This window comes from Serratia sp. CY74737, assembly GCF_052166775.1.
GTDB classification, from domain to species: Bacteria; Pseudomonadota; Gammaproteobacteria; order Enterobacterales; family Enterobacteriaceae; genus Serratia; species Serratia ureilytica.
Genome location: NZ_JBJNOF010000021.1, coordinates 1 through 55,401 on the forward strand (window position 1 = coordinate 1; position 55,401 = coordinate 55,401).

General features: G+C 60.4%; 56 protein-coding genes, 2 tRNA genes and 1 rRNA gene (1 of these 59 only partly in view). 42 read left to right on the plus strand and 17 right to left on the minus strand.

Features of this window, described 5'->3' with window-relative positions:
• The 3 genes from rrf to dkgB form a co-directional block, all read left to right on the plus strand.
• Positions 1–109 (plus strand): 5S ribosomal RNA (rrf, locus tag ACJ8PE_RS23490); the annotation flags it as partial.
• Between the two features lie 94 nt (positions 110–203).
• Positions 204–280: transfer RNA gene (locus ACJ8PE_RS23495), tRNA-Asp, on the plus strand.
• A gap of 213 nt (positions 281–493) precedes the next feature.
• Positions 494–1,297 carry a 2,5-didehydrogluconate reductase DkgB gene (dkgB, locus tag ACJ8PE_RS23500; RefSeq protein ID WP_197793883.1) on the plus strand — a complete coding sequence of 268 codons (804 nt, stop codon included), beginning with the start codon at positions 494–496 and terminating at the stop codon, positions 1,295–1,297.
• Between the two features lie 46 nt (positions 1,298–1,343).
• Here dkgB and yafC read toward each other — a convergent pair whose 3' ends face one another.
• Positions 1,344–2,231, minus strand: coding sequence for a DNA-binding transcriptional regulator YafC (gene yafC, locus ACJ8PE_RS23505; protein WP_004930183.1), 888 nt, complete (start codon positions 2,229–2,231; stop codon positions 1,344–1,346).
• A 105-nt stretch (positions 2,232–2,336) separates the two neighbouring features.
• On the opposite strand from yafC, the gene ACJ8PE_RS23510 reads away from it, so the two are divergent.
• Both ACJ8PE_RS23510 and ACJ8PE_RS23515 read left to right on the plus strand, forming a co-directional pair.
• On the plus strand, positions 2,337–3,512 hold the full coding sequence (locus tag ACJ8PE_RS23510) for an MFS transporter (RefSeq protein ID WP_197793882.1): 1,176 nt from the start codon (positions 2,337–2,339) through the stop codon (positions 3,510–3,512).
• Positions 3,513–3,753: 241 nt separating this feature from the next.
• The gene (locus ACJ8PE_RS23515) at positions 3,754–4,548 is read left to right on the plus strand and encodes an endonuclease/exonuclease/phosphatase family protein (protein WP_025160092.1); all 795 of its coding nucleotides are present in this window, start codon (positions 3,754–3,756) and stop codon (positions 4,546–4,548) included.
• Positions 4,549–4,600: 52 nt separating this feature from the next.
• Here ACJ8PE_RS23515 and mltD read toward each other — a convergent pair whose 3' ends face one another.
• Together mltD and gloB are read right to left on the minus strand one after the other, a co-directional pair.
• Complete coding sequence (gene mltD, locus ACJ8PE_RS23520; RefSeq protein ID WP_033650995.1) at positions 4,601–5,983, minus strand: murein transglycosylase D; 1,383 nt, start codon at positions 5,981–5,983, stop codon at positions 4,601–4,603.
• Between the two features lie 71 nt (positions 5,984–6,054).
• On the minus strand, positions 6,055–6,810 hold the full coding sequence (gene gloB / locus ACJ8PE_RS23525) for a hydroxyacylglutathione hydrolase (protein WP_197793881.1): 756 nt from the start codon (positions 6,808–6,810) through the stop codon (positions 6,055–6,057).
• Between the two features lie 44 nt (positions 6,811–6,854).
• On the opposite strand from gloB, the gene ACJ8PE_RS23530 reads away from it, so the two are divergent.
• Complete coding sequence (locus tag ACJ8PE_RS23530; RefSeq protein WP_197762043.1) at positions 6,855–7,574, plus strand: class I SAM-dependent methyltransferase; 720 nt, start codon at positions 6,855–6,857, stop codon at positions 7,572–7,574.
• Here ACJ8PE_RS23530 and rnhA read toward each other — a convergent pair.
• Entirely contained in the window at positions 7,571–8,038 is a 468-nt protein-coding gene (gene rnhA / locus ACJ8PE_RS23535) for a ribonuclease HI (protein ID WP_033641944.1), read from the minus strand. The genes ACJ8PE_RS23530 and rnhA overlap by 4 nt on opposite strands.
• A gap of 72 nt (positions 8,039–8,110) precedes the next feature.
• Between rnhA and dnaQ the strand changes: the two genes are divergently transcribed.
• Positions 8,111–8,854 carry a DNA polymerase III subunit epsilon gene (gene dnaQ / locus ACJ8PE_RS23540; protein WP_033641945.1) on the plus strand — a complete coding sequence of 248 codons (744 nt, stop codon included), beginning with the start codon at positions 8,111–8,113 and terminating at the stop codon, positions 8,852–8,854.
• A 144-nt stretch (positions 8,855–8,998) separates the two neighbouring features.
• Positions 8,999–9,075: transfer RNA gene (locus tag ACJ8PE_RS23545), tRNA-Asp, on the plus strand.
• Positions 9,076–9,180: 105 nt separating this feature from the next.
• Here the strand turns inward: ACJ8PE_RS23545 and ACJ8PE_RS23550 are convergent.
• A complete protein-coding gene (locus tag ACJ8PE_RS23550; protein ID WP_197793880.1) occupies positions 9,181–11,421 on the minus strand; it encodes a TonB-dependent siderophore receptor in 2,241 nt (746 codons plus the stop codon).
• 229 nt (positions 11,422–11,650) lie between these two features.
• Between ACJ8PE_RS23550 and ACJ8PE_RS23555 the strand changes: the two genes are divergently transcribed.
• Positions 11,651–12,529, plus strand: a complete 879-nt coding sequence (locus ACJ8PE_RS23555; RefSeq protein ID WP_042783720.1) for a siderophore-interacting protein — start codon at positions 11,651–11,653, stop codon at positions 12,527–12,529.
• A 48-nt stretch (positions 12,530–12,577) separates the two neighbouring features.
• On the opposite strand, the gene hpxZ is transcribed toward ACJ8PE_RS23555, so the two are convergent.
• The 4 genes from hpxZ to ACJ8PE_RS23575 are packed head-to-tail and all read right to left on the minus strand — an operon-like array spanning position 12,578 to position 16,164.
• Positions 12,578–12,967 (minus strand): oxalurate catabolism protein HpxZ, encoded by a 390-nt coding sequence (gene hpxZ / locus ACJ8PE_RS23560; protein WP_033641948.1) that lies wholly within the window; start codon positions 12,965–12,967, stop codon positions 12,578–12,580.
• Positions 12,968–12,970: 3 nt separating this feature from the next.
• Positions 12,971–14,365: an AtzE family amidohydrolase gene (locus ACJ8PE_RS23565; RefSeq protein WP_308324739.1), complete on the minus strand. Its 1,395-nt coding sequence runs from the start codon at positions 14,363–14,365 to the stop codon at positions 12,971–12,973.
• A complete protein-coding gene (gene hpxX, locus ACJ8PE_RS23570; RefSeq protein ID WP_197762041.1) occupies positions 14,362–14,553 on the minus strand; it encodes an oxalurate catabolism protein HpxX in 192 nt (63 codons plus the stop codon). Before hpxX ends, ACJ8PE_RS23565 begins: the two co-directional genes overlap by 4 nt.
• A gap of 24 nt (positions 14,554–14,577) precedes the next feature.
• Complete coding sequence (locus tag ACJ8PE_RS23575) at positions 14,578–16,164, minus strand: gamma-glutamyltransferase family protein (RefSeq protein ID WP_197796916.1); 1,587 nt, start codon at positions 16,162–16,164, stop codon at positions 14,578–14,580.
• A gap of 142 nt (positions 16,165–16,306) precedes the next feature.
• Here ACJ8PE_RS23575 and ACJ8PE_RS23580 point away from each other — a divergent pair, with 142 nt between their 5' ends.
• The 7 genes from ACJ8PE_RS23580 to hpxK all read left to right on the plus strand — a co-directional run bounded on the left by ACJ8PE_RS23580 (position 16,307) and on the right by hpxK (position 22,744).
• Positions 16,307–17,146, plus strand: a complete 840-nt coding sequence (locus tag ACJ8PE_RS23580) for a MurR/RpiR family transcriptional regulator (protein ID WP_033644199.1) — start codon at positions 16,307–16,309, stop codon at positions 17,144–17,146.
• Positions 17,147–17,362: 216 nt separating this feature from the next.
• Positions 17,363–18,154, plus strand: a complete 792-nt coding sequence (locus tag ACJ8PE_RS23585; RefSeq protein WP_197796918.1) for a transporter substrate-binding domain-containing protein — start codon at positions 17,363–17,365, stop codon at positions 18,152–18,154.
• 12 nt (positions 18,155–18,166) lie between these two features.
• The gene (locus ACJ8PE_RS23590) at positions 18,167–18,832 is read left to right on the plus strand and encodes an amino acid ABC transporter permease (RefSeq protein WP_033634112.1); all 666 of its coding nucleotides are present in this window, start codon (positions 18,167–18,169) and stop codon (positions 18,830–18,832) included.
• Positions 18,832–19,488, plus strand: a complete 657-nt coding sequence (locus ACJ8PE_RS23595) for an amino acid ABC transporter permease (protein ID WP_033641953.1) — start codon at positions 18,832–18,834, stop codon at positions 19,486–19,488. Before ACJ8PE_RS23590 ends, ACJ8PE_RS23595 begins: the two co-directional genes overlap by 1 nt.
• The gene (locus ACJ8PE_RS23600) at positions 19,469–20,212 is read left to right on the plus strand and encodes an amino acid ABC transporter ATP-binding protein (protein WP_033641954.1); all 744 of its coding nucleotides are present in this window, start codon (positions 19,469–19,471) and stop codon (positions 20,210–20,212) included. The genes ACJ8PE_RS23595 and ACJ8PE_RS23600 overlap by 20 nt, the downstream gene beginning before the upstream one ends.
• Before the next feature lie 46 nt (positions 20,213–20,258).
• Complete coding sequence (locus ACJ8PE_RS23605; RefSeq protein ID WP_033651003.1) at positions 20,259–21,503, plus strand: pyridoxal-phosphate-dependent aminotransferase family protein; 1,245 nt, start codon at positions 20,259–20,261, stop codon at positions 21,501–21,503.
• Positions 21,500–22,744 (plus strand): allantoate amidohydrolase, encoded by a 1,245-nt coding sequence (hpxK, locus tag ACJ8PE_RS23610; RefSeq protein WP_404768978.1) that lies wholly within the window; start codon positions 21,500–21,502, stop codon positions 22,742–22,744. Before ACJ8PE_RS23605 ends, hpxK begins: the two co-directional genes overlap by 4 nt.
• Here the strand turns inward: hpxK and ACJ8PE_RS23615 are convergent, their stop codons facing one another.
• Positions 22,745–23,518 (minus strand): amidohydrolase, encoded by a 774-nt coding sequence (locus ACJ8PE_RS23615; RefSeq protein WP_197793226.1) that lies wholly within the window; start codon positions 23,516–23,518, stop codon positions 22,745–22,747.
• Positions 23,506–24,666 (minus strand): pyridoxal phosphate-dependent aminotransferase, encoded by a 1,161-nt coding sequence (locus tag ACJ8PE_RS23620; RefSeq protein WP_147880962.1) that lies wholly within the window; start codon positions 24,664–24,666, stop codon positions 23,506–23,508. The genes ACJ8PE_RS23615 and ACJ8PE_RS23620 overlap by 13 nt, the downstream gene beginning before the upstream one ends.
• A 164-nt stretch (positions 24,667–24,830) precedes the next feature.
• Here ACJ8PE_RS23620 and ACJ8PE_RS23625 point away from each other — a divergent pair, with 164 nt between their 5' ends.
• The 3 genes from ACJ8PE_RS23625 to ACJ8PE_RS23635 are packed head-to-tail and all read left to right on the plus strand — an operon-like array spanning position 24,831 to position 26,670.
• Positions 24,831–25,445: a methylthioribulose 1-phosphate dehydratase gene (locus ACJ8PE_RS23625; RefSeq protein ID WP_197793225.1), complete on the plus strand. Its 615-nt coding sequence runs from the start codon at positions 24,831–24,833 to the stop codon at positions 25,443–25,445.
• Positions 25,442–26,131 (plus strand): acireductone synthase, encoded by a 690-nt coding sequence (gene mtnC / locus ACJ8PE_RS23630; protein WP_197762033.1) that lies wholly within the window; start codon positions 25,442–25,444, stop codon positions 26,129–26,131. The genes ACJ8PE_RS23625 and mtnC overlap by 4 nt, the downstream gene beginning before the upstream one ends.
• The gene (locus ACJ8PE_RS23635) at positions 26,128–26,670 is read left to right on the plus strand and encodes a 1,2-dihydroxy-3-keto-5-methylthiopentene dioxygenase (protein ID WP_015376726.1); all 543 of its coding nucleotides are present in this window, start codon (positions 26,128–26,130) and stop codon (positions 26,668–26,670) included. Before mtnC ends, ACJ8PE_RS23635 begins: the two co-directional genes overlap by 4 nt.
• 17 nt (positions 26,671–26,687) lie before the next feature.
• Here ACJ8PE_RS23635 and mtnA read toward each other — a convergent pair whose 3' ends face one another.
• Complete coding sequence (mtnA, locus tag ACJ8PE_RS23640; RefSeq protein WP_197793224.1) at positions 26,688–27,716, minus strand: S-methyl-5-thioribose-1-phosphate isomerase; 1,029 nt, start codon at positions 27,714–27,716, stop codon at positions 26,688–26,690.
• Between the two features lie 146 nt (positions 27,717–27,862).
• Between mtnA and mtnK the strand changes: the two genes are divergently transcribed.
• From mtnK to ACJ8PE_RS23690, 10 genes are all read left to right on the plus strand, one after another.
• Positions 27,863–29,062: an S-methyl-5-thioribose kinase gene (gene mtnK, locus ACJ8PE_RS23645; RefSeq protein ID WP_047025808.1), complete on the plus strand. Its 1,200-nt coding sequence runs from the start codon at positions 27,863–27,865 to the stop codon at positions 29,060–29,062.
• Between the two features lie 511 nt (positions 29,063–29,573).
• Positions 29,574–29,876: an urease subunit gamma gene (locus tag ACJ8PE_RS23650; protein ID WP_025160087.1), complete on the plus strand. Its 303-nt coding sequence runs from the start codon at positions 29,574–29,576 to the stop codon at positions 29,874–29,876.
• A gap of 55 nt (positions 29,877–29,931) precedes the next feature.
• A complete protein-coding gene (locus ACJ8PE_RS23655) occupies positions 29,932–30,378 on the plus strand; it encodes an urease subunit beta (protein ID WP_197762027.1) in 447 nt (148 codons plus the stop codon).
• 3 nt (positions 30,379–30,381) lie between these two features.
• Positions 30,382–32,097 (plus strand): urease subunit alpha, encoded by a 1,716-nt coding sequence (locus ACJ8PE_RS23660; protein WP_197793222.1) that lies wholly within the window; start codon positions 30,382–30,384, stop codon positions 32,095–32,097.
• A 12-nt stretch (positions 32,098–32,109) separates the two neighbouring features.
• Positions 32,110–32,706, plus strand: coding sequence for an urease accessory protein UreE (ureE, locus tag ACJ8PE_RS23665; RefSeq protein WP_047572557.1), 597 nt, complete (start codon positions 32,110–32,112; stop codon positions 32,704–32,706).
• A complete protein-coding gene (locus ACJ8PE_RS23670; protein WP_042783734.1) occupies positions 32,703–33,389 on the plus strand; it encodes an urease accessory protein UreF in 687 nt (228 codons plus the stop codon). Before ureE ends, ACJ8PE_RS23670 begins: the two co-directional genes overlap by 4 nt.
• A 19-nt stretch (positions 33,390–33,408) precedes the next feature.
• Positions 33,409–34,044, plus strand: coding sequence for an urease accessory protein UreG (ureG, locus tag ACJ8PE_RS23675; protein ID WP_033651013.1), 636 nt, complete (start codon positions 33,409–33,411; stop codon positions 34,042–34,044).
• Positions 34,041–34,988 (plus strand): urease accessory protein UreD, encoded by a 948-nt coding sequence (locus ACJ8PE_RS23680; protein ID WP_033651014.1) that lies wholly within the window; start codon positions 34,041–34,043, stop codon positions 34,986–34,988. Before ureG ends, ACJ8PE_RS23680 begins: the two co-directional genes overlap by 4 nt.
• A gap of 19 nt (positions 34,989–35,007) precedes the next feature.
• Positions 35,008–35,985: an urea transporter gene (gene yut, locus ACJ8PE_RS23685; protein ID WP_060659918.1), complete on the plus strand. Its 978-nt coding sequence runs from the start codon at positions 35,008–35,010 to the stop codon at positions 35,983–35,985.
• A gap of 40 nt (positions 35,986–36,025) precedes the next feature.
• Positions 36,026–37,069 carry a HoxN/HupN/NixA family nickel/cobalt transporter gene (locus ACJ8PE_RS23690; protein ID WP_197762022.1) on the plus strand — a complete coding sequence of 348 codons (1,044 nt, stop codon included), beginning with the start codon at positions 36,026–36,028 and terminating at the stop codon, positions 37,067–37,069.
• A gap of 73 nt (positions 37,070–37,142) precedes the next feature.
• Here ACJ8PE_RS23690 and ACJ8PE_RS23695 read toward each other — a convergent pair whose 3' ends face one another.
• On the minus strand, positions 37,143–37,295 hold the full coding sequence (locus ACJ8PE_RS23695; protein ID WP_004930217.1) for a Hok/Gef family protein: 153 nt from the start codon (positions 37,293–37,295) through the stop codon (positions 37,143–37,145).
• 289 nt (positions 37,296–37,584) lie between these two features.
• Positions 37,585–40,041: an acyl-CoA dehydrogenase FadE gene (gene fadE / locus ACJ8PE_RS23700; protein ID WP_197762020.1), complete on the minus strand. Its 2,457-nt coding sequence runs from the start codon at positions 40,039–40,041 to the stop codon at positions 37,585–37,587.
• Between the two features lie 246 nt (positions 40,042–40,287).
• Between fadE and lpcA the strand changes: the two genes are divergently transcribed.
• Together lpcA and ACJ8PE_RS23710 are read left to right on the plus strand one after the other, a co-directional pair.
• Complete coding sequence (gene lpcA / locus ACJ8PE_RS23705) at positions 40,288–40,869, plus strand: D-sedoheptulose 7-phosphate isomerase (protein WP_004930220.1); 582 nt, start codon at positions 40,288–40,290, stop codon at positions 40,867–40,869.
• 102 nt (positions 40,870–40,971) lie between these two features.
• Complete coding sequence (locus ACJ8PE_RS23710) at positions 40,972–41,775, plus strand: class II glutamine amidotransferase (RefSeq protein ID WP_019454310.1); 804 nt, start codon at positions 40,972–40,974, stop codon at positions 41,773–41,775.
• Here ACJ8PE_RS23710 and dpaA read toward each other — a convergent pair.
• Complete coding sequence (gene dpaA, locus ACJ8PE_RS23715) at positions 41,710–42,477, minus strand: peptidoglycan meso-diaminopimelic acid protein amidase (protein ID WP_033641973.1); 768 nt, start codon at positions 42,475–42,477, stop codon at positions 41,710–41,712. The two genes, ACJ8PE_RS23710 and dpaA, sit on opposite strands and share 66 nt — an antisense overlap.
• Positions 42,478–43,029: 552 nt before the next feature.
• Between dpaA and ACJ8PE_RS23720 the strand changes: the two genes are divergently transcribed.
• Genes ACJ8PE_RS23720 through nqrM form a run of 8 tightly spaced genes read left to right on the plus strand, consistent with a single transcriptional unit; the run spans position 43,030 to position 50,139 of the window.
• Positions 43,030–44,379 (plus strand): Na(+)-translocating NADH-quinone reductase subunit A, encoded by a 1,350-nt coding sequence (locus tag ACJ8PE_RS23720; RefSeq protein WP_046897654.1) that lies wholly within the window; start codon positions 43,030–43,032, stop codon positions 44,377–44,379.
• 3 nt (positions 44,380–44,382) lie between these two features.
• Complete coding sequence (locus ACJ8PE_RS23725) at positions 44,383–45,624, plus strand: NADH:ubiquinone reductase (Na(+)-transporting) subunit B (RefSeq protein ID WP_016928991.1); 1,242 nt, start codon at positions 44,383–44,385, stop codon at positions 45,622–45,624.
• Positions 45,614–46,408 (plus strand): Na(+)-translocating NADH-quinone reductase subunit C, encoded by a 795-nt coding sequence (locus ACJ8PE_RS23730; RefSeq protein ID WP_033641975.1) that lies wholly within the window; start codon positions 45,614–45,616, stop codon positions 46,406–46,408. Before ACJ8PE_RS23725 ends, ACJ8PE_RS23730 begins: the two co-directional genes overlap by 11 nt.
• The gene (locus ACJ8PE_RS23735; RefSeq protein ID WP_004930232.1) at positions 46,401–47,030 is read left to right on the plus strand and encodes an NADH:ubiquinone reductase (Na(+)-transporting) subunit D; all 630 of its coding nucleotides are present in this window, start codon (positions 46,401–46,403) and stop codon (positions 47,028–47,030) included. The genes ACJ8PE_RS23730 and ACJ8PE_RS23735 overlap by 8 nt, the downstream gene beginning before the upstream one ends.
• Positions 47,031–47,036: 6 nt before the next feature.
• On the plus strand, positions 47,037–47,633 hold the full coding sequence (gene nqrE / locus ACJ8PE_RS23740; RefSeq protein ID WP_015376732.1) for an NADH:ubiquinone reductase (Na(+)-transporting) subunit E: 597 nt from the start codon (positions 47,037–47,039) through the stop codon (positions 47,631–47,633).
• A gap of 15 nt (positions 47,634–47,648) precedes the next feature.
• On the plus strand, positions 47,649–48,872 hold the full coding sequence (nqrF, locus tag ACJ8PE_RS23745) for an NADH:ubiquinone reductase (Na(+)-transporting) subunit F (protein WP_033634097.1): 1,224 nt from the start codon (positions 47,649–47,651) through the stop codon (positions 48,870–48,872).
• The gene (locus ACJ8PE_RS23750; protein WP_197793219.1) at positions 48,873–49,904 is read left to right on the plus strand and encodes an FAD:protein FMN transferase; all 1,032 of its coding nucleotides are present in this window, start codon (positions 48,873–48,875) and stop codon (positions 49,902–49,904) included. It begins immediately after the preceding gene.
• 7 nt (positions 49,905–49,911) lie between these two features.
• Positions 49,912–50,139 (plus strand): (Na+)-NQR maturation NqrM, encoded by a 228-nt coding sequence (gene nqrM / locus ACJ8PE_RS23755; protein ID WP_016928987.1) that lies wholly within the window; start codon positions 49,912–49,914, stop codon positions 50,137–50,139.
• Positions 50,140–50,165: 26 nt separating this feature from the next.
• Here nqrM and ACJ8PE_RS23760 read toward each other — a convergent pair whose 3' ends face one another.
• A complete protein-coding gene (locus ACJ8PE_RS23760) occupies positions 50,166–51,062 on the minus strand; it encodes a glycerophosphodiester phosphodiesterase family protein (protein ID WP_442536891.1) in 897 nt (298 codons plus the stop codon).
• Between the two features lie 183 nt (positions 51,063–51,245).
• On the opposite strand from ACJ8PE_RS23760, the gene dinB reads away from it, so the two are divergent.
• Positions 51,246–52,307, plus strand: coding sequence for a DNA polymerase IV (dinB, locus tag ACJ8PE_RS23765; protein ID WP_442536892.1), 1,062 nt, complete (start codon positions 51,246–51,248; stop codon positions 52,305–52,307).
• A 42-nt stretch (positions 52,308–52,349) separates the two neighbouring features.
• Here the strand turns inward: dinB and pepD are convergent, their stop codons facing one another.
• Positions 52,350–53,810 carry a beta-Ala-His dipeptidase gene (gene pepD, locus ACJ8PE_RS23770; RefSeq protein WP_197762006.1) on the minus strand — a complete coding sequence of 487 codons (1,461 nt, stop codon included), beginning with the start codon at positions 53,808–53,810 and terminating at the stop codon, positions 52,350–52,352.
• 339 nt (positions 53,811–54,149) lie between these two features.
• Between pepD and gpt the strand changes: the two genes are divergently transcribed.
• Positions 54,150–54,608 (plus strand): xanthine phosphoribosyltransferase, encoded by a 459-nt coding sequence (gpt, locus tag ACJ8PE_RS23775; RefSeq protein WP_033651025.1) that lies wholly within the window; start codon positions 54,150–54,152, stop codon positions 54,606–54,608.
• Positions 54,609–54,749: 141 nt separating this feature from the next.
• Positions 54,750–55,401: the 5' portion of an esterase FrsA gene (frsA, locus tag ACJ8PE_RS23780; protein ID WP_197793216.1), read on the plus strand. It continues 596 nt past the right edge of the window; only the first 652 of its 1,248 coding nucleotides appear in the window; the start codon lies at positions 54,750–54,752; the stop codon falls past the right edge of the window.

Sequence of the window (55,401 nt, forward strand, 5' to 3'; positions counted from 1 at the left end):
GCAATAGCGCGGTGGTCCCACCTGACCCCATGCCGAACTCAGAAGTGAAACGCCGTAGCGCCGATGGTAGTGTGGGGTCTCCCCATGCGAGAGTAGGACACTGCCAGGCATCAAATAAACGTTATCAGTGTGACGACTGGTAATGCGCAAGTCGCAGAGCGCGATATTGCCGGTATCGAAAGATACAACGTAAAAGAATCGGTGGAGCGGTAGTTCAGTTGGTTAGAATACCTGCCTGTCACGCAGGGGGTCGCGGGTTCGAGCCCCGTCCGTTCCGCCACTTAATTGATAAGCCCTGAGTCTCTGACTCAGGGCTTTTTCATATCTATATTTTGCGCTTTCAAGGCCGGAATTGTCCTTCCTTACAGCCTTATCTCCCGATATTATTGCCTTTAGATCAAAAGTCTTATGCCGAACCAGGCGTTTTTGATCAATAAAAAAGTTGCCATAATCTTCCTCATACCACATTTACCCGTTAATGAGAGAAAACATTATGAGCATCCCTGCGTTTGGTTTAGGTACTTTCCGCCTTCAGGATCAGGTTGTTATCGATTCTGTCAGCACCGCACTTGAGCTGGGCTACCGTACTATCGATACCGCACAGATCTATGAAAACGAAGCGGCTGTTGGCCAGGCTATCGCTGCCAGCGGCGTGAAACGTGAAGATCTGTTCATCACCACCAAGATTTGGATCGCGAACCTGGCGAAAGGCGCGCTGATCCCAAGCCTGCAAGAAAGCCTGAAAAAACTGCAAACGTCCTACGTTGATCTGACGCTGATCCACTGGCCGTCACCCCACGACGAAGTGCCGGTTGCCGAATTTATGGCTGAGCTGCTGGAAGCGAAAAAGCTGGGGCTGACCCGTCAAATTGGCGTATCTAACTTCACCATCGATTTGATGCAGCAAGCGATTGACGCGATTGGCGCCGATGAAATCGCCACCAACCAAATCGAGCTGTCACCGTTCTTGCAGAACCGCAAGGTGGTCGAATTTGCACAGCAGCACGGCATCGCCATCACCTCTTACATGACGTTGGCCTACGGCAAAGCGCTGCAGGATGAAACGATCAAAAGCATCGCTGCTCGTCACAATGCGACCCCAGCACAGGTGGTTCTGGCTTGGGCATTGAAGCTGGGTTATGCGGTGATCCCTTCCTCGACCAAGCGTGAAAATCTGGCGAGCAACCTATTGGCGCAGCAACTGACGCTGACCGACGAAGATATGGCGCAGATCGCCGTACTGGAGTGCAACGGCCGTCTGGTTAGTCCGGAAGGCCTGGCGCCAAACTGGGATTAATCATTCCTCGCCGTAGTCAGCATAAGGCGTCCATCGGGGCGCTTTTTTATCGTTTCAGGTATTCACTCACAAAATCAATAAAGCTGCGCAGACGGTTGCTGACGGCGCTGTCGCTGTAGTAAACCGCGTTGATCGGCATGGCGACCGGCAGTGTCGCTTCCACCAGAATCGGGACCAAATCTCCACGTTTGATATCTTCGTCGCTCATAAAGTCCGACAGGCAGGCGATACCGTTGCCATGCAGACAGAGATGGCGCTGGGTTTCTCCACTATTGGTGGTCAAACCGGGGGTGATTTCCAACTGGCTGCCATCTGAACAAGCCAGTGGCCAGCGGTTCAAGCTGGGCAGGTCGTTGAAACCGATACAGCAGTGATGTGCAAGATCTTCTACCGTTAGAGGCGTGCCGTGCTGAGCCAGATAAGCGGGGGAGGCGAGCACATGTCGGTAGCTGGTCATCAGTTTACGTGCTTTCAGCGTAGAATCGGTCAGCTCGCCTACGCGGATCGCGATATCCACTTTTCGCTCGATCAGATTGATAAAGTTTTCCGAAGACACCAGCGATAACGACATTTCTGGATAACGTTCGCGGAACTCGGCCACTAAAGGCGTCAGCATATGCAGCACCACCGGCGTTGCCGCATCGACGCGCAGCAGCCCTTGCGGGCGCTGGCGGCTTTCCATCAGCGCATTTTCCGCCGCGGCCATGTCGTTCAGTACCTTCTGCACCTGGCGAAAGTAATTCTCTCCTTCCTGAGTCAGGCTGATTTGGCGCGTGGTGCGGTTGAGCAACGTTACGCCCAGTTTGCTTTCCAGTTTTTTCACCGTTCGGCTGACTACGGAGTTCGCTTGTTCCAGGCGTTCGGCCGCCCGGCTGAAGCTGCCGCTTTCTACGACGGTGACAAAGGTGATCAACTCGTCAGAGTTTGCTTTCATTTTTGCTCCGATAGCAAAGTTAATTTGAAATTTTGAGCATTTTTATCATTTAAGCATAGGCCGATAATAGCCGTCATCAACTTGAATGCTATTTCGGAGTAAAAAATGCCACTCGCATTACTTGCCTTAACCATCAGCGCTTTTGCTATCGGCACGACCGAGTTCGTGATTGTCGGGTTGATCCCGACTATCGCGGAGCAGCTTGGGGTGACCGTACCGTCCGCTGGATTGCTGGTGACTATCTATGCCCTCGGCGTGGCCATTGGCGCGCCGGTGCTGACGGCCCTGACCAGCCGCATACCGCGCAAACTGCTGCTGGTTGGCCTGATGGTGCTGTTCACTCTCGGCAACCTGCTGGCCTGGCAGTCACCCAGCTATGAATCGCTGGTAGTGGCTCGGTTGTTGACCGGCCTGGCGCACGGCGTGTTCTTCTCTATCGGCTCCACTATCGCCACTAGCCTGGTGGCAAAAGAGAAGGCGGCCTCCGCCATCGCCATCATGTTTGGTGGCCTGACGGTGGCGCTGGTGACCGGCGTACCGCTGGGGACGTTCATCGGCCAGCAGTTTGGCTGGCGTGAGACCTTCCTGGCCGTTTCTCTGATTGGCGCTGTCGCCACGCTGGCCAGCGTTATTCTGGTACCGAGCAATATCAAGAACCAGGGCTGCGCCGGCGTGCGGGAACAGCTGAAAGTGCTGACTCATCCTCGTCTGCTGCTGATTTACGCGATTACCGCATTGGGATACGGCGGGGTCTTCACGACTTTCACCTTCCTTGCGCCGATGATGCAGGAATTGGCCGGCTTCTCTGCTCCGACCGTGAGCTGGATACTGTTGGCTTATGGCGTCGCGGTGGCGGTGGGTAACATCTGGGGAGGCAAGCTGGCCGATCGTCATGGGGCCGTGCGTGCGTTGAGCTTTATCTTTGCCGCGCTGGCCGTTTTGCTGCTGCTGTTCCAGTTTACCGCCAGTCACAGTATTGCCGCTTTGCTGACGGTGATTGTGATGGGTGTGTTCGCTTTCGGCAACGTGCCGGGGCTGCAGGTGTATGTGGTGCAGAAAGCCGCGCAATACACGCCAAATGCGGTGGATGTGGCGTCCGGTCTCAACATCGCGGCGTTCAACATCGGCATTGCGCTCGGCTCGGTGATAGGCGGCCAGACTGTTGCCTCACTGGGGCTGGCGCAGACCCCCTGGATTGGCGCGCTGATCGTGGTGGTTGCATTGTTGCTGGTTAGCCTCAGTGGCCGCCTGGATAAAAAGTCTCAGCTGCAAACGGCTTAATTCGTAAAACCCTTGCTGCCTGGCCCGCGTTTTGCGGGCCTTTTCGCATTTTTCACCTATTACCCCTCACCTTTACACAGCTATACCGTCAGAAGATTGAAATCGCTGCAGGCGGCCCCTATAACTGAAAAGGTGATGCCCGCAAAAGCCATGCCCTCTATGCAGGGTAGGCGTATAATCAATTCATCGTTGGCGAGTGTTCATCGCCAGTTTTCATGTTAATGGGTAATAGGCGAATCGCGTGCCGAAACGAACTTATGCAATGAGGTATGTTGCAGGTCAGCCAGTTGAGCGAATCTTTCCTGGTGCCGTTAACCAGCCGTTGCCGCCAGGGGCGGCGCTGCCGACGACCGGCGCCTTGCGCGTTATGGTGTGGAATATTTTCAAACAGCAGCGAGCCGACTGGCTTTCGGTGCTGAAAAACCATGGCAAAGACGCGCAGCTGGTATTGTTGCAAGAGGCGCAAACCACGCCAGAGTTGGTGAGCTACGCTACCGCCAACTATCTGGCGGCCGATCAGGTGCCGGCCTTTGTGCTGCCGCAGCACCCTTCCGGCGTGATGACGCTGGCTGCCGCTCATCCTGTTTACTGTTGCCCGCTGCGTGAGCGGGAGCCGCTGCTGCGGCTTTCCAAGTCGGCCCTGATCACCGTTTATCCGCTGTACAACGGCGAACTGTTGATGGTGGTGAACATCCATGCGGTGAACTTTAGCCTGGGTGTCGACGTCTACAGCAAGCAGTTGGGGCCGATAGGCGAACAGATCGCCAGTCACCGGGGGCCGGTGATTATGGCGGGGGATTTCAACGCCTGGAGCCGCAAGCGCATCAATGCACTGTATGACTTTGCCGGAGAGATGGCGCTGCGCGAGGTGAGTTTCACCGACGACCATCGCCGCAAGGCCTTCGGTCGTCCACTGGACTTCGTATTTTACCGCAATCTGGGAGTGGTGGAGGCGTCGGTGCTGGTGACCAGCGCATCGGATCACAACCCGCTGTTGGTGGAGTTTCATCCGGAGAAAGACTCGCCGGTATGGTGAATCGCAGCTAATAAAAAAGCACCCCGAAGGGTGCTTTTTTTGTGCCGAACATTTAAGTATCCGGCGTCATCTTGTTGCCGACAAACAGGGTCAGCTTCAGACCTGGCTGCAGGTTGCCTTTGGCGAGCGTTGAATTCCAACGCATCACGTCGTTAATATCGACGCCGTGACGACGTGCGATACTGGCGAGCGAATCACCTTTACGAACCTGGTAGGTGATACTGCTGTTACTGCCAGTATTGCTGGCCACTTGCAGGGTTTGCCCAACTTTTAAGGCGCTCTTGGCGCGTAAGTTGTTCCAACTCTGCAAATCGCTGGTCTTAACGTTCAGCCGCTTGGCTATGGCCGATAAGGTGTCGCCGGAGCGCACTTTATACGAACTGCCACCGGACAAACCGCTGTTCTTCGCCAACTGCGTCGTTGGCTGAGTCACGGCGATCTGGCCATCGGCCAGCGAGTCTTTCAGCTGATCGGCATGCCCTTTGGGAACCATGATGTAATGGGGCCCGTTGGGTGCCGTAACGCCTTTTTTGTAGCCTGGGTTATACGCTTTCATCTTGGTGACTGAAAGCCCAGCCATCTCAGCCGCCTGAGTCAGCTGGATCTGCTGCCCGACATCGATACGAGCCAGCGCACGGGTTTCATCCGTTTTCGGGAGTTTCACGCCGTACTTCTTGCTGTTCTTGATGATGTCGCTCAGCGCCAGCATTTTCGGGACATAGATTGACGTTTCACGCGGAAGCGACAATGCCCAGAAATTGGTTGGCTTACCCTGGCGTTTGTTTGCCTTCACCGCTTGCATCACGCGGCCTTCACCACTGTTATAGGCGGCTACGGTCAGTAACCAGTCGCCGTTAAACATGCGGTTCAAGCGCTGCATCATGTTAAGCGCAGCGGTTGTCGAGGCGACGACATCGCGTCGACCGTCATACCACTGATTGTTTTTCAAACCATAATTGCGACCCGTTTGCGGCACGATTTGCCATAGCCCTGCGGCGTTGGCACTTGACGTGGCGTGTGGGTCAAAAGCGCTCTCCACTATGGGTAGCAGTACCAGTTCCATCGGCATATTACGTTTCTTAATCTGCCCGACTATCCAGTACATGTACGGCTCTGCCCGTAATGTTACATCGTGGAGATAGCTCTTACTTTTTAAGTACTTTCTTTTCTGATCACGGATCCGGGAATTTTCCGGAACCTCCATCTTCAGCTCGTCGCTAATGAAGTTCCACAGGTCCTGTTGCGCGGCGGGACTGTTGTTATCCAACCACCGCGCCGAGCTCGCTCGGCCATTTCCTGTGTACTCTCCTGCTTCACCATCTTGACCAGCCGAAGACAAACTCTGTGCATGCTGTTCTGGCGCCGGTGCGTCCTGCCTGGACGACTGGCAACCCACTAGCAAGACCGAGGCGAGAAATATCGCTTTAGCCTTCATGTGTGTGTCAATGTAGTTGCTTAAAAGACGAGCAATAATACTTTGCTTCGCCAAATAACACAACTAAAAGCTTAGAAGTTATCTTTCCGCAGGCGTAATTCGGAAAAAACTGAATGAAGGCTTTCTGGTGGTGAATTAAAGCCTAATTTCTTTTGTAAATCAGCGTCATGGCAACGTAAAAACAGGTTAATTTTGCGCTCTAATTGCAACGTGGTCGGCACGCTAGCTTGGCCTTTTGCCCTTAACGCTTCAACATGTTGTTGATATGTTTCAATCTCTCGATCTTCCGGCAAAATAGCCCGCGCAAACTTAAGATTTGAAAGAGTATATTCATGCGCGCAGCAAATTAAGGTGTTATCGGGAAGTTGCGCGAGTTGTTGAAATGAGTCGTACATTTGTTTTGCGGTGCCTTCAAACAGCCTGCCGCAGCCGGCGGAGAAAATGGTGTCGCCGCAGAAAAGATAAGGGGCACTATAGAATGCCACATGGCCCAGCGTATGGCCGGGAACGGTGATAGTCCTGTATTGGCGGCCATCGATATCGAAGGTATCGCCGTCATGGACGATGTGGTTGGCGCCTTTGCCAGCGGTTTCCTGCGGCCCGTAGACCGCCAGGCCCGGGTATTGCGCGACAATCTGCGCCACGCCACCGACGTGATCGTGGTGGTGGTGGGTCAGCAGGATCGCCGACGGCGCCAGCTGCAGGCGCTGCAGCGCCTCGAGCACCGGCCGCGCTTCACCCGGATCGACGATAATGCAGCGCCCCTGCCGGTCATCCAATAACCAAATGTAATTGTCCTGGAAGGCGGGAATGCTGATAAGATTCATGGTGTACCTCTCGTTGGCAACGGCTTGAAAGAAGATAATAAATCATGAAACCAGCCCATACTCTACAAAAGCTCACCGGCCCGCAGTCCTGGGCTGAGCTGCCGTGGGGGGAGTACTATCGTGAAGCGCTCGAGCGGCAGTTGCAACCCTGGTGGCCCAAGCTGTTCGGTTTCCATCTGCTGAAGATGGGTATGCTCAGCGCCGAGCTGGCCACGGATAAATGCGCAATCTCCCACCAGGTCAACGTAGGGCTGGAGGGGGAAGGGCTGCAGGTGATCGCCGACGCCTATCAACTGCCGTTCGCCGCCAAATCGGTGGATGCCTGCCTGTTGGCGCATACGCTGTCCTACGCGGACGATCCGCATCGGATGCTGCGTCAGGTGGATAGGGTGTTGATCGACGACGGCTGGCTGGTTGTCAGCAGCTTCAATCCGTTCAGCCTGCTGGGATTGGGCAAGCTGGTGCCCGGATTGCGTCATCGTCAGCCCTATGTCAGCCGCATGTTTACCCAGATGCGGTTGTTGGATTGGCTCAGCCTGCTGAATTACGAGGTGTTGCACCAGGCGCGTTTTCACGTGCTGCCGTGGCACCGCAAGGGCGGCAAGTTTTTATGCACCCATTTGCCGGCGCTGGGCTGCATGAGCGTGATTGTGGCGCGCAAGCGCACCTTGCCGCTGACGCCCACGCCGATGAAACTGGGGGCGAGAAAGCCGTCTCTCAGCCGCGCGGTGGGCGCGACCAAGAGTTATCGCAAGCTGCCTTAGGCTTCCGGTTGGTAGCCGACGTCATCCTGCGTCGGTTTACCCGCCGCCTCGCGCGCCAGCTCGTCGCAGCGTTCGTTCTCCGGGTGGCCGGCGTGGCCCTTGACCCATTCCCATTTAACGGTGTGTCGCTGAATGGCCTGATCCAGCCGCTGCCACAGATCGACATTCTTGACCGGTTTTTTGTCGGCGGTTTTCCAACCGCGTTTCTTCCAGTTATGGATCCAGCTGGTAATGCCCTGGCGCACGTACTGGCTGTCGGTGCTGAGCGTCACGGCGCAAGGCACCGTCAGCGCTTCCAGCGCCACGATCGCCGCCATCATTTCCATGCGGTTATTGGTGGTCAGACGAAATCCTTCGCTGAAGGTTTTTTCCGTCTGCTTATAGCGCAGTATCGCGCCGTAGCCACCGGGGCCAGGGTTGCCAAGGCAGGAGCCGTCGGTGAAAATTTCTACCTGTTTGAGCATCTCTGGTAGACTCTTCCTATCAGTTTTATAAAAGCCAAGTCTGACATAAACGAGCGCTGTGAGCACTGCAATATGATCTCTACAACCACCAGACAGATTGTCCTCGATACCGAAACCACCGGTATGAACAAGCTTGGGGTGCACTACGAAGGGCACCGCATTATCGAAATCGGTGCGGTGGAAGTGATTAACCGCCGCCTGACCGGGCGCAACTTCCACGTATACATCAAGCCGGATCGGCTGGTGGATCCGGAAGCGTACGGCGTACACGGCATCAGCGACGACTTCCTGGCCGACAAACCGACCTTCGATCAGGTTGCCGACGAATTCCTCGACTTTATCCGCGGCGGCGAGCTGGTGATCCATAACGCGGCGTTCGATATCGGCTTTATGGATCACGAATTCCGCATGCTGCAGCAGGGGATCCCGAAGACCGAGACCTTCTGCACCATTACCGACAGCCTGATGATGGCGCGCCGCCTGTTCCCGGGCAAGCGCAACAACCTCGATGCCTTGTGCAGCCGCTATGAGATAGACAACAGCAAGCGTACGCTGCACGGCGCATTGCTCGATGCCGAGATCCTGGCGGAAGTCTATCTGGCGATGACCGGCGGTCAGACGTCGATAGCGTTCCAAATGGAAGGCGACACCCAGCAAAACGATGCCGCGCAAGAAATACAGCGTATCGTCCGCCCGGCTACGGCGATGAAAGTGGTCTACGCCAGCGACGAAGAAATAAAGGCGCACGAGGCGCGTCTGGATCTGGTGGCGAAGAAGGGTGGCAGCTGCCTGTGGCGCGGGGCGCCGGCGGAATAACGGCGTTTTTGCACGAAAAAAACGCACCGGGCGACCCTTCGTTGAAAAACTGTGCAAACGGTTCATTTGCGGAGAAAAAGGCGTTGACGGAACCGAGAGGCGTCCGTAATATGCGCCTCGTTCCCCCGCAAGAGGGAATGGCGCGGAGCGGTAGTTCAGTTGGTTAGAATACCTGCCTGTCACGCAGGGGGTCGCGGGTTCGAGCCCCGTCCGTTCCGCCACTATTCAGAAGCCCTGAGTTAGCGATAACTCAGGGCTTCGTCGTTTCCGCTCTCGGCAAAACGGTGCGGCCCAGGGAACGGGGCCGGCAGACCGGCCCCTTATCCTCAGAACAACACCGAGTAATTCAAACCGAAGGTGCGTCCGCGGCCTTTATAGCTGTACAGCTCAGGCGAGCCGTAGGTCGGGCTGTACAGGATCGGCGCGCGTTGGCCCCAAACGGTGGTGTACTCCTTGTCCAACAGGTTTTCCACGCTGAAGCTGACTTTCCCCACCGGCAGGGCATAGCTGCCGAGGAAATCAAGGGTGTTGTAGCCATCTATTTTGCGGCCTTGGGTGGAGGTGGCCTTGGTGTAATCGCCGTCGTCCGACACGTCGAAGGTTTGCTGCGACTGCAAGCGCAGATTCCAGTCGCCCGGCGCCCAGCCGACGTAAGCGGTGACTTTCGATGGGCTGGCGGTATCGACCACCAGCTTCTTCCATTCGCCGTTGACCTTGGTTTCAGAACGGATGAAGTTGAAGTTGGTGCCGGCGCTCCAGTCGCTGTCTTCGAAGAAGTAGTCCACCGCACCTTCCAGCCCATAGATGCGCCGCTTGTCCGCATTGACGTTAATGGTCATGTCGGTTTTGTTGATGGCGATGCTCTTGTCGGACAACGAGTAGTAGGCGGCGATTTGCGTGCGCAGGTTATCGCCGGTATAGCGCCAGCCCAGCTCGTAGGCGTTGACCTTGATGCCTTCCAGCTTGGAATCGCCGACGTTGACGCTCTTCAGCAACTGGTAATGGCCGCCGTTCAACGCGTAGGTGCCGTTGCCGTAATACTTGCCCGGATCCGGGATCTCGAAGCCCTGAGAGAAGTTGAACCAGGTTTGCTGACGCTCGGTCAAGTGCGCCAACAGACCGGCGTTGAACAGCGCATTGTTGTAGTCGGTTTTCCCTCCCGGGATGGCGTCGGCGGAGGCGGCGGCGCCGGTGGCGATCGCCTGCTGCTGGTTATAGCCGACGAAGTCGTCGATCTTGTTTTCGGTGTACTGGTAACGCACGCCGCCGCTCAGGGTGAAGATGGGATTGATGTCGTAACTGGCCTGCAGGAACGACGCCAGGTTGCTGGTGGTATAGCTCGGGTAGCGGCCGGTGCCGTAAGCGTTCTCCAGCGTCATGCCGCCGGACTGTTGGGCCTTCGCCAGGTTGAAGAACTGCTGGTTGGCGTTGAAGCTTTCATGCTCGGCGTCGATGCCGTAAGTCAGCGTCAGCGCGTCGACAGGTTTGCTGTTTAACGTCAGTTTGCCGCCGTAAAAATCGGTTTTTTGCTGCGAAGCGCCAATGCTGCTGACGTAATAGTTCGGCGCTTTGCCCGCCAGCGTTGGGAAGGGGTAGAAGGTCAACGTTTCGTCGCGATAGTAGACCTGCGCCACCAGATCCTGGCCGAGGAAATCGGTGTTGGAATATTGCAGGTTGATCAGGTGGCGCTCGGTGCCGGGGATGCGATCGGAGTTTAAGTTACCGCTGTTGTACGCCTTGGCGTTGCCGGTCACCGCCGCGAAGTTTTCCCCCAGAAACAGGCCGTGATCGCCGTCGGACTGGCTTTTGTAGTATTGGGTGGTCAGTTGCAGCTGTTGATGATCGTCGATGTTGAGGGTGCCGGTGCCCATCACATCGAGGCGATTGGAATACTGCAGGCCGGTTTGAGTATTGTCGATCAGCACCTCGTTGCCTTTGCCGTCGTACCAGCCGCCGTAACGCTGGTAAGAAACGGACAGCCGCCCCGAGGCGTTGTCGTTGCCGCCGCTGACCGCCGCCGCTACGTTCTCGTCGTGATCGTTATGGCCGCCGAAACCGGTTTTGCCGCCGACCTGCAATTCGACCTGCTGCTCTTTCTGTCCTTTCTTGGTCACGATATTGATCAGGCCGCCGGTGCTGCCGCCGCCGTACAGTGCGGTCGCGCCGGAAATCACCTCAATATGGTCGATATTGAACGGGTCGATCGAATCCAACTGGCGGCTGTCGCTGCGCGACGAGTTCAGGCGTACGCCGTCGATCATCACCATCATCGAACGGCCGCGCATATTCATGCCATAGTTGGTGCGGCCCTGGCCGCTGACGTCCATGCCGGGGATCAGCTGAGCCAACATGTCCTTGATCTCTTTGCCGCCCTGGACCTGCTGTTCGATCTCCTGACTTTCGATCACCCATGTCGTCTGCGCCATTTCCGCCGCGCTGCGGTGTGAACGGCTGGCGGAGACGACCACCTGCTCTTCGCTGCCGTTTTTCTGATCTTCTGCCCAGGCCGCCGGCGCAAGCAACGCCAGCAGACATGGGTTTAATACCCAAAGAGGTTTGCGTTTCATCGTTATTTCCCAGGTGATATTGTCGTTACGTTGTTTTTTGAGAATGCTTCTTTTATCAATAACGTTTCTTGTTATCAATAAAATCATGATATGATTTTTTGCGATGCATTAACGTAATTAATTAGTTTTATTAACATTTATCCGCTGCGCGATCGCGCGGCCACGCCGCCAACACGGCAGCCGATCGGTCACACGTAAAAGCGACAGCCATTGCCGGGGAGTCGAGAACATGTCCGCCAGCTACAGAATTTTTGATATCACCCTGAAAAGCAAAACGCTGATTTCGCCCTCGCTGCTGCGCTGCGTGTTTGAAGGTGCGGATGTTCATCGCATGAAGCTGGAAGCGCCTGACCAGCGCATCAAACTGCTGTTCCCGGCGGCGGACGGCAAGATCACGCCGTTGGCCAACGGCCCGGACTGGTACGGCGATTACATGGCGCTCCCCAAAGAACAGCGTCCGGTAATGCGCACCTATACGCTGCGTGCGCTGCGCCGCGAGCAGAATCAGATGGACGTCGAGTTCGTGCTGCATGGCGTGAACGGCCCGGCTTCAGCCTGGGCGACCCATGCCGAACCCGGAGACACGATTCAAACGGTCGCCCCCAACGGTGACTTCGACGGCGACAGCGGCGGTTACGAATGGGCGCCGCCGGCGCAGTTGCAACAGGCGTTGCTGATCGCCGATGAGACGGCGGTGCCGGCGGCGATGGCGATTCTGGAACAGCTGGCGCAGCAGGCCAATCCGCCGCGGGTGCAGGCGTTTTTCGAGGTGCCGGTGGCGGCGGATTGCCTGGATTTGGCGCATTTCCCGTTCGCCGACGTTTATTGGCTGCCGCGCGACGTCGGCCGCCAGCTGGCGCACGGCACGCTGCTGGTGGAAGCGGTGCGCCAGCGGGTGGATATCCCCGCATCGGCCTGTGCGCAAGCGCAGTCCCTGGCGGAAAGCAGCCTGAGCGATGAGGTGTTGTGGGAGCGGGCGGCCGGCAGCAACGCTTTCTATGCCTGGGTGGCGGCCGAGTCTTCCGCGGTGAAAACGCTGCGGCGTTACCTGATTGGCGAACGCGATCTGGATCGCTCCACCGTCAACTTCATGGCCTATTGGTGCTGAGTCGGCCGCCGCCGTGCGCCTTCATCATGGGCTCTACCGCCTGGAGGCCTAAGGCGCGTCGAGCAGGCTGACGTGCGCCGCTACGATGCGCCAGCCACAGGGCAGCTTGACCCAGGTTTGCATTTGCCGCCCCCTGCGATTGCTGCCCGGCCGATGAAATTCCGTGCTGGCTACCGCCATATCTTCACCAAAAGTCGTGATTTGGGTGTTTTCCAACAGCCGCTCCAGTCCGTTGGCCGGGCGCCGTTGACGAAAATCGCGGATCTCGTCGATACCGTAGAGGCTTTCGGTGGCGCCATAGCGCACCGTGCGCGCGTCGTGCCAGAACAACTCGTCCAGCACATCGATGTCATTGCTGATTAACGCCTGCTCATAGCGGTAAAAGGCGGCGTTGACCTCCGCCAGCACCGCCGGCCGATCGATATGTTCACTGTTCATTGATTACTCCTGTTTGCAGACGCAAGTGGCGATGCCGGCGCATTCCAGCGCATAGGCGGCGCGCAGCGCCAAATCTTCGCGCCACGGCGGGGCGATCAGTTGCAGGCCGATCGGCAGACCGGATGCGCTTTTCAAAGGAACCGTCACGACCGGCAGGCCAAGGAAGGAAATCGGCTGCGTCAGCATGCCCATACTGGCGCGGATCGGCAGATCGACGCCGTTGATGCGCATCGTTTCCTGGCCGATCGACGTGGCGCTGCACGGCGTCGCCGGGGCGATCAAAATGTCCCAGTGCTTGAACAGCGGCGCGGCTTGCCGGCGAAACGCGTGACGAAAGCGTTGTGCCTGCAAATACCAGGTGGCGGGGAGCATGGCGCCGGCCAGCAGTCGTTCTCGCGACAGTGGCTCGAAGCGTTCGGGTTGGCTGCGCAACTGCGGCAGATAGCGATGGCCGCCCTCTGAGGCGCTGAGGATAAAGGCCGCCGATCGGGCCAGCTCGGCCTGCGGCAGCTCGACTTCGGCGCTGGCTGCCAGCGCTTGCGCCACCTGGTTGACTGCGGCTTTGGCGTCATCATTGCACCATTGCAGGAAATAGCCGCCTAACACGGCGCAGCGCAGGTTCTGGCTGCCCTGCGCCAGCAACGCTTCGGTGCGGGAAATCGGTTGATCGCTCTGGAACGGATCCTCGCCGTCGATGCCCTGCATCGCGTCATACACCGTCGCGAGATCGTGCACCCGGCGGGCGAACGGGCCGATGTGATCCAGGCTGTCGACAAACGGCTGGCTGCCACTGCGCGAAAGACGGCCGAAGGTCGGTTTCAGACCATAAATGCCGCACAGCGAGGCGGGCACGCGTATTGAGCCATTGGTGTCGCTGCCGAGCGAAAAGGTCACCAGGCCGGCCGCCACCGCTGCGGCCGAGCCGCCCGAAGAGCCGCCGGCGATGCGCCTGAGGTCATGCGGGTTTCGGGTGGCACCGTAATGGCTGTTCTCGGTGGTGAAACCGTAGGCGTAGGCGTCCATGTTCAACATGCCGCAAAGCAACGCGCCTTGATCCGCCAGCCGGGAGACGCCCCAGGCGTCGCGGTCGGCCGGTGGCCGATCGCTGAACAGGCGGGCGCCGGCCAGCGTGGTTTCACCGGCGACGTCGAACAGATTTTTTACCGCATAGGGAATGCCGGCCAAAGCGGGCAGCGTTTGCCCAAGCGCGCGCGAACGGTCGAGGCGATCGGCTTCTTTTTGCATGCGTTCCCGGGTGATGTGCGTAAAGGCGTTCAGCGCGGGATTCTGACGGTCGATATGATCGAGCGTATGCCGGACGATCTCGCGCGCCGAGAGCGCGCCGCGTTCAAGGGCCGTACGGATCTCGGCGAGTGACAGGGCGCTTAAGGGATTCATGGGCGATATACCCCCGCGATTTCCTGGCGCGGATCCAGCGGGAAGGCCATCAGCGGTTCGGCCAGCGCGGCGATGCGTTCGATCTGTTTCAACAGTTCCCGGCGGCGGATATCGTCCAGTTCCACGGCCAGCACGGTTTCCATCTGGTGGATATAGGCCGCCCAATCGGCGGCGTGTTGATTGTTCATAAGCGATCCCGATAAATAAGAGAGTCAGAAGCCGGCGGCGCTGCCGTTGCTTCGCGGATCGAAAGCGCCTTCGAACATGCCGTTGGTGTGGCGTACGACGGCGCCGGCATGGCCGACCGTTTCGCTGAACGCCGGCAGCAGTTCAACGGCGTGGCCGCGCTGTCGCAGATAGTCGAGGGTCGCCGCGTTAAAGCGCCCCTCAAGCTTCAACGAGTCCGAACTTTCGCCCCAGGTTCGCCCCAGCAGCCAGCGCGGCGCGCTGATCGCCTGCTGCAGCGGCAGCCCTTGCACCACGTGCCGCACGAACAACGCCGCTTGAGTCTGCGGCTGGCCGTCACCGCCCATCGAGCCGTAGATCAGCGTGCGTCCGTCATACAGCCGGGCGGCCGCCGGGTTCAGCGTATGGAACGGCTGCTTGCCCGGCGCCAGCGCCAGCAGATGATCGGCGTCCAGGCTGAAAGAGGCGCCGCGGTTTTGCCACAGGACGCCACTGTTCGGCAGTACCACGCCGCTGCCGAATTCGTGGTAGATGCTCTGAATGAAGGAGACCGCCAGCCCACTGCTGTCCATCACCCCCATCCAGACCGTATCGCCGGGTCCTTTGCCCTGGCCCCAGTCGGCCGCTTTTTGGCCGTCGATGCGCCCGGCCAGCCTATCCAAATGGTCGGCCGCCAGCAGCGCCTGCGGATCCTGCGTCATGTGGCGCGGATCGGTGATGAAACGGTCGCGCAGATCGAACGCCAGCTTGGTGGCCTCGACCACGGCGTGCACCACGGCGCCTTCGCTCTGTCCGGCCAGCGGCAGACGGTCGGTCAGCCCGAGGATGGCAAGCGACACCAGCCCTTGGGTCGGGGGAGCCAGATTGAATATTTCACCTTTTTGGTGTTCCAGGCGCAGCGGAGGACGGCGGCATGGCCGATAACTCGCCAGATCCTGAGCGGTGAGCGGCATGCCCAACATCGCCATGTCCGCCGCCATGCTTTCAGCCAGCGGGCCGCGATAAAAACTGTCGAGCCCGTCCTCACTCAGGGCGATCAGCGTATCGGCCAGCTGCGGTTGGCAGAATCGTTGGCCGGCAAGCGGGATCTTTCCCTGCGGCAGGTAAATGCGGGCGAAGGGGGCGAACTCCTCCAGCTCGTGGCGTTTGCTGCGCGTCGCCGCCTCTTGGGAGGCGGTGACCGGAATGCCGTCGGCGGCGTAGCGTATGGCGTCGGCGAGCAACCGCGACAGCGGCAGCGGCGTTTCGCCCAGTTCGGCCGAATAGGCCAACGCCTCCTGCCAGCCGCCGACGGTGCCGGCCACGGTCAACGCCGCTTTTGGGCCGCGCTGCGGGATGCGGCTTTCTCCGGCGTACAGCGCCGGCGTCGCCAGCGAGCCGGCGGCGCCGCTGGCGTCGATGGTCAGCGGCTCGCCCTGCGGCGGCACGATCAGCCAGAAACCGTCACCGCCGATGCCGTTCATGTGCGGATAGACCACGGCGATGGTCGCGGCGGCGGCTACCATCGCCTCAATGGCGTTGCCGCCTTCGCGCAGCACCGCCAGCGCGCTTTCGCTGGCGAGATGGTGTGGCGTGACCGCCATGCCCTGTGGCGCGGTATTGCTGTTAATCATGTTTCTGCCCTTGTCTGAGGTGAGCGTTCGGGTAACAGAAGCAAGAGGCGTTCCACTTTTAATCAGGACGATTAATTGCTTGTCAGAGAGGGGCCGGGGCGTGCTATGTTCCGGTGAAACAAAAGTTACAGCGAGAGTGATGATGCAGCCCTTCGATGAACGCCTGCGCAACGAATATCCGCAATTGGCGCCGCAGGAACAGCGCGTCGCCGACTTTATCCTCGATCATTTCGATGACCTGATCAGTTACAACAGCGCCGAGCTGGCGCGCTTGAGCGGGGTTTCTAAAGCCACGGTCAGCAGGCTGTTCAAGCGGTTGGGGTATCGCAGCTACAAGGACATGCGCGCTGAGCTGCGCACCCTGCGCCAGAGCGGCATGCCGGTGACCGACGAGAGGCATGCGGTGCAGGGCAATACGCTGCTGGCGCGGCATTACAAGCAGGAAATGGCTAACCTCTCGCACTGGGTGAGCCATCTCGATGTGGAGCAATTCGGTGCGGTGATCGCCGCGCTGGCGCGGGCGCGGCGGGTCGCGCTGCTGGGATTTCGCAACAGCTATCCGATAGCCATGCATCTGCGTCAGCAGCTGATGCAGGTGCGGGAGCGGGTGCTGCTGATGCCGCAGCCCGGCCAGACGCTGGCGGAGGAGCTGGTCGATCTCGCGCCGCAGGATATGGCGGTGGTGGTGGCGTTTCGGCGCCGGCCGCGTCAGCTCAAGGCGATACTGACGCAGCTGCAAACTCGCCGGGTGCCGACGCTGTTGATCTGCGAACCGCAGGCGCAGTCGCTGATCCCGCTGGCGGACTGGCATTTGGCCGCTTCGCTGGACAGCGTCTCCGCCTTCGACAGCTATTCAGCCGCCATGAGCTTATGTAACCTGCTCAGTAACGCCCTGCTGCATGAGATGTTGGAGCAGGGGCGATCGCGTATTCATCATATTGCCGGTCTGTATCAGGATTTGGACGAACTGGAACCGCGCTAACCGGCGCTTTTTTGGTGCTGATGCACATTTTTAGTGCATCTCTGGCCTGCCTGCCTTCCCTTTCTCCGTCGCCGGCCCGCTGAGGCCGGCAGGTTTTTTCTCGTTAATCAGCGCCAGTTAAGGCATGGGTTCGACGTATTTTCGATTGGCACATTAGTTGCAGAGATCGTGGTGTAAGAATCTTTTGTTTCATCTTTTCACCATCGGGGATACGCTATGAACATCAAAAAAACGCTGTGGACGGTTTTCACTGGGATCGCCTTGCTGGCGCAGGCCGCGCCGACCATGGCGGATCAATTGCAAGAGATCCGGCAGCGCGGCGTCCTGCGCGTGGCGGTGCCGCAGGATTTCCCGCCATTCGGCTCGGTGGGCACCGATCTGCAGCCCCAGGGTTATGACATCGATATGGCGCGTTATCTGGCCGATAAGATGAAACTTAAGTTGCAGTTGGTGCCGGTCACCAGCGCCAACCGGGTGCCTTATCTGCAGACCAATAAAGTGGATCTGGTGATCTCCAGCCTGGGCAAAAATCCGGAGCGTGAAAAGACCATCGCTTTCAGCCGCGCCTATGCGCCGTTCTTCCTGGGGGTCTTTGGTCCTAAAGACGGCGCGTTGGCGGACATGGCGCAACTCGATGGCAAGACCGTCGGCGTCACGCGCGGTGCGGTGGAGGATATGGTTCTGAGCGACGGCGCGCCTAAAGGGGCGCAGATCAAGCGTTATGAGGATAACAACACGACGCTGTCGGCCTATCTCTCCGGGCAGGTGCAGTACATCGCCACCGGTAACATGGTGGTGAGTGCCCTGGCGCGCCAGAATCCGGGCAAGGCGCCGGCCGCCAAGTTTATGTTGAAAGATTCGCCGTGCTTCGTGGGGTTGCGCCAGGGAGAACCGGCCTTGAAAGCCGCGGTGGATACGCTGATTGGACAGGCGCTGGCGGACAAGACGCTGAATGGCCTGTCGGAGAAATGGTTGAAAGCACCGCTGCCCGATGGTTTTGGCGCATAACGGGAGCGGCGGATGACCTATCAGCTGAATTTCTCCGCGCTCTGGCCCTACATGCCTGAGCTGTTGGCGGGGTTACTGACGACGATGGCGCTGACGGCGTTGGCGACGTTGATGGGGGTTGCGCTGGGCATTTGCGGCGCGGCGATCCGCAGCGGCCGGGCCGGCGCGCTGAGCCGCCTTTGGGGCGTTTACGTCGAAGTAGTGCGCAACACGCCGTTCGTCGTGCAGTTGTTCTTCATCGTGTTCGGCCTGCCGAGCCTGGGCTGGAAACTGACGGCCGGGCAGGCGGCGCTGCTGGCGATGGTGATCAACCTTGGCGCCTACAGCACCGAAATTATTCGCGCCGGCATTCAGGTCACGCCGAAGGGGCAGTGGGAAGCGGGGCGCGTGTTGGGGCTCAGCCGCAGCCAGACCTTTTTACGCATCGTACTGCCGCCGTCGCTGCAGCGTATTTATCCGGCGTTGGTGAGCCAGTGCATCATCGTGATGCTGGGATCCTCGGTGGTGTCGCAGGTCTCGTTCGAAGAGCTGACCTTCGCCGCCAACCTGATCCAGTCGCGCACCTTCCTCAGCTTTGAAGTCTATCTGGTGACGGCGCTGCTTTATCTGTTGTTGTCGCTGTTGATGCGTCAACTGTTGCTGGCCGCCGGGCGGCGTTTTTTAGGGAGCCGGAACTGATGCTGACGTTTACCGATTGGGACATCGTGCGCAATCTGCTGTTGGCGGCTCGCTGGACGCTGCTGCTGTCGTTGACGGCATTTTTCGGCGGCACGCTGGTGGCGCTGCCGCTGGTGTTGATGCGCCTGAGCAAGCGCCGCTGGGCAATGCGTTTTGTCCGCGTTTACGCTGAACTGTTTCAGGGCACGCCGCTGCTGATGCAGCTGTTTTTGGCGTTTTTCGGTCTGGCGCTGTTCGGCGTCGACGTCAGCCCATGGACCGCGGCCGCGCTGGCGCTGACGCTATTCACCAGCGCTTTTCTGGTGGATATCTGGTCCGGCAGCATCGCCGCTTTGCCGAAAGGTCAGTGGGAGGCAGCCCGTTGTCTCGGGCTGAGTTTCACGCAGACGCTGATGCGCGTCATCACGCCGCAGGCGGTGCGTATCGCCATTGCGCCGACCGTCGGTTTCTCGGTTCAGGTGATCAAGGGCACCGCCTTGGCGTCGATCATTGGCTTCGTCGAGCTGACCAAGGCCGGCACCATGCTGAACAATGTGACTTATCAGCCCTTCAAGGTGTTTGGTCTGGTCGCGTTGGGCTATTTCCTGATGTGCTATCCCTTGTCGCGTTACAGCCATTATCTGGAGAAGAAATGCCATGCCGATCATCACCATTAATCAGGTTCAAAAATATTACGGTCAGAATCATGTGTTGAAGGGCGTGGATCTGGATATCGACATGGGGCAGGTGGTGTCGATCATCGGCCGCAGCGGGTCTGGTAAAAGCACGCTATTGCGCTGCATCAACGGGCTGGAAGGGTATCAGGAAGGGAGCATCAAACTGGGCGGCATGACCATCACCGATCGCGATTCGCAGGCGCGTGAAATCAGCCGCTCGATTGGCATGGTGTTTCAGAACTTTAACCTGTTCCCGCATATGACGGCGCTGGAAAACGTGATGCTGGCGCCGCGCCGGGTGTTGAAAAAAAGCGCTGCCGAGTGCCGCGAGTTGGCCGAACAGATGCTGAACAAGGTGGGGTTGGGTGAGCGCATGCATTACGCGCCGGCCAACCTTTCCGGCGGGCAACAGCAGCGGGTGGCGATCGCCCGGGCGCTGGCGATGAAACCGAAGGTGTTGCTGTGCGATGAGATCACCTCGGCGCTGGATCCCGAGCTGGTGGGTGAAGTCCTGAAGGTGCTGGAACAGTTGGCGCGAGAGGGCATGACGCTGATTCTGGTCACTCATGAAATGAGCTTCGCCCGCGAGGTGGGCGACCGGGTGGTATTCATGCACCAGGGCAAGGTGTGGGAGCAGGGAAATAGCCGCACGCTGTTCGCCAATCCGCAAACGCAGGAATTGAAACAGTTTATCGCTTCTGTGCGCGGGTTGTCAGAAGCCTGATTTCGGCAAATAAAATGACAAGTTATTAAGCTGGTAAGGAAATAACATGCTAACTACTCCGCAGTTCGAACAGATTAACCCGCCGGCGCGCCTGTTGATGGGGCCGGGGCCGATCAACGCCGATCCGCGCGTGCTGCGCGCCATGTCGAGCCAACTGATCGGCCAGTACGATCCGGCAATGACCGGTTACATGAATCAGGTCATGGCGCTGTATCGCGCGCTGTTCCGCACCGAAAACCGCTGGACGATGCTGGTGGACGGCACCTCACGCGCCGGCATCGAGGCGCTGTTGGTTTCCGCCATTCGTCCGGGCGATAAGGTGCTGGTGCCGGTATTCGGCCGCTTCGGACATCTGCTGTGCGAAATTGCCCGCCGTTGTCGCGCCGAGGTACACACGATCGACGCGCCGTGGGGCGAGGTGTTCAGCGCCGATCGCATCGAAGACGCGATTAAGCGGGTGCGCCCGCGCCTGCTGCTGACGGTGCAGGGCGACACGTCCACCACCATGCTGCAGCCGCTGCATGAGCTGGGCGATATCTGCCGCCGCCACGGCGTGCTGTTCTATACCGATGCGACGGCGTCCTTTGGCGGCAACCCGCTGGAGACCGACGCCTGGGGGCTGGATGCGGTCTCCGCCGGGCTGCAGAAGTGCCTGGGCGGCCCTTCCGGCAGTTCGCCGGTCACCCTCAGCCCGCAGTTTGAAGAGATCGTGCGCCGTCGCAAATGCGTGGAGGAGGGGATCCGCACCGCCGAACATGCCGACGGCGACGACGAGATGATCTACTCCAACTATTTCGACCTCGGCATGATCATGGATTATTGGGGGCCGGAACGCCTGAATCACCATACCGAAGCCACCAGCATGTTGTTCGCGGCACGAGAATGCGCGCGGGTGATCCTCGAGGAAGGGCTGGATCAGGCCATTGCCCGCCACCGGCTGCACGGCGCGGCGATGCTGGCGGGCATCCAAGGCATGGGGCTGGCGGTGTTCGGCGATCTCGATCACCGTATGAATAACGTGCTCGGCGTGATGATCCCGCCGCAGGTGCACGGCGAGCAGGTGCGGCAGATGATGCTGAACGATTTCGCTATCGAAATCGGCACCTCGTTCGGCCCGCTGCAGGGCAAGATCTGGCGCATCGGCACCATGGGTTACAACGCGCGCAAAGATTGCGTGCTGCAAACGCTGGCGGCGCTGGAGGCGGTGTTGAACCGGTTGGGCTTCGCCACGCAACAGGGGGAGGCCCTCCAGGCGGCCTGGAACCTGTACGATGCAGGACGGCCAGAATGACGCCGCAGGAGGCGCAGCAGGCCGCCGCGCGGGTGATGGCGCGCTGTGACGAGCTGGCGGCGATCAGCGCGGAGCCCGGTAAACTGACGCGTCTTTATCTGTCTGTGGAACATCGGCGCGCCAACGTTCTGGTGGGCGAATGGATGCGCGAGAGCGGCATGCGGGTGTGGCAAGACAGCGTCGGCAATATCTGTGGCCGTTATGAAGGGCTAACGCCCGGTGCCCCCGCGCTGCTGCTCGGTTCGCATCTGGACACGGTGCGCAACGCCGGGCGTTATGACGGCATGCTCGGCGTGCTCACTGCGCTGGAAACGGTGGCGCAATACCACCGCCAGGGGCGCCGTTTGCCGCTGGCGCTGGAGGTGATCGGCTTTGCCGACGAAGAGGGCGCTCGCTTCGGCGTGACGTTGCTGGGCAGCCGCGGCTTGACCGGCCAATGGCCGCAGGAATGGCTGGCGCAGACTGACGCGGACGGGGTGAGCATCGCGCAGGCCATGCGCGACTTTGGGCTGGAGCCGACGGCGATCGCGCAGGCGCGCCGCGCGCCGCAGGAAATCCGCGCTTATCTGGAATTGCATATCGAACAGGGCCCGTGTCTGGAGGCGGCCGACCTGGCGCTGGGCGTGGTGACGGCGATCAACGGCGCGCGTCGGCTTAACTGCGTCTTTAGCGGGGAGGCGGGCCATGCCGGTACGGTGCCGATGGGGCAGCGCAAAGACGCGCTGGCGGCCGCGGCGGAATGGATAACGGCGGTTGAAACGTTGACCCTCGCCGCCGATCCGCATCTGGTGGCCACCGTCGGCTGCATCGAGAGCCTGCCGGGCGCGGCCAATGTGATCCCGGGCGAAGTGCGATTGACGCTCGACGTGCGCGGCCCGCAGGATGCGCCGCTGGCGGCGCTGTTGGCGACGTTGCTGGCGCAGGCGCAGACGATCTGCGCACGCCGCGGAGCGCGCTTCGCCAGCGAGGAGTTTTACCGCATTGACGCCACCGCCTGCGATAGCGATCTGCAGCGCCGCTGGCAGGCGGCCGTCGAGCAGGTACAGGGGCAGAGTCTGGCGCTGCCGAGCGGCGCCGGTCATGACGCCATCGCCGTGGCGGCGCAATGGCCGGTCGGCATGCTGTTCGTGCGTTGCGCCGGCGGCGTCAGCCATCATCCGGCTGAAGCGGTGCGGCAGACGGACGTAGCGCTGGCGATACAGGCCTATTGCCTGGCGATCGCCGGCTGGGAGCGCGTTTAATCAGTCAAGACGCAGAAAGCTGTCGGCATCGCGCCAGGCCGGGAAGGCGTTGCGGTAACTCTGCAGGGTTTCCAGCGACAGCTCGGCGTCCAGCCGCGCGGCTGCGCCGGGCTCGGCATCCGCCAGGATCTCGCCCTGCGGGCTGATGATCAGGCTGTCTCCGCTGTAGTTCAGGCCGTTCGGATCGTCGCCCACCCGGTTGCAGCCCGCCACATACACCTGATTTTCAATCGCCCGCGCCGCCAGCAGCGTTTGCCAATGGCGGCTGCGCGGCGCCGGCCAGTTGGCGACGTACAGCGCCAGATCGTAATCCTGCTGATAGCGCGCCCAGACCGGGAAACGCAGGTCGTAGCAGATCTGCGGCAGGATGCGCCAGCCGCGCCACTCGACGATTTCGCGCCGGTTGCCGGCCTGATAGTGCAGGTGTTCGCCGGCCATGCGGAACAGATGGCGTTTATCATAGGCATGCACCTGGCCGCCCGGCTCCACCAGCAGGAAGCGATTGACCGCGCCTTCGGCGGTTTTCAGCGCCACGCTGCCGCCGATCAACGCGTGGCTTTTCACCGCCCAACCGTGCAGCCAGTCGATCACCTGCTGTTCGGGCAGGGCGCTCTCGCCGGCATCCATGGCAAAACCGGTGGTGAACATTTCCGGCAAGACGATGAGATCGCGCCCGACGATCGGCGCCAGCAACGCGTCGAAGGCGGCCAGGTTAGCGAGGCCGTCGCGCCAGACCAGAGGTTGCTGCAACAGGGTAATTTTTAAAGTCGACATAACCGCTCCGCAGCTGCATCCAGCGTGGCGTCCTGTTTAGCGAAGCACAGCCGGATCAATTTATGGGGGAAAGGATCGGCACAGAAGACCGACAGCGGAATGGCCGCCACGCCCACGTGCTCGGTTAACCAATGGCAGAACGCCACATCGTCCAGATCGGAGATGGCGCTGTAGTCCGCCAGCAAGAAGTATGTACCGGCGCAGGGTAAAATTTCCAGTCGGCTGCTCGCCAGCGCTTGCACGAAGCGGTCGCGCTTGGCGCGGTAGAATGCCGGCAGCTGTCGCCAGTGCTCCGGCTCGGCGCGCAGGCTATCCGCCAGCGCCAGCTGCGCCGGGGTGTTGACCGAAAAGGTCAGGTATTGATGCACCTTGCGCACCTCGGCGCTCAGCGCGGCGGGCGCCACGCAGTAACCCACTTTCCAGCCGGTCATGTGGAAGGTTTTGCCGAAAGAGGACACCGCGATCGCCCGTTGGCGCAATTGTGGGTGGGCCAATACGCTGGCGTGCCCGCCTTTGGCGAAGCAGATGTGTTCGTAGACCTCGTCGCTGAGCACGTAGATCTCGCGTTCGGCGATGGCGTGCCACAGCTGCTGCATGTCTTCCGCCTGCCAGGCGGTGGCGGACGGGTTGTGCGGCGTATTGACGATCACCAGACGGGTGCGCGGCGACAGCGCGGCGGCGAACCGGTGCCAATCCACGGCAAATGCGGGCGGCTGCAGGGCGAGGCGTTTGAGTACGCCGCCGGCCAGCGTCACCGCCGGCGCGTAGCTGTCGTAGCTCGGATCGAAACAGACCACCTCATCGCCGGGGCGCACCAGCGCGGTGATGGCGGCGAACAGCGCTTCGGTGGCACCGGCGGTGACGGTCACTTCGCTGCCGGCATCCGGCTGCCAGCCATACAGCTCGGCGGTTTTGTCGGCGATGGCTTCGCGCAGCGCCGCCACGCCGGTCATTGGCGCATATTGGTTGGCGCCCTGGGCGACGTGCCAGGCCAGGCGTGCTTTCAGATAGTCCGGCCCGTCAAAATCAGGGAAGCCCTGCGACAGGTTGATCGCCTGATGCTGCTGCGCCAACGCGCTCATCTGGGTGAAGATGGTGGTGCCCAGGGCAGGCAGTTTACTGTCGGGAATCAATGCGGAAGTGCTCATAACAGGTGAATACTCCAGGCGCTTATATTGCCGTCAATATAACACGATGCTAGTATTTGGCAATCAAGACGCTTAGATGGCTAAATGCGAAAAAGTGCTTAGCCTGTCGCGCAGCCGGCTAAGCCTCACCTGCTGACCGCTATACCGAACGGGAAACGATAACAATGACGGAGAATCCGCAACTTACCGCATTACTGGCGGCCTGCCACTGGATTGGCGACAAAGGCTGGTGTCCGGCGACCGGCGGCAACATGTCGCTGCGCCTCGACGAACGCCAGTGCCTGGTCACCGAGTCCGGCAAAGACAAAGGCAGCCTGAGCGCCGCCGATTTTCTGCGGGTGGATATCGCTGACAATCACGTGCCGAGCGGCCGTACGCCGTCGGCGGAAACCGGGCTGCATACGCTGCTCTATCGTTTGTACCCGCATCTTGGCGCGGTGTTGCATACCCATTCCGTCAACGCCACCGTGTTGTCGCGGGTGGAACGCGGCGATGCGTTGGTGCTGCAGGGGTACGAAATGCAAAAGTCGCTCGCCGGTCAGCACAGCCACCTGGACAGCGTGGCGATCCCTATTTTCGATAACGATCAGGACATTCCCCGGCTGGCGTCGCGCGTGGCGGCCTATGCCGAGGTCACGCCGCTGCAGTACGGTTTTCTGGTGCGCGGCCACGGTCTCTATTGCTGGGGAAGCCAGGTGGCGGAAGCCCGCCGCCATCTCGAAGGGCTGGAATTCCTGTTCCAGTGTGAACTGCAACGTCGCTTGCTGGAGGCGAAATGATCCGCGCTATCGTGACCGATATTGAAGGCACCACCAGCGATATTCGCTTCGTGCATCAGGTGCTGTTTCCCTATGCCCGCGAGCGGCTGGCGGATTTTGTACGCCGTCACGCCACGGAGAGCGAAGTCGCCACGCCGTTGGCGGCGTTGCGCGCTGAAATTGACCAGCCGCAGGCGGATCTCGACGCGCTGATCGCCGCGCTGTATCGCTTTATGGATGAAGATCGCAAATCCACCGCGCTCAAGGCGCTGCAGGGCATCATCTGGCGCAGCGGCTATCGCGAGGGCGACTTCCGCGGACATCTTTATCCGGAGGTCGCCGGGCAATTGGCCGCCTGGCAGCGCCAGGGGCTGAAGCTTTACGTTTATTCTTCCGGTTCGGTGGAGGCGCAAAAGCTGCTGTTCGGCCACAGCGACGCCGGCGATCTGCAGCCGCTGTTCAGCGGCTATTTCGACACCCGCGTCGGCGCCAAGCGTGAAACCGCGTCGTACCGCAACATCGCGCAGGCTATTGGCATCGCGCCCGACGAACTGCTGTTCCTGTCCGATATTCACCAGGAGCTGGACGCCGCGCAGGCCGCCGGCTGGCATACCTGCCAGCTGATCCGCGATGAGGCGGACGCACAGAGCCGGCATCCGCAGGTCAGCCGTTTTGATCACATCGATTTAGGGGAGTTTGTCTCATGAGTGGATTGACCATTTTCAGTGATACAGCACCGCAGCAGCCGCTGTGGCAGAGCCGCGACGCGCAGGAAATCCAGCGCCAGCTGGCGCAGATCGGCGTGCGCTTTGAGCGTTGGCAGGCGGATCGCGAGTTGGGCGACAACCCGCAGCCGGAGGCGGTGATCGCCGCCTACCAGCATGAGATCGACCGGCTGGTGGCGGAAAAGGGCTACCAGAGTTGGGACGTGATCAGCATGCGGCCGGACCACGAGCAGCGTCAGGCGCTGCGCGAAAAATTCCTGTCCGAACACACGCACGGCGAGGATGAAGTGCGCTTTTTCGTTGAAGGAGCGGGGCTGTTTTGCCTGCATCTGGACGGCAAGATCTTCCAGATCCTGTGCGAAAAGAACGATCTGATCTCGGTGCCGGCCAACACCCGTCACTGGTTCGATATGGGCTCGGCACCGCACTTTACCGCGATCCGGGTATTTGACAACCCGGAAGGCTGGGTGGCGCATTTCACCGGCGACAAGATCGCCGATGCCTATCCGCGTCTGGACTGATCGTCAACCGGCGGGCGTTAACCCAGCGCCCGCTGGAAAATCCCCGCTTCAACCTGCTGCGGCGTGATCACGCCGCTGTCGAACACCCACCCGCTGATAAGCTTGGCCGGCGTGACGTCGAACGCCGGATTGCAGACCGGCGCATCGGCCGGCGCCCACTGGCAGGCGCCGAAGCTGCCTGAAACGCCGGTGACTTCGGCCGCCGCGCGTTGCTCGATCAGGATGGCGGCGCCGTCCGGACAGTGCGGATCGTGGGTGGTATGCGGGGCAGCCACATAGAATGGAATGCCATGGTAGTGCGCCAGCACCGCCAGGCTGTAGGTGCCAATCTTGTTGGCGACGTCGCCGTTGGCGGCGATGCGATCCGCGCCGACCCACACCGCATCGACCTGGCCCTGCGCCATCAGGCTGGCGGCCATCGAATCGCAGATCAGACGATAGGGAATGCCCAGCTCGCCCAGTTCCCAGGCGGTCAGACGGCCGCCCTGCAGCAGCGGCCGGGTTTCATCAACCCATACCTGTTGCACTTTGCCCTGCTGGTGGGCACGCAGCAGCACGCCGATGGCGGTGCCGACGCCGGCGGTGGCCAACCCGCCGGTATTGCAGTGGGTCAGCAGGCGGCTGCCGGGCTTGACCAGCCCAGCGCCGTGATCGGCGATGCGATCGCACAGCCGGCGATCTTCCTCCACCAGCCGCAGCGCTTCGTTCACCATCGCCGGCGCCCAGTCCGGCTCCGCCAGCGCCAGCTTCATGCGATCCAGATTGTTCATCAGGTTAACCGCCGTCGGGCGGGCGGCGCGCAGCGTGTGCAGCGCCTGTTCCAGCTCGGCGCGCGGCACACCGCGTTCCGCCAGCAGCGCCAACAGCAGGCTGGCGGACAGCCCGATCAGCGGTGCGCCGCGCACCCGCAGGCTGTGAATGTGCCCGACCAACTCCTCCACGCTGTCGCAGGCGCGCCACCGCTTTTCCTGCGGCAGAGCTTGCTGATCGAGGATCCAAAGGCGGTTGTCCCGCAGGGACAAACTGGTGGTGTTAAGCGCTTGCATCGTCGGTTAATTCCTTGTTGCGAGGTTATTGCATCTGAAACGCTATTCTGCCAACATGACCTCCAGATGTATAGACGTCCAAATGCTTTTACGTCTAAATAAACAGAATCGCTGGGGGCAGCGAGAGAGAACAGAGGGGTTGGGGAATGTCGCTTTATCGTACGTTTACGGCTGCCGATGCCGTTGAATACGCCCGCCAATACGGGCAGGTGGCCGATCCGCAAGCGCTGGTCAGCGCCGACGAGATCGGCGACGGCAACCTGAACCTGGTGTTCAAGATCCGCGATCGCGAAGGCGTGAGCCGGGTGATCGTCAAACAGGCGTTGCCGTACGTGCGCTGCGTGGGCGAATCCTGGCCGCTGACGCTGGATCGGGCGCGCATCGAAGCGGAAACGCTGTTGATCCACGGCGGTTTCTGCCCGCGACATACGGTAAAAGTCCTGCACCACGATCCCGAGTTGGCGGTGATGGTGCAAGAAGATCTCTCCGATCATCGCATTTGGCGCAGCGAACTGGTGCTGGGGAACTATCATCCGCTGGCGGCCGGTCAGCTGGCGGAATACCTGGCGCAGACGCTGTTCCACACCTCCGATTTTTATCAGTCGGCGCAGCAGAAAAAAGCGGAAGTCAGCCGCTTCACCAACCCCGAGCTGTGCCAGATCACCGAAGATCTGTTCTTTACCGATCCCTATATCGACCATGAGCGCAATCAGTTCGAGGCGGCGCTGTTGCCGCAGGTGCAGGCGCTGCGTGAGGATGCGCCGCTGAAGCTGGCGGTCGCCGGCCTGAAACACCGCTTTCTCAGCAAGGCGGAGGCGTTGTTGCACGGGGATATCCACAGCGGTTCAATTTTCGTGGCGGAAGGGCGATTGAAAGCGATCGACGCTGAATTCGGTTTCTACGGCCCGATCGGTTTCGATGTCGGCACGGCGTTAGGCAATCTGCTGCTCAACTATTGCGGCCAGCCTGGGCTGTTCGGGCCGCGCGACGCCGCCGCCGGGCGCGAGCAGCGTCTGCAGGATGTGCGCGAGCTGTGGCTGATCTTTGCCGATCGTTTCCTGGCGCTGTGCCATCAGCAAAGCCGTGATGCGGCGCTGGCGACGCCGGGTTACGCCGAGCAGTTCCTGCAGCAGGTCTGGACTGATGCGGTAGGGTACTGCGGCACAGAGCTGATTCGGCGCACTATCGGCCTGGCGCACGTCGCCGATCTGGACAGCATCGCCGACGCCGACATGCGCCTCGACTGTCAGCGTCATGCGCTGGGTTTGGGGCGCACGCTGATCGTCAATGCGCCGCAGATCGAGCATATCGACGCGCTGTTGGCGCGCATTCGTCAGCAAGGCTGAAGAGCCCGACAGTAATGAGGCAAACCCGGCTGCGGCCGGGTTTTTTTTTAATAACTTATTGGCATCAGTAACAGAATAGATAAATTGTTTTTAACTAAAAAGGTATTTTCACTCGCGTCTTATTTGTAAATTTAATTATATTTTCTGACCGTTGGTTACATGTCTTTAATATTAATGTCATCCATAAGGACAGGGCTTATTTATCTGGATTTCATGACGGTAATTAAAATAAAAAAACGCCATCCGTTCTTTTTTTGATCGTTTTATTGTGGGAGTGGGAAGATGAAAAAAGACTTTTTATCGATAAAAACTATCACGTCGCCGTTACTTTTTTAGGAAATGGGATAGCTCATGCTCGGGTTTGAATAAAGCAGCGGGTTGATTATCTCAATATTACCCCCTAGATTATTCGAGTGTCGGACAATCGTAAATAAATAACGCAAGGTTATTAACTATAAGTAACCTTTGGCCTCACTTTGTCTGATTATTTCTATCGAGATCGGAGTGCTCCATGCAATTAACGCCAAGAGAAATCGAAAAGCTGATGGTCTATACCCTGGCTGACGTCGCATTAAAACGAAAATCCAGAGGGATAAAGCTTAATTATCCCGAGGCGGTGGCCATTATTACCACCGCGGCGCTGGAGGGCGCCCGCGAGGGAAAAACGCTGGAAGAAGTCATGAACGACACGCGGCAGGTTTTGAGCCGCGATGACGTCATGGACGGCGTGGCGGACTTGATCCCGCATGTGCAGGTCGAGGCGATATTCAGCGACGGCAGCCGCCTGGTGACGGTGCACGATCCTATTCAATAAGCGCCGATGGCCTTCCTGAATCCCATGGACGAATCTTATCAGCACAGGTATTCCGATGAAAAAGCATGACAAAGAAAAGCACGTGCCGCCAGGCGGCTATATCCTGTCCGAAAGTCCCATCACCTTCAATGAAGATCGCGAGACGGTTATTTTAACGGTGCGCAATACCGGCGACAGGCCTATTCAGGTCGGCTCACACTTTCATTTCTTCGAAGCCAACAAAGCGCTGCAGTTCGATCGCGCCGCCGCCTTTGGCAAACGGTTAAATATCACCGCCACGACGGCGATCCGTTTTGAACCCGGCGATGAAATCGAGGTGGCGCTTATTGCCATCGGCGGCAAGCAAACGGTTTATGGTTTTAATAATCTGGTGGACGGTTGGGCGGGCGACAGCCCGGTAGCCGCCGGTGAAAGAGTAAAGAAAAATATAGATGTAAAGCGAGCTATTGAGCTGGGTTATAAAAACCGCGATCAGGCGCCCATCAAGACGGACGAGGAATAAAGCATGCCAACGATCTCCAGGCAGGAATATGCCGGGCTGTTTGGCCCGACCACCGGCGATAAAATTCGCTTGGGCGATACGCAACTGTTTATTGAAATAGAAAAAGATCTGCGCGGTTACGGTGAGGAATCGGTCTACGGCGGCGGTAAGTCGCTGCGCGACGGCATGGGCGCCGATAACCGATTAACCAGCGACAATGTGTTGGATCTGGTCATTACCAATGTGACCATTCTGGACGCCCGGCAAGGGGTGATCAAGGCGGACGTCGGCATTAAAAACGGCCTGATCGCCGGCATTGGCAAAAGCGGCAACCCGGCGATGATGAACGGCGTCACGCCCGGCATGGTGGTGGGGGTCAGCACCGACGCCATCTCGGGCGAACACCTGATCCTGACCGCCGCCGGCATCGATACGCACATTCATTTCATTTCGCCGCAGCAGGCCGCACATGCGCTCTCCAACGGCGTGACGACCTTCTTCGGCGGCGGCGTCGGGCCGACCGACGGTTCCAACGGCACCACGGTGACCGCCGGGCCCTGGCATATCCACCGCATGCTGCGCGCCTTCGAGAACATGCCGGTCAACGTGGGAATGCTCGGCAAGGGGCACGCTTCGCACGCTGCGCCGCTGGTCGAACAAATCGCCGCCGGCGTGGCCGGGCTGAAGGTGCATGAGGACTGGGGCGCCACCAACTCCGCGCTGCGCCACGCGCTGCGGGTGGCCGACGACATGGATATTCAGGTGGCGGTGCATACCGACAGCCTGAACGAGGGCGGCTACGTCGAGGACACCATCGACGCCTTCGAAGGGCGCACTATCCACACCTTCCACACCGAAGGCGCCGGCGGCGGGCACTCGCCGGATATCATCAAGGTCGCCGCGCAGATGAACGTCTTGCCGAGCTCCACCAACCCCACGCTGCCGTTCGGCATCAACAGTCAGGCCGAACTGTTCGACATGATCATGGTGTGCCACAACCTCAACCCCAATGTGCCGGCCGACGTGGCGTTTTCCGAAAGCCGGGTGCGGCCGGAAACCATCGCCGCGGAAAACGTGCTGCACGACATGGGCGTGCTGTCGATGTTTTCCAGCGACTCCCAGGCGATGGGGCGGGTTGGCGAAAACTGGCTGCGGGTGATGCAGACGGCACACGCGATGAAAGCCGCGCGCGGCAAGCTGCCGGAAGATGCGGCGGAACACGATAACTTCCGCGTGCTGCGCTACGTGGCGAAGATCACCATCAACCCGGCGATCGCGCAGGGCATCAGCAACGTGCTGGGTTCGGTCGAGGTCGGCAAGATGGCCGATCTGGTGCTGTGGGAGCCGCGCTTCTTCGGCGCCAAGCCGAAGCTGGTGATCAAGGGCGGGATGATTAACTGGGCGGTGATGGGCGATCCCAACGCGTCGTTGCCGACGCCGCAGCCCACGTTCTACCGACCGATGTTCGGCGCCATGGGCAAATCGCTGCAGGAAACCTGCGTCACCTTCGTCTCCGGCGCGGCGTTGCACGACGGCATCAAAGAGAAACTGGGGCTGGAGCGGCAGGTGATGGCGGTGCATAACTGCCGCGCGATCTCCAAGCAGGACATGGTGCGCAATGCGGAAACGCCGCACATCGAGGTGGACCCCGAAACCTTCGCCGTCAAGGTCAACGGCGAACACGCCACGGTGAAGCCGATCGCCACCGCCGTGCTTAATCAACGCTACTTCTTCAGCTAGGAACCGCCGCTCATGATCGTGATTGAAAAGATACTCGGCAATATCAAACGGGATGCCGACTGGCGTGAGCGCTTGCAACATGCCTCGCTGGACGTGCTGGCGCTCTCGCAGTGGGAGGCGCAGAAAAGCCGCTGCCGCAAAACCACCCGCGACGGCCAGGACCTCGGTATTTCCCTCGATCGTCACCAGGTGCTGGCCGACGGCGACGTGCTGCTCTGGGACGAAGCGAACCGCAGCGCGGTGGTGGTGCAGATGAACCTGCGCGATGTGATGGTAATCCATCTTGAGTCGCTGCTGGCGACCGATATGGCGACGGTGCTGAAGACCGCGTTCGAACTGGGGCATGCGCTGGGCAATCAGCACTGGAAATCGGTCATCAAAGGGAATCGCATCTTTATTCCGCTGACGGTGGCGACCAAGGTGATGGATTCGGTGATGAAAACCCACGGTTTCCACGCGTTGCCTTATTCGTTCGTGAAGGGCGAAAGCATTTTGCCGCATCTGACCCAGCCCGAAGCGCGCCTGCTGTTCGGCGGCGCGGAGGATTCCGCCACCCATGTGCATGTTGACAGCCCATTCCTCGGTCAGCATGTGATCAAATTGAAATGAACGCCGTTCAGCTGATTCGCATCCTGCAGTTTGCCGACTCGGTGCTGCCGGTGGGGGCGTTTGCCTTTTCCAATGGCGTCGAGTCGGCGATCCAGGCCGGCATCGTGCGCGATGTCGACACGCTGAAATCGTTCACCCGCACCGCTTTGCAACAGGCGGCGGGCGGCGACGGCCGGGCGGTCGCGGCGGCCTGCCGGGCGCTGCAGGGGGGCGATCGCGAGGCGGTTATCGGGCACGACTGGGCGCTGTTCAACCGCAAGCTGAATGAAGAAGGCCGCAGCATGGTGGTGAGGATGGGAAAGAAGCTGGCGGAAATGACGGCGGCCATCTGTGATGAGCCCCAGGTGGTCTGGTGGCTTGAGCAGATCAAAACCGGCCGCGCCGCCGGCACCTATCCGGTGACGCAGGCGGTAGTGATGACGGCGCTGGGCGCGGGGCCGCGCGAGGTGGCGGTGATGCATCAGTACGGCGTGGCGATGACCATTCTCAGCGCCGCCATGCGCCTGATGCGCGTCACCCATATCGACACCCAACGCATCCTGTTTCAACTCAACCGGGACATCGACGTTTTTTGTGACGAAGCCGAACGCGGCGGCGTTGAACAAATGGCCTCTTACGCGCCGGTGACCGACGTCCTGGCCGCGCTGCACGTCGGCGCATTTACCCGACTGTTCAGCAACTAATGATAAAGGAACGAGCAGAGTGAAGAAAATTACCCGCATTGGCATCGGCGGCCCGGTAGGCTCGGGCAAGACCGCGATTATCGAAGTCATTACGCCGCGCCTAATCGAACGGGGCATCAGCCCGTTAATCATCACCAACGACATCGTCACTACCGAAGACGCCAAACAGGTCAAGCGCACGCTCAAGGGGATCCTCGACGAGGAGAAAATTCTGGGCGTGGAAACCGGCGCCTGCCCGCATACCGCGGTGCGCGAGGATCCGAGCATGAATATCGCCGCGGTGGAGGAGATGGAGGCCCGTTTCCCGGACAGCGACGTGGTGATGATCGAGAGCGGCGGCGATAACCTGACGTTGACCTTCAGCCCGGCGCTGGCGGACTTTTACATCTACGTTATCGACGTCGCCGAAGGGGAAAAGATCCCGCGCAAAAACGGCCCGGGCCTGGTTCAGGCCGACATCCTGGTGATCAACAAAATCGATTTGGCGCCGTACGTCGGCGCCAGCCTGGCGGTGATGGAACACGATACGCGCGTGGTGCGCGGCGAGCGGCCTTATATCCTCACCAACTGCAAAACCGGCGAAGGCATCGACGAACTGGTGGACATGATCATGCGTGATTTCCTGTTCACCCACGCGCCGTCGGCGGCGTTATGACGGCCGTCAGCGAAGCGGCGAGGCGCGTGGCGCAACTCGGCGCCGACGCGCCGGAGTTGGCCGCCTACCAGGACGAACCGCCGCAGATGGCCAGCGGCGGCGTGGGCAAAACCGGCTATCTGCGGCTGGGGTTCGCGCTGAACGGGCATCGCAGCGTGCTGCGGCAAATGGAGCGGCGCGTGCCATTTCTGGTGCAGCGGGCGCTGTATTGGGACGAGGCGCTGCCGCAGATGCCGTGCGTATTCGTCATCTCCACCTCGGGCTGCATCTTGCAGGGCGATCGCCTGACGCTCGAGGTGCAGGTCGCCCCCCGGGCCTGCGGGCATGTCACCACTCAATCGGCGACCAAGATCCACGCCATGGAAAATAACTACGCGGCGCAGATGCAGACGCTGACGCTCGAAGAGGGCAGCTATCTGGAGATGATGCCCGATCCGGTGATCCCTCACTGCGGCTCGCGCTTCATTACCGATACCCGCATTACGCTGCACCCCACGGCGACGCTGCTCTATGGCGAGATCCTGATGTCGGGACGCAAACACCATCAGGCAGATCGCGGTTTCAGATTCGACGTTTACTCTTCGCGCATTAGCGCCTGTCGCCCCGAGGGCAACACGCTGTTTGTCGAGCGCTATGTGCTGGAACCGCATAAACACCCGTTGAACGGGGTCGGCGTGATGGGGCCGTTCGATGTGTTCGGCAATGTGATCCTGCTGACGCCGCCCGAGCATCATCAGCGGATCCTCGATCGCATCGCGCCCCGCTATGACGAGGCTGAGGGGATCGCCAGCGGCGTCAGCCGGTTGCCCAATGAGTGCGGGCTGATCTTTAAGGCTTTGGGCAAAGAGGCGCGCCAGGTGAAGGCGGCGATTCGCGCTTTCTGGCGCGTCGCCCGGGAGGAAATCCTGGGCGTGACGCTGCCCGAGCCTTTTATCTGGCGCTAGTCTGCAGCGGGAAGCGGTCATGACGACAAAGTGGAGTTGGGCGGCGTTGTGCGCCCGCAGCCGAATAGCGGCGGTGACGGATGCGGTGCTGCGCGGCTGTTCGCAGGTGATGTTTCAAAATAACCCGTTGACTGGATTATTGTTTTTCATCGCCATTTTCGTGGGCGCCTGGGAAGAGGGGCTGCCGCAGGTGGCCTTCGGCTGCCTGCTGGGCACGGCGGCGGCGACGCTCAGCGCGGCGTGGTTGGTGGACGATCGCGCAGCGTTGCGCACCGGTCTCTATGGCTACAACGGCTGCCTGGTCGGCGCCGCGCTGCCGACCTTTTTGCTGCCCTCTGTCTGGCTGTGGATCGGCGTGATCTTCAGCAGCGCGATCTCGGTGATCGTCACCGTCGGCCTCAATCGGCTGCTGCGTACCTGGAAGATCGCGGCGCTGACCGCGCCTTTCGTGCTGACCACCTGGACGGTGCTGCTGGCCAGCTACCCGTTCAGCCATCTGCGGCATGTGCGGTTGCCGCCGGCGGCCATCCCGGCCGACGGCGCGGTGTTCAACCCGCATCCCGACCTGGCGGAGGTGTTGAGCGGCGCGTTGCACGGCGTCTCCCAGGTCTTTTTGTGCAGCAGCGTGAGCGGCGGCGTGCTGCTGTTGCTCGGGCTGGCGGTTTCGTCGCCGCGCGCGATGGCGCTGGGTTTTTTCGGCGCCTTGCTGGCGGTGATCACCGCGCTGGCGATCGGCGCCGATCCGCAGGCGGTCTTCGCCGGGCTATATGCTTTCAGCGCGGTGCTGACGGCGGTGGCGCTGGGTTCCGTCTTCAACCCGCCCGGCCGGCGGGTGCTTATCTATACGCTGCTCGGCGTGATTTTCACGGTGCTGGTGCAGGGGGCTTTCAATACCTTGCTGGCTCCGCTGGGGATGCCGTCGTTGACCATGCCGTTCGTGATCGCGTCCTGGGTGTTTTTGAGCGCCAATCCGGCGGTGATCGCGGCGCGGCGCTAGTCCATTGATTTCAACATAACGATAAAACGGGAGTGTGGGTATGGCGGTAATTTCCGAAGGATTGCATGGCGCGGCCCGGCGGCGGGCGGTATCCCTGCTGCTGGGGCTGGTGGCGGTCAACGTCGTTGTCTGGCTGCTGGCGCTGGCGGTGTTCAAAGACAATGCGGCGCTGATGGGCACCGCCTTGCTGGCCTACAGTTTTGGTCTGCGCCATGCGGTGGATGCCGATCACATCGCCGCGATCGACAACGTGACCCGCAAGTTGATGCAACAGGGCAAAACGCCGGTGGCGGTCGGCACCTTCTTCTCGCTCGGCCACTCGACCATCGTGGTGCTGGCCTCGGCCGCTATTGCCGCCACGGCGATGATGTTCAGCCGACAGATGGGCTGGTTTCACGAAACCGGCGGTTTGATCGGCACACTGGTGTCCGCGCTGTTTCTGCTGACGGTGGCCTTTATCAACCTGCTGGTGCTGATCTCCGTGTGGCGCGCTTTCCGGCAGGTGAAGGCGGGCGAGCTGCCTGCGCATCAATCACTGGATCTGTTGATGAGCGGCGGCGGTGCGCTGGCGCGCTGCTTCCGCCCGCTGTTCAGGCTGGTGAATCAGAGTTGGCACATGTACCTGGTGGGCTTCTTGTTTGGCCTGGGCTTCGACACCGCCACCGAGGTCGGGTTGCTGGGGATTTCGGCTGCCGGCGCCGGCCACGGCATGAACCTGTGGAGCATCATGCTGTTCCCGGCGCTGTTCGCCGCCGGCATGGCGCTGATCGACTCCATCGACAACTTCGTGATGATTGGCGCTTATGGCTGGGCGTTCTCCAAACCGATCCGCAAACTGTACTACAACATGACCATCACGGCGGCGTCGGTGATCATCGCAGTGTTTATCGGCGGCATCGAAGCGCTCGGGCTTATCGCCGACAAGCTGGCGCTGTACGGCCCGCTGTGGGACGCCGTCGCGCGGCTCAACGATCATCTGGGGGAGATGGGCTATTGGGTGATCGCCGTGTTCATTTTCTGCTGGCTGGTGTCGGTGGTGAATTACCGCCTGCGCGGCTACGACAAACTGACGGTCAGCGGTTGAAAAGACGGGTGCTCGTGGATCCTGCCTGACACCATCGGCCAACGGGCGGGGCGAACCCCGCCGTTGGGTTGCTTTACCGTTCGGATTCGTAAGCCAAAGTGGCCGCAACCTCTGAGTCTCCCAGCCTGATGCGCAGTTCGCACAGCGAACCGCGGGTTAGCCAGATGAACGCGATCAGCGTCATACAGACGATCACCAGTTTAAGTACGACTCGTTTTTGCTGCATTTTTGACCTCCCTATCCTTGCCTTGCGGCGGGTAAGAGGCTAACCTGATGTTGCTAGGCATCAGAGTGGCCTCGGGTTGATAATATCGACTCGGGGCCTTTCTCTTTCTCTCCTTTGCCAGGGCGCCGGACAGAAAGATCCAGAGCACCCGCCGCGCAGTCTATCCGAACTTCCTTCCCGTTAAATCCGCCGTTGCGCCAACCTGCGGCGCGGTGCGCAGTTCGTGATGCAAGAAAAGAAAAAGGGGCGATGATGATCGCCCCTTGGATGCGTGGAGTAGGAATTGGCGTTAAGCCGCTTCGGTCTGCTGTTGGCGCTTAGACTGCGCCGCCGGCTTTTCCTGCTTGGCGGCCGCCAGCGCATCCGGCGCAAAGTCGTCCACGTTGATGGAGCGCAGACGGCTCTCTTCGGCTTTCACCAGGATCTTCGCTTCGTCGGCGCTGATCTTGCCTTCTTCCAGCGCGCGCTCCGCCAAACGATCCAGACGGGTGAACGGCAGGTTTTTGCCGGCGGCCTTGCACAGACGTTCGTGAATCGGCTCGGCGGCCATCACGTCGGCCAGCGCCGCTTCCAGCAGGCCGATTGGGTTATGCTCGCTCGGCGTCAGGTACTGGCCGCGCCCCAGACGGCTGCGGGTGGCGGAAGGCACCTGCAGGATCTTGGCCAACTGATGATCCAGGCGATCGGACGGTGCGGTATGCACGCGTCCGAACGGGAAGACCACGAAGCGCAGCGCGCCGGCGATAAAGCGGTTCGGGAAGTTGCGCAGCAGATCATCCAGCGCCTGTTCGGCTTTATGCAGGCTGTCTTGCACGCCCCAATGCACCAGCGGCAGATCTTCTTTCTGACGGCCTTCGTCGTCAAAGCGTTTCAGCACGGCGGAAGCCAGGTACATCTGGCTGAGGATATCCCCCAGGCGAGCGGAGATGCGCTCGCGGCGCTTCAGGCTGCCGCCCAGCACGCCCATGGAAACGTCCGACAGCAACGCCAGGTTGGCGCTCAGGCGGTTCAACTGCTGATAGTAACGACGGGTCGCGTCCTTGGTCGGCGTGGCACTGGTGCGGCCGTTGGTCAGGCCCAGCCAGAAGCTGCGTACCTTGTTGCTGCCGACGTGGCCCAGGTGGCCGAACAGCGATTTATCGAAGGCGTTCAGATCGTTGTTCTGCGCCGCCGCCATTTCATCCAGCACATAAGGATGGCAGCGGATCGCGCCCTGACCGAAGATCATCATGGTGCGGGTCAGGATGTTCGCACCTTCCACCGTGATGGCGATCGGTGCGCCCTGATAAGCGCGAGCCAGGAAGTTGGATTCGCCCAGCATGATGCCTTTACCGCCGGCGATGTCCATGGCGTCAACGATCGACTGCTGGCCGCGGTGCGTACAGTGGTATTTGACGATGGCCGACAGCACGGCCGGTTTCTCGCCCTGCACCAGCGCGTAGGTGATCAGCGAAGCGGCGGCGTCCATCACATAGGTGTTGCCGGCGATGCGCGCCAACGGCTCTTCGATCCCTTCCATCTTACCGATGGAGATCTTGAACTGACGGCGAATGTGCGCGTAGGCGCCGGTCGCCAGGGCGATGGATTTCAGGCTGCCGGTGGAGTTGGACGGCAGGGTGATGCCGCGACCGACCGACAGGCATTCAACCAGCATGCGCCAGCCCTGGCCGGCCATTTTCGGGCCGCCGATGATGTAATCGATCGGCACGAACACGTCGGTGCCGCGGGTCGGGCCGTTCTGGAACGGCACGTTCAGCGGGAAGTGGCGGTTGCCGATTTCCACGCCCGGCGTGCTGGTCGGGATCAGCGCACAGGTGATGCCCGGGGATTCGTTGTCGCTCAGCAGGCGGTTCGGGTCATGCAGTTTGAATGCCAAACCCAGTACGGTGGCGACCGGCGCCAGCGTGATGTAGCGCTTGTTCCAGGTCAGGCGCATGCCCAGCACCTGCTTGCCTTGCCATTCACCCATGCACACGGTGCCGACGTCTGGAATGGCACCGGCATCGGAGCCCGCTTCCGGGCTGGTCAGCGCGAAGCAAGGGATCTCGTCGCCGCGCGCCAGGCCCGGCAGATAGTGGTTTTTCTGTTCTTCGGTACCGTAATGCTGCAGCAGTTCGCCTGGGCCGAGGGAGTTCGGCACGCCGACGGTGATCGCCAGGATGCCGGAAACGCCGGCCAGTTTTTGCAGCACCATCGCCTGAGCGTATGGGGAGAATTCCAGACCGCCGTACTCTTTCTTGATGATCATCGCGAAGAAACGGTGTTCTTTCAGGTACGCCCAGAGTTCAGGCGGCAGATCGGCCAGTTCGTGAGTGATCTGGAAGTCGTTGGCCATGCGGCAGGCTTCTTCCACCGGGCCGTCGATAAACGCCTGCTCTTCTTTCGTCAGGCGCGGTTTCGGGTAGCTGTGCAGCTTGTTCCAGTCCGGCGCGCCGCGGAACAGATCGCCTTCCCACCAGGTGGTGCCCGCGTCGATCGCTTCCTTCTCGGTGGTGGACATCGGCGGCATCACCTTGCGGAAGGCGCGCAGCGCCGGCGCGGAGAGCAGAGAGCGACGCACAGAGGAAAGGTTAAGCGGCAGCAGCACGATCGCCAGCGGCAGCAACAGCCAGAAGCTCCACAGGCCGATCGCGCCCATGGCGGCGGTGTACGCTACCAGGATCAGGCTGCTGAGGGTAAGGTTCACTCGGTGGTAGAACACCACGCCGAGGAGAGCCAGTAAAACGACAATACTAAGAACCATCATAAGAAGCTCCGAAGTAGTAAGAGGTCTGACCTGTTGTGTGTATGTAATAGGTTTTAGTACAAGGCAGAATTTTTATCAATGCGTTTACAGTTTAATTACAACTCAGGTCACAAACTGACAGCACCAATCATCAAAAACCTCTCCGCTTCCTTAACCGGCGCGCTGTTTGGCTGAGAATGCTTCTCGCTGTTTCCGCGATCCGGTACACTGCGGAGCGGAAGATTTGACGATAACAAGAGGTTCCTCATGTACCACGACCTTATTCGCAGTGAACTGAACGAAGCGGCTGATACCCTGGCGAAATTTATCAATGACGACGCCAACATCGACGCCATCCAACGCGCGGCGGTGCTGCTGGCGGACTCCTTCAAAGCCGGCGGTAAAGTGATCTCCTGCGGCAACGGCGGTTCCCATTGCGACGCGATGCACTTCGCCGAAGAGCTGACCGGCCGCTACCGTGAAAACCGCCCGGGCTACCCGGCGATTGCCATCTCGGACGTGAGCCATCTGTCCTGCGTCAGCAACGACTTCGGCTATGAGTATGTGTTCTCCCGCTATGTGGAAGCGGTGGGCCGCGAAGGCGACGTGCTGCTGGGCATTTCCACCTCCGGCAACTCCGGCAACATCATCAAGGCCATCGACGCGGCGCGCGCCAAGGGGATGAAAGTGATCACCCTGACCGGCAAGGACGGCGGCAAAATGGCGGGTTCCGCCGATGTGGAAATCCGTGTGCCGCACTTCGGCTACGCCGATCGCATTCAGGAAATCCACATCAAAGCGATTCACATCTTGATTCAACTGATCGAAAAAGAGATGGTTAAGGCTTGATAGCCTTCGGGGGGCTGCGGCTCCCCCAGGAATAAGACAGCGGGCGCCGCATATATGCCGCGCCCGCACAGCGTATGTCAGTGTGGTTAAGGAGTGCTGGCGATGTGTGAACTGCTCGGGATGAGCGCAAACGTACCGACCGATATCTGCTTCAGCTTTACCGGCCTGGTACAGCGCGGCGGCCGCACCGGGCCGCATAAGGATGGCTGGGGCATTACCTTCTATGAAGGGAACGGCTGCCGCACATTCAAGGATCCGCAGCCCAGCTTCAACTCGCCGATCGCCCGCCTGGTGCAGGACTATCCGATCAAGTCTTGCGCGGTGGTGTCCCATATTCGCCAGGCCAACCGCGGAGAAGTGGCGCTGGAAAACACCCATCCGTTCACCCGCGAACTGTGGGGCCGCAACTGGACCTACGCGCACAACGGCCAATTGAAAGGCTATCGCCAACTGGATACCGGCACGTTTCGCCCGGTCGGCCAGACCGACAGCGAATACGCGTTTTGCTGGCTGCTGCATCAGCTGGCGCTGAAATACCCGCGCACCCCGAGCCAGTGGCCGGCGGTGTTCCGCTATATCGGCCTGTTGGCGAGCCAGCTGCGCAAGAAAGGGGTATTTAACATGCTGTTGTCGGACGGGCGCTTCGTGATGGCCTATTGCTCCACCAACCTGTATTGGATCACGCGCCGCGCGCCGTTCGGCAAGGCGACGCTACTGGATCAGGACGTGGAGATCGATTTTCAGCAGCAGACCACACCGAACGATGTGGTCACGGTGATCGCCACCCAACCGCTGACCGCCAACGAAACCTGGCACAAGATTGAGCCAGGCGAGTTCGCGTTATTTCACTTCGGTGAGCGGCTTGTTCTGAGCGAAGGGATTGGTGTTGGGCGTCGGGCTGGTTGACGCGTACTGCGTCATCTGGCCGCTGCTCATCAACGGTTGACCCAGCACATACTGGCCGTTGTCCACGGTCATCATCGGCGGCTGGTGGTTCTTCGCGAAGTAATCATAGCCCGGCTTCAGCTGGCGCCAGAAGGCGATATAGCTGGATGACGCATGGCGCTTCAGGTTCTGTTCGGTCATGCGGAACGGGTAGATGCTGATGTCGACGCGGCTTTGGCCATAGGCGAAGGCGGCTTCGACGTAGCGATAGATCTCATCCATATAGGTGTTGGTCATCGCGTAACAGCCGATCGATTTACATTCGCCGTGGATCATCAGATAAGCGCCGGAATAGCCCTGCGACTTATCGTAATCATTAGGGAAACCGATATTGATCGCCCGATAATACTTACTGTCGGGTTTCAGATGGCGCGCGTCAACGCTATAAAAGCCTTCCGGACTTTTAAAGTCGCCTTCACGACGTTTAGGACCCAGCCCGCCGGAGAAATTACAGATCGGGAACGTATTGACCAAGCGGAATTCATTGCCCATTTTGGCATACAATTCCAGCTTGCGTTCCTCTTTGAAGATCTGAATATAGACCGGCGACCCCAATAATTGCTGTTTAACTACCGGCGCTTCGGGTACCTGCTCGCTGGCGCTGCAGGCCGTGATCATCGGCATAGAAACAAGCATCGCAAACAACAGCGCGATTTTGCTCATTATTATTCCTGCTTATATTTATCTGCCGGCGCAATGAGATTGGCCAGCGTGCCACTGATTATTGTTTTTACTGCTGCAAAACACCGCCAGATTACCAGCGCGTTTATTTTTAGCAATACGTGATATGTATAAAAAAACGACAAAGCTCGATAAAAGTGAAATGACCGGCAGATTTTAACGATAAGTAGTGAAAAACAGGCGAAATTTAATTGCGTTTGCTTGACACAAGTCACGACGGAACGCAGAACAATGTTGCGAACAATGTTAATATTCTCTCTTCAATTTAACGTGCTGTGGCGATTGAACCGGCAAGAGTTATTGCATATAACCCGGCCGTTTTGATGGTTATTTGGCTACATGCCGTTAACACATCGACTGTCGCGCAAACAACGGAAGGGGGATTCAAGGGAATGCGCGTTACCCCAGTTTTTCACTGCGAGAAAGTTCATGTTGGGCGTGCCGTTGTGCGCACTGCCCGGCAATCCTGGCATCGTCAGCACCCGCCTCTGGGGCCGGTCAGACGTGTAAACCAAACTACATCGTATAAATCCTATGATTAAGATCAGAAAAGGGTTAGATCTGCCGATAGCCGGAGCCCCGGTTCAGGCGATCCAAGATGGCCCGAACATTCAGCATGTCGCCCTGCTTGGGGAAGAGTATGTCGGAATGCGTCCCTCCATGCTGGTGCAGGAAGGCGATACCGTTAAGAAAGGCCAGGCGTTGTTCGAAGATAAGAAAAACCCCGGGGTTTTCTTCACGGCTCCCGCCAGCGGCCGCATCGTCGCGATTAACCGCGGCGAGCGGCGCGTCTTGCAATCGGTGGTGATTGCGCTGGAAAACGGCGGCGACGATCAGCTCGAGTTTGCGCATTATCCGTTGGGTGAACTCAGCCAACTGCCGCGCGAACAGGTCGAAAGCGAACTGATCGCCAGCGGCCTGTGGACCGCGCTGCGCACCCGCCCGTTCAGCAAAACGCCAAGCCCCGGCAGCGAACCGCGCGCCATTTTCGTCACCGCGATGGATACCCAACCGTTGGCCGCCGATCCGCAAGTGATCATCGCCGAACAGCAGGCGGCGTTCAACGCCGGGCTGGTGGTCTTGGCGCGTCTGACGGCGGGTAAGGTACACGTATGCCACGCCGCCGGCGCCTCGGTTGGCCAGCAGAGCGGCCCGCAGATCGCCTACAGTGAATTTGCCGGCCCGCATCCCGCCGGGCTGGCGGGCACCCACATTCACTTCCTCGAACCGGTCAGCCTGAAGAAAACCGTTTGGCACATCGGCTACCAGGACGCGATCGCCATCGGCACCCTGTTCACCACCGGCAAGCTCGACACCCGCCGGGTCGTGGCGCTGGCCGGGCCGCAGGTGACGCAGCCGGCGCTGCTGCGCACTCGTCTGGGAGCCAGCCTCGATGAGCTGACCGCCGGCCGCCTGAAAGAGGGCGAGAACCGGGTGATCTCCGGTTCGGTGCTGAACGGCATGCACGCAGCCGGGCCGAACGCCTGGCTGGGCCGTTTCCACTCGCAGGTGTCGGTGCTGGAAGAAGGGCGCGACAAAGAGCTGTTCGGCTGGATCGTGCCGTCGCCGAACAAGTTCTCCATTACCCGCACCACGCTGGGCCATTTCCTGAAGAACAAACTGTTCGCCTTCTCGACCACCACTAACGGCGGCGAACGCGCCATGGTGCCGATCGGCAACTATGAGCGGGTGATGCCGCTGGATATTTTGCCGACGCTGCTGCTGCGCGATTTGCTGGCGGGCGACAGCGACAGTGCGCAGGCGCTGGGCTGCCTGGAGCTGGACGAGGAAGATCTGGCGTTGTGCACCTTCGTTTGCCCCGGCAAGTATGAGTACGCGCCGGTGCTGCGCGAGGTGCTGACCAAGATTGAGCAGGAAGGATAACCGATGGGCCTGAAGAATTATTTTGAGAAGATAGAGCATCACTTCACGCCGGGCGGCAAACTGGAAAAGTGGTACCCGCTGTATGAAGCGACCACCACGGTGTTTTATACCCCCGGCACGGTGACGCGCGGCGCTTCGCACGTGCGCGACGCCATCGATTTGAAACGCATGATGATCCTGGTGTGGCTGGCGGTGTTCCCGGCGATGTTCTGGGGCATGTACAACGTCGGCCAGCAGGCGATCCCGGCGCTGCACCATCTGTACAGCGGCGACGCGCTGCAACAGGTGCTGGCGGGCGACTGGCATTATCGCCTGGCGCAGTGGCTCGGCGCCTCGCTGGCGGCCGACGCCGGCTGGGTCAGCAAGATGGTGCTGGGCGCCTGTTACTTCCTGCCGATCTACGCCGTGGTGTTCGTCGTCGGCGGCTTCTGGGAAGTGCTGTTCGCCATTATCCGCAAGCATGAGGTCAACGAAGGCTTCTTCGTCACTTCTATCCTGTTCGCGCTGATCGTGCCGCCGACCCTGCCGCTGTGGCAGGCCGCGCTGGGCATCACCTTCGGCGTGGTGGTGGCCAAAGAGATCTTCGGCGGCACCGGGCGCAACTTCCTCAACCCGGCGCTGGCCGGCCGCGCCTTCCTGTTCTTCGCCTATCCGGCGCAGATCTCCGGTGACTTGGTGTGGACCTCCGCGGACGGTTTCTCCGGCGCGACGCCGCTGGCGCAGTGGAGCGCTGGCGGGGCGCACAGCCTGAGCAACGTGGCCACCGGCCAGTCCATCAGTTGGCTGGACGCCTTCCTCGGCAACATTCCCGGCTCCATCGGTGAAGTCTCCACGCTGATGATCCTGATCGGCGGGGCGATTATCCTGTTCGGCCGCGTGGCCTCCTGGCGCATCGTCGCCGGCGTGATGCTCGGCATGGTGGCTTCCGCCCTGTTGTTCAACGCCATCGGTTCGGACACCAACCCGATGTTTGCCATGCCGTGGTACTGGCATCTGGTGCTGGGCGGCTTCGCCTTCGGCATGATCTTTATGGCGACCGACCCGGTTTCCGCCTCCTTCACCAATAAGGGGAAATGGTGGTACGGCATTCTGATCGGCGTGATGTGCGTGCTGATCCGGGTGGTCAACCCCGCCTATCCGGAAGGCATGATGCTGGCGATCCTGTTCGCCAACCTGTTCGCGCCGCTGTTCGATTACCTGGTGGTGCAGGCCAACATCAAGCGGAGAAAAGCCCGTGGCGAATGAAGCGAAAAACGACGGCATCGGTAAAACGCTGCTGGTAGTGCTGCTGCTGTGTCTGGTGTGTTCAGTGGTGGTGGCGGGCTCCGCCGTCGGCCTGAAGTCCAAACAGCAGGAGCAAAAGCTGCTCGACAAGCAGCGCAATATTCTCGACGTAGCCGGCCTGTTGCAGCCGAAAATGGAGAGCGAGCAGGTCAAGCGCCTGTACAGCGAGCGCATCGAACCGCGCCTGGTGGATCTGAACAGCGGCGAATTTGTCGCCGGCAAGGCGGCGGCGTTCGATCTGGGCGCCGCGCTGCGCGACGACGCCAAAAGCGTGGCGTTGCCCGCGGGCGACGATCCGGCCGGCATCAAGCGCCGCAGCAACCAGGCGGAAATCTACCTGGTGCGCGATGAAAGCGGCCAGGTGAACAAGATTGTGTTGCCGGTATACGGCACCGGTCTGTGGTCGATGATGTACGCCTTCGTGGCATTGGATAACGACGGCAACACGGTCAAAGGCATCACCTACTACGACCAGGGGGAAACGCCGGGGCTGGGCGGTGAGGTCGAGAACCCGTCCTGGCGCCAGCAGTGGGTCGGCAAGCAGCTGTTCGACGACAACGGCCAGCCGGCGATCCGCGTGGTGAAAGGCGGCGCGCGTCAGGGGGATGTGCATGGGGTGGACGGCCTGTCCGGCGCCACGCTGACCTCCAACGGCGTGCAGCATACGTTTGATTTCTGGTTGGGCGAGCACGGCTTCGGCCCGTTCCTGAAAAAAGTTCGTGAAGGAGCGTTGAAAAATGGCTGATTCCAAAGAGATAAAGCGGGTCCTGTTGGGGCCGCTGTTCGACAATAACCCGATCGCCCTGCAGGTGCTGGGCGTCTGCTCGGCGCTGGCGGTGACCACCAAGCTGGAAACGGCGGTGGTGATGACCATTGCGGTGACGCTGGTGACCGCATTCTCCAGCTTCTTCATCTCGCTGATCCGTCATCATATTCCCAACAGCGTGCGCATCATCGTGCAGATGGCGATCATCGCCTCGCTGGTGATCGTGGTCGATCAGCTGTTGCGCGCCTATGCGTTCGAGATCTCCAAGCAGTTGTCGGTGTTCGTTGGCCTTATCATCACCAACTGCATCGTGATGGGGCGCGCCGAGGCCTACGCCATGAAGTCGCCGCCGATCGAGAGCTTTATGGACGGCATCGGCAACGGGCTGGGTTACGGGGTGATCCTGGTGCTGGTCGGTTTCCTGCGCGAGCTGATTGGCTCCGGCAAGCTGTTCGGCGTTCCGGTGCTGGAAACGGTGCAGAACGGCGGCTGGTATCAGCCGAACGGCCTGTTCCTGCTGGCGCCGAGCGCGTTCTTCATCATCGGCCTGCTGATTTGGGTGCTGCGTACCCTGAAGCCGGCGCAGATCGAAAAGGAGTAAAGGCCGATGGAACACTATATCAGCCTGTTTGTGCGCGCGGTGTTCGTCGAGAACATGGCGCTGGCGTTCTTCCTCGGGATGTGTACCTTCCTGGCGGTGTCGAAGAAGGTCTCGACCGCCTTTGGCCTGGGTATCGCGGTGACCATCGTGCTCGGCATTTCGGTGCCGGTGAACAACCTGGTCTACAACCTGATCCTGCGCGACGGCGCGCTGGTGGAAGGCGTCGATCTGAGCTTCCTCAACTTCATCACCTTCATCGGCGTGATCGCGGCGCTGGTGCAGATATTGGAGATGATCCTCGATCGCTTCTTCCCGTCGCTGTATAACGCGCTCGGCATCTTCCTGCCGCTCATCACCGTGAACTGCGCCATCTTCGGCGGCGTGTCCTTCATGGTGCAGCGCGACTACAACTTCGCCGAATCGGTGGTGTACGGCATCGGCTCCGGCACCGGCTGGATGCTGGCGATCGTCGCCATGGCGGGGATCCGCGAAAAACTCAAGTATGCCAACGTGCCGGCAGGGCTGCGCGGCCTGGGCATTACCTTTATCACCACCGGACTGATGGCGCTGGGCTTCATGTCCTTCTCCGGTGTTCAGTTGTAAAGGCGGGAAGAATTTATGGAAATTATTTTAGGCGTAGCAATGTTCACCGCCATCGTGATGGTGCTGGTATTGCTGATCCTGTTCGCCAAATCGAAGCTGGTGAACACCGGCGACATCGCGGTGGAAATCAATGGCGATCTGGATAAAAGCTTCCATGCGCCGGCGGGCGACAAGCTGCTCAACGTGCTCTCCAGCCAGGGAATTTTCGTCTCCTCGGCCTGCGGCGGCGGCGGCTCCTGCGGCCAGTGCCGGGTGGTGATCAAAGAGGGCGGCGGCGATATCCTGCCGACCGAGCTCTCGCACATCAACAAGCGCGAAGCGAAAGAAGGGTGCCGCCTGGCGTGCCAGGTGAACGTGAAGCAGAACCTGAAGATCGAGCTGCCGGAAGAGATCTTCGGCGTGAAGAAATGGGAGTGCGAGGTTATCTCCAACGATAACAAAGCCACCTTTATCAAAGAGCTGAAGCTGAAGATCCCCGATGGCGAAGACGTGCCGTTCCGCGCGGGCGGTTTCATCCAGATCGAAGCGCCGGCGCACGACATCAGTTACGCCGACTTCGACGTGCCGCAGGAGTATCGCGGCGACTGGGACAAGTTCAACCTGTTCCGCTACCGTTCGACGGTGAACGACACCACGGTGCGCGCCTACTCGATGGCCAACTATCCGGAAGAGAAGGGCATCATCATGCTCAACGTGCGTATCGCCACGCCGCCGCCGAACAATCCGGACGTGCCGCCGGGCATCATGTCTTCCTATATCTGGTCGCTGAAGCCGGGCGACAAGGTGACCATCTCCGGGCCGTTCGGCGAGTTCTTCGCCAAGGATACCGACGCCGAAATGATCTTTATCGGCGGCGGCGCGGGCATGGCGCCGATGCGTTCGCACATCTTCGATCAGCTCAAGCGTTTGAACTCGAAACGCAAGATCACCTTCTGGTACGGCGCGCGTTCGCTGCGCGAGATGTTCTATGAAGACGACTTCAACCAGCTGCAGGCGGAGAACGAAAACTTCACCTGGCACGTGGCGTTGTCGGATCCGCAGCCGGAAGATAACTGGACCGGCTATACCGGCTTTATCCATAATGTTCTGCTGGAGAACTACCTGAAGAACCACCCGGCGCCGGAGGACTGCGAGTTTTACATGTGCGGGCCGCCGATGATGAACGCCGCGGTGATCAAGATGCTCAAAGATCTGGGCGTCGAAGACGAAAACATCATGCTGGATGACTTTGGTGGCTAAATGCGCGCATTGGCGATGAAGAACTGGCTGACGGGCGTGGCGCTGAGCGCCACCCTGCTGCTGACCGGCTGCGGGCCGGAACAGGTGGACCTGACGGGTAAAACCATGGGCACCTCGTATTCGATCCGTTACGTGACCGGCGAAGATACGCCGTCGGCGCGCGAGATGCAGGCGGAGATCGACAAACGGCTGGAGCAGGTGAACGATCAGATGTCCACCTACCGGCCGGATTCCGAGCTGAGCCGCTTCAACGCCAGCCGCGACATTGACCGGCCGTTCCCGGTTTCGCCGGCCACCGCCGAAGTGGTGCGCGAAGCGCTGCGCATCAACCGCGTCACCGATGGCGCGCTGGACGTGACCGTCGGGCCGCTGGTCAACCTGTGGGGCTTCGGCCCGGAAGGGCGGCCGGACAAAGTGCCGAGCGAGGCGGAGCTGGAGCATCGCCGCGCCTGGACCGGCGCCGACAAACTGTCGGTGCAGGGCAGCGCGCTGGTGAAAAGCATCCCTGAGCTGTACGTCGATCTGTCGTCGATCGCCAAAGGGTATGGCGTGGACGTGGTGGCGGAATATCTGCAGTCCCGGCATGTGAAGAACTACATGGTGGATATCGGCGGTGAGGTGCGCACGCGCGGGCATAACGGCGAACAAAAGCCGTGGCGCATCGCCATCGAGCGCCCGACCGCCGGTACGCAGCAGCAGGCGCAGCTGGTGATCCAACCCGGGGAGATGTCGATCGCCACCTCGGGTGGCTATCGCAACTACTTCGAGCAAGACGGGGTGCGCTATTCGCACACCATCGATCCGATCACCGGGCGCCCAATCCATCATCGGTTGGTGTCGATCACCGTGCTGAGCCCGACCTGCATGACCGCCGACGGCCTGTCCACCGGCCTGAACGTGATGGGGCCGGAGCGCGGCATGGCGCTGGCCAACCTGCTCGGCATCCCGGTGTTCATGATCGTGAAAACCGCCGACGGCTTTGAGGAGCGTTATTCAGACGCGTTCAAGCCCTATCTGAAAAAGCGTTCGTGAGGTTGCTATGTTGACGGTATTCGCCGCTACCTTCGTGTTGTTTCTGCTGATCGTCGGCGGCATGTCGCTGGGCTATGTGTTCAAACGCAAAAGCCTGCAGGGCAGCTGCGGCGGCATCACCGCATTGGGGATGGAGAAAGTCTGCGACTGCCCGGAGCCGTGCGATGCGCGCAAAAAGCGCGAAGCCAAAGCGGCGCAGCGGCGCGAGCAGTTGGAAAAGCACCGCATTCTGTAGCGAAAACCCGGCCTTGGCCGGGTTTTTTATTTCGCCTTGCGGAAGCTTTTCGCCTCGGCCGGCGAGTTGACCATCACGCCGTCGGCGCCCAGCGCCAGCGCCTGCTGATATTCCTGCGGTGAGTTGACGCCGAACAGGATGATGTGCGCCGGGCCCTGCGAGCGGAAACAGTCCATCGACTCTTTATCCCAGATCAGAAACGCCTTCGAACGCCCTTCGCCGAGGGTATATTTCTCCACCACTTCCACCTCGCGTTTCAGCTCCAGCCCGTACCAGCGCGGCTGCCGGTTATCCGGTTTGACGTCGCACTGGTGCGCCATGGTGACGTTGGCCAGCAGCGTGCGGGTCTCGTCGCGGCTTTCAAAGCGCGGGATGGCCGGCGGCAGCGCCTGCAGGTATTTGGCGTCGGTGGAGTAGACGCGGATGCGGTTCAGGCTGTCGGTGCTCTCCAGCGTCGCCAGCAGCGCCTGGCCAAACTGCGCCGGATCGGCATCCGGGGATTTGATGTCCAGATAGAAGGTGACGTGCGGAAACGCTTTAAGCACGTCGTCCAGCCGCGGAATGCCGATGCCCTGGCCGCGGAACGGGTGCGCATCCCCTCTGGCGAAGGCCCAGCCGGCGTCGGTCTCGGCCAGCTGCGCGGCGGTATAGGCAGAGACCGGGCCCTGCCGGTTGGTCAACGCTTTCAGATCCGAGGGGCGATACAGCACGATGACGCCGTCTTTGGATTCTTGCAGGGTGATCCAAATGGCGTCGGCGCCGTTTTTCAACGCCGTTTCGATAGCGATGCGGGTGTTTTCCGGCGCATCGGCGGTGCCGCCGCGGTGGGCGACGATCGCCGGCGCATGACCGGCGGCGGCGCTGGCCGCCAGCGCGCTCAGCGACAGCGCGGAAGCCAGCAGCAAATGAGAAAATCTGATCATGTAGGATACCTTGTCGTTATCGTTGTGGAGAGCCGCACGGGATGGCGGAAATCATACTATTGAAAAATTAAGCTTTTTTAACAACGCGGAAATATCTGGCGGAAACGCCGCTTTCCTCGAGCTCCGCGGCCTTGAGCTTTCGGTATCCAACTGTATACTTATACAGTGTTACTGGAGGGTGCGATGCGTAAAATCATTCATGTCGATATGGACTGCTTCTTCGCGGCGGTGGAAATGCGCGACGATCCCAGCCTGCGCGATATTCCGCTGGCGATTGGCGGCAGCGCCGATCGGCGCGGGGTGATCAGCACCGCCAACTACCCGGCGCGGCGCTATGGCGTACACAGCGCCATGTCCACGGCGATGGCGCTCAAGCTGTGCCCGCACCTCACCCTGCTGCCGGGGCGCATGGCGGCCTATAAAGAGGCTTCGCTGCACATCCGCGAAATCTTCGCCCGCTATACCCCGTTGATCGAGCCGCTGTCGCTTGATGAAGCCTATCTCGACGTGACCGACAGCCCGCAATGCAACGGTTCGGCGACGCTGATCGCCCAGGAGATCCGCCAGGCGATCGCCGACGAGCTGAACCTGACCGCGTCGGCCGGCGTCGCGCCGATCAAGTTTCTCGCCAAAATCGCCTCCGAGATGAACAAGCCGAACGGGCAATACGTGATCACGCCGGCGCAGGTGCCGGCGTTTTTGCAGCAGCTGCCGCTCAGCAAGATCCCCGGCGTCGGCAAGGTGACCGCCAAACGGCTGGAGGAAGTGGGGCTCATCACCTGCGCCGACGTGCAGCAATACGATTTGGCGCAGCTGCTCAAGCGCTTCGGCAAGTTCGGCCGGGTGCTGTGGGAGCGGTGTCAGGGCATCGATCGGCGCGAAATCTCTCCTGAGCGGCTGCGCAAATCGGTGGGGGTGGAGCGCACCTTGGCGGAAGACATTCACGACTGGGAAGATTGCGAAACGCTGATTATCGACAAACTCTATCCCGAGCTGGTGATGCGGCTGCGCAAGGTGAAGCCGGATCTGCACATCGCCCGGCAGGGCGTGAAGCTGAAGTTTCAGGATTTTCAGCAAACCACCCAGGAGCACGTCTTCCCGGTGTTGAACCGGCAGGATTTGCTGGAGGTGGCGCGGCAGGCGTGGCGCGAGCGGCGCGAAGGGCGCGGCGTGCGGCTGGTGGGGCTGCATGTGACGCTGCTCGATCCGCAGCTGGAGCGGCAGCTGGCGCTGCCTTGGGAATAAAAAAGCCGGCGAGTCGCCGGCTTTTTGCGTTAAGCGCGCGGCTTACGCGCGCTCAGGGATCGCTTTCAGCAGCGAGGTCAGCAGCTTCCAGTACAGACCGACGCTTTCGATATGCACTTGCTCATCCGGCGAGTGCGGGCCGGTGATGGTTGGCCCGATCGATACCATATCCATGTTTGGATACGGCTTTTTGAACAGACCGCATTCCAGACCGGCGTGGATCACCATGATGTTCGGCGTCTTGTTGAACAGCTCCTGATACAGCTCGCGCACCAGGTGCATCACTGGCGAGTCGGCGTCCGGCTGCCAGCCCGGGTAGCCACCCTTCGGCGCCACGTTGGCGCCGGCCAGCTGACCCAGCGCAGTCAGCATCTCGACCACGTAATCTTTGCCGCTGTCGATCAGGGAGCGGATCAGGCAGATGATTTCCGCTTCGTTTTCGCTGGTGGTGACCACGCCGACGTTCAGCGAGGTTTCCACTACGCCTTTGACCGCGTCGCTCATGCGGATCACGCCGTTCGGCGTGCCGTTCAGCAGCGCCAGGAAGCGTTGCTGGCTCTCGGCGCTCAGCGCCTGCGAAGCGCTGGTGGTCGGCTCCAGCAGCACGGTGATGTTCTTCTCTTTGGCGGAGAGTTCGTTCTGCAGCACCGCCAGGAACTCCTGGCTCAGGGTTTTCAGCGCGTCGGCCTTGTCCGCCGGCACCGCAACCACCGCGGAGGCTTCACGCGGGATGGCGTTGCGCAGGGTGCCCCCGTTCAGATCCAGCACGCGCAGGTTCAGCGCCGCCGCATGGGCGAACAGGAAGCGCGCCAGCAGCTTGTTGGCGTTGCCCAGCCCGACGTGGATCTCGGCGCCGGAGTGGCCGCCTTTCAGGCCCTTGAGCGTCAGCTTCAGGGTTTGGTAACCGGCCGGTACCGCTTCGCGCTGCAGCGGCAGGGTGGTGATGAAGTCGATACCGCCGGCGCAACCCATATAGATTTCGCCTTCCTCTTCGGAATCGGTATTGATCAGGATGTCCGCCTGCAGCCAGTTCGGCTGCAGCCCGAAGGCGCCGTCCATGCCGGCCTCTTCGGTCATGGTCAGCAGGACTTCCAGCGGGCCGTGCTCAACGCTGTCGTCGGCCAGCACCGCCAGGGCGGAGGCCATGCCGATGCCGTTATCGGCACCCAGCGTGGTGCCGCGCGCTTTCACCCACTCGCCGGCGATATAAGGCTGGATCGGATCCTTGGCGAAGTCGTGCACGGTGTCGTTATTCTTTTGCGGCACCATGTCCAGGTGCGCCTGCAGCGCCACCGGCTTGCGAGTTTCCATGCCTTTGGTGGCAGGTTTGCGCAGCAGGATATTGCCGACCTGATCGCGCTCGGCGTGCAGGTTCTTTTCTTTGGCCCAGGTGAGGATGTGCTGCGCCAGCGCTTCTTCATGATAAGAAGGGTGCGGGATAGAACAGATCTTGGCGAAAATATCCCACAGCGGCTGTGGCGAAAGCTGAGACAATTCAGACACTATAAGTCTCCTGTGACGGCAAGCTCCGACAGGACGGGCGTGCCGCGCGGTTAAGGTGAGCGGGTATCTGTGCGTCGTGGCACGATCGTCAGAGAATATCACTTTATTTCCGGCGGTGCGCGCCCCGTATTGTGCGGTTTAAGCGCTTGATCACACGGCTTCGCTGCGGGAACGCTCGTTTTTTCAGCATCAATCACCGAAAAGCCGCCCGGCGGAAATCGCGAGGTTTTCCTCGGTACAACTGGAATTCAACGCGGCCAGTCTCTATAATCTCGCGCAACCTTTTTTCCCCTGAACTATAAAGTAAGCCGCTTCACCAGCCGGCTGGGACACGATTCTATGAGCGAAAAATACGTTGTTACCTGGGATATGCTGCAAATACACGCACGCAAGCTGGCGCACCGCCTGCTGCCTGCCGACAAATGGACGGGCATCATTGCCGTCAGCCGCGGCGGCCTGGTGCCGGCGGGCCTGCTGGCGCGCGAGCTGGGCATCCGCTATGTGGATACCGTCTGCATTTCCAGCTATGACCATGACAACCAGCGCGAAATGAAAGTGCTCAAGCGCGCCGAAGGCGACGGTGAAGGCTTCATCGTGGTGGACGATCTGGTGGATACCGGCGGCACCGCGAAAGCGATCCGCGACATGTACCCGAAAGCGCATTTCGTCACCATATTCGCCAAGCCTGCGGGTCGTCCGCTGGTGGACGACTACGAAGTCGACATCCCGCAGGATACCTGGATCGAACAGCCGTGGGACATGGGCGTCAGCTTCGTTCCCCCTATCGGCGGTCGCTAAGCCCAGCCAGTTCCAAGTCAACGCCCGGTTATGCCGGGCGTTTGCGTTATCTTGGTTTATCCCGCCAGAGTTAGGTACACTACCTCCAGTTAAGTAGGCCTTTTGCGGCCTATCGCCAGATTTACGGAGGCTGTTGTTACCATGGCACAGGCCAACCTTTCTGAAATTCTTTTCAAGCCTAAATTCAAACACCCTGAAACCTCGACGCTGGTGCTGCGCGCGCGCAACCAAGTGAGCGCCGCCATGCATTCCGCATTGGAAGGCGACACCACCGGCAACTGGTACCGCATGCTGAATCCGCTGCTGTGGGCCTGGCGCGGCGTCAGCCCGATCGAAATCCACGAAGTGCTGGCGCGCATCGCCGCCTCGGACGCCGAGCGCAGCAATCCGCAGCGGCTGGATACCGTGGTGGGCTACCGCAACGGCAACTGGATCTACGAGTGGATCCATCAGGGCATGCAGTGGCAGCAGCGGGCGGCGGAACAGCAGGATCCGCTGCTCGGCGGCGAGTACTGGCTGAAGGCCGCGAGCCTGTACAGCATCGCCGGTTACCCGCACCTGAAGGGCGACGAGCTGGCTGAACAGGCGGAGATGCTCGCCAACCGCGCTTATGAAGAGGCGGCGCTGCTGTTGCCGTATCAGCTGAAAGAGCTGGAGTTCCGCATCGAAGGCGGCGGCTGCGTCACCGGTTTCCTGCACATGCCCGAGAAGGGCGAAGCGCCGTTCCCGACGGTGCTGATGTGCGGCAGCCTTGACACGCTGCAGACCGACTACCACCGCCTGTTCCGCGATT

Coding starts and splice junctions, on each gene's coding strand:
- ACJ8PE_RS23600 (WP_033641954.1), top strand. CDS start 19,469: ATGCCGATCATCACCATTAATCAGGTTCAAAAATATTACGGTCAGAAT.
- hpxZ (WP_033641948.1), bottom strand. CDS start 12,967: ATGAACAGTGAACATATCGATCGGCCGGCGGTGCTGGCGGAGGTCAAC.
- mtnC (WP_197762033.1), top strand. CDS start 25,442: ATGATCCGCGCTATCGTGACCGATATTGAAGGCACCACCAGCGATATT.
- ACJ8PE_RS23735 (WP_004930232.1), top strand. CDS start 46,401: ATGGCTGATTCCAAAGAGATAAAGCGGGTCCTGTTGGGGCCGCTGTTC.
- dpaA (WP_033641973.1), bottom strand. CDS start 42,477: ATGAGCAAAATCGCGCTGTTGTTTGCGATGCTTGTTTCTATGCCGATG.
- lpcA (WP_004930220.1), top strand. CDS start 40,288: ATGTACCACGACCTTATTCGCAGTGAACTGAACGAAGCGGCTGATACC.
- ACJ8PE_RS23605 (WP_033651003.1), top strand. CDS start 20,259: ATGCTAACTACTCCGCAGTTCGAACAGATTAACCCGCCGGCGCGCCTG.
- ACJ8PE_RS23635 (WP_015376726.1), top strand. CDS start 26,128: ATGAGTGGATTGACCATTTTCAGTGATACAGCACCGCAGCAGCCGCTG.
- ACJ8PE_RS23650 (WP_025160087.1), top strand. CDS start 29,574: ATGCAATTAACGCCAAGAGAAATCGAAAAGCTGATGGTCTATACCCTG.
- ACJ8PE_RS23670 (WP_042783734.1), top strand. CDS start 32,703: ATGAACGCCGTTCAGCTGATTCGCATCCTGCAGTTTGCCGACTCGGTG.
- gloB (WP_197793881.1), bottom strand. CDS start 6,810: ATGAATCTTATCAGCATTCCCGCCTTCCAGGACAATTACATTTGGTTA.
- ACJ8PE_RS23760 (WP_442536891.1), bottom strand. CDS start 51,062: ATGATCAGATTTTCTCATTTGCTGCTGGCTTCCGCGCTGTCGCTGAGC.
- yut (WP_060659918.1), top strand. CDS start 35,008: ATGACGACAAAGTGGAGTTGGGCGGCGTTGTGCGCCCGCAGCCGAATA.
- ACJ8PE_RS23595 (WP_033641953.1), top strand. CDS start 18,832: ATGCTGACGTTTACCGATTGGGACATCGTGCGCAATCTGCTGTTGGCG.
- ACJ8PE_RS23625 (WP_197793225.1), top strand. CDS start 24,831: ATGACGGAGAATCCGCAACTTACCGCATTACTGGCGGCCTGCCACTGG.
- ACJ8PE_RS23655 (WP_197762027.1), top strand. CDS start 29,932: ATGAAAAAGCATGACAAAGAAAAGCACGTGCCGCCAGGCGGCTATATC.
- mtnA (WP_197793224.1), bottom strand. CDS start 27,716: ATGCAAGCGCTTAACACCACCAGTTTGTCCCTGCGGGACAACCGCCTT.
- yafC (WP_004930183.1), bottom strand. CDS start 2,231: ATGAAAGCAAACTCTGACGAGTTGATCACCTTTGTCACCGTCGTAGAA.
- fadE (WP_197762020.1), bottom strand. CDS start 40,041: ATGATGGTTCTTAGTATTGTCGTTTTACTGGCTCTCCTCGGCGTGGTG.
- ACJ8PE_RS23585 (WP_197796918.1), top strand. CDS start 17,363: ATGAACATCAAAAAAACGCTGTGGACGGTTTTCACTGGGATCGCCTTG.
- ACJ8PE_RS23750 (WP_197793219.1), top strand. CDS start 48,873: ATGCGCGCATTGGCGATGAAGAACTGGCTGACGGGCGTGGCGCTGAGC.
- hpxK (WP_404768978.1), top strand. CDS start 21,500: ATGACGCCGCAGGAGGCGCAGCAGGCCGCCGCGCGGGTGATGGCGCGC.
- ACJ8PE_RS23690 (WP_197762022.1), top strand. CDS start 36,026: ATGGCGGTAATTTCCGAAGGATTGCATGGCGCGGCCCGGCGGCGGGCG.
- mtnK (WP_047025808.1), top strand. CDS start 27,863: ATGTCGCTTTATCGTACGTTTACGGCTGCCGATGCCGTTGAATACGCC.
- ACJ8PE_RS23565 (WP_308324739.1), bottom strand. CDS start 14,365: ATGAATCCCTTAAGCGCCCTGTCACTCGCCGAGATCCGTACGGCCCTT.
- ACJ8PE_RS23550 (WP_197793880.1), bottom strand. CDS start 11,421: ATGAAACGCAAACCTCTTTGGGTATTAAACCCATGTCTGCTGGCGTTG.
- ACJ8PE_RS23720 (WP_046897654.1), top strand. CDS start 43,030: ATGATTAAGATCAGAAAAGGGTTAGATCTGCCGATAGCCGGAGCCCCG.
- dkgB (WP_197793883.1), top strand. CDS start 494: ATGAGCATCCCTGCGTTTGGTTTAGGTACTTTCCGCCTTCAGGATCAG.
- ACJ8PE_RS23510 (WP_197793882.1), top strand. CDS start 2,337: ATGCCACTCGCATTACTTGCCTTAACCATCAGCGCTTTTGCTATCGGC.
- hpxX (WP_197762041.1), bottom strand. CDS start 14,553: ATGAACAATCAACACGCCGCCGATTGGGCGGCCTATATCCACCAGATG.
- ACJ8PE_RS23725 (WP_016928991.1), top strand. CDS start 44,383: ATGGGCCTGAAGAATTATTTTGAGAAGATAGAGCATCACTTCACGCCG.
- dnaQ (WP_033641945.1), top strand. CDS start 8,111: ATGATCTCTACAACCACCAGACAGATTGTCCTCGATACCGAAACCACC.
- nqrE (WP_015376732.1), top strand. CDS start 47,037: ATGGAACACTATATCAGCCTGTTTGTGCGCGCGGTGTTCGTCGAGAAC.
- gpt (WP_033651025.1), top strand. CDS start 54,150: ATGAGCGAAAAATACGTTGTTACCTGGGATATGCTGCAAATACACGCA.
- ACJ8PE_RS23575 (WP_197796916.1), bottom strand. CDS start 16,164: ATGATTAACAGCAATACCGCGCCACAGGGCATGGCGGTCACGCCACAC.
- ureE (WP_047572557.1), top strand. CDS start 32,110: ATGATCGTGATTGAAAAGATACTCGGCAATATCAAACGGGATGCCGAC.
- ACJ8PE_RS23680 (WP_033651014.1), top strand. CDS start 34,041: ATGACGGCCGTCAGCGAAGCGGCGAGGCGCGTGGCGCAACTCGGCGCC.
- ACJ8PE_RS23710 (WP_019454310.1), top strand. CDS start 40,972: ATGTGTGAACTGCTCGGGATGAGCGCAAACGTACCGACCGATATCTGC.
- ACJ8PE_RS23580 (WP_033644199.1), top strand. CDS start 16,307: ATGCAGCCCTTCGATGAACGCCTGCGCAACGAATATCCGCAATTGGCG.
- ACJ8PE_RS23590 (WP_033634112.1), top strand. CDS start 18,167: ATGACCTATCAGCTGAATTTCTCCGCGCTCTGGCCCTACATGCCTGAG.
- rnhA (WP_033641944.1), bottom strand. CDS start 8,038: ATGCTCAAACAGGTAGAAATTTTCACCGACGGCTCCTGCCTTGGCAAC.
- ACJ8PE_RS23660 (WP_197793222.1), top strand. CDS start 30,382: ATGCCAACGATCTCCAGGCAGGAATATGCCGGGCTGTTTGGCCCGACC.
- ACJ8PE_RS23555 (WP_042783720.1), top strand. CDS start 11,651: ATGTCCGCCAGCTACAGAATTTTTGATATCACCCTGAAAAGCAAAACG.
- ACJ8PE_RS23530 (WP_197762043.1), top strand. CDS start 6,855: ATGAAACCAGCCCATACTCTACAAAAGCTCACCGGCCCGCAGTCCTGG.
- dinB (WP_442536892.1), top strand. CDS start 51,246: ATGCGTAAAATCATTCATGTCGATATGGACTGCTTCTTCGCGGCGGTG.
- nqrF (WP_033634097.1), top strand. CDS start 47,649: ATGGAAATTATTTTAGGCGTAGCAATGTTCACCGCCATCGTGATGGTG.
- ACJ8PE_RS23620 (WP_147880962.1), bottom strand. CDS start 24,666: ATGAGCACTTCCGCATTGATTCCCGACAGTAAACTGCCTGCCCTGGGC.
- ACJ8PE_RS23695 (WP_004930217.1), bottom strand. CDS start 37,295: ATGCAGCAAAAACGAGTCGTACTTAAACTGGTGATCGTCTGTATGACG.
- mltD (WP_033650995.1), bottom strand. CDS start 5,983: ATGAAGGCTAAAGCGATATTTCTCGCCTCGGTCTTGCTAGTGGGTTGC.
- nqrM (WP_016928987.1), top strand. CDS start 49,912: ATGTTGACGGTATTCGCCGCTACCTTCGTGTTGTTTCTGCTGATCGTC.
- ACJ8PE_RS23615 (WP_197793226.1), bottom strand. CDS start 23,518: ATGTCGACTTTAAAAATTACCCTGTTGCAGCAACCTCTGGTCTGGCGC.